We start from the raw sequence: 40,715 nt of genomic DNA, 5'->3' as shown, positions 1-40,715 counted from the left end.
ATCATCTGCTGCGCGATCGCCTTGGCGCTCGTCGGCGCGGCCTGGGCCGGAACCGTGGCGGCCAGCATGGAACCGGCGGCGGCGAGACCGACGACAGTGCCAGCAAAGGTCTTCTTGGAGGTGGCGATGCGGCGGATGACAGAGATGGACACGGATGAGCCTTCCGAAGGGGACAAGGGCAGTCGCGGCATGCCGAAGACATGCGTGAGCCACTCACGCGGTGGAGAGGGGTTCGTCCTGGCGGCGGGTGAGTACCCGTGCCGCCTTGCGACTCATCCAGTTCTACCGACGCCCCGACGGCCTGGCAACGACCCCTCCTACTAGGACTCCTCGCAGGCGGGGACCGACGAACCTCCGGCGGGCCCTCTCGGGCCGTTGAGGGCTACTAGCCCGATTCGTATGTGATGTGGGCCCTATGGGGCGAGTCACCTCAGGGGCGGCCGAATCTCACCGAGCGTTATCGGCGGCTTCCACACCAGCAGGAGGGTCAGGGCATCACGTCGGGGTCGCAGCTGGCCCGGCGCAGCCCGATCGTGCGCAGGGCGCGCATCAGGGCGTCGGAGTCTCCCTCGCGTACGACGTGGACGGCCCCCTCGACCGCGAGGCCGGACATCGCACGGGGCACGCGGGTGGCGGCGGTCCGCAGCACCACTCCGCTCGGCGGGTCCAGGGCACGCACCCCGTGGAACACGCGGAGGGCGTCCGGGTCCGCGTCGAGGCTGTCGAGCCCGGCGGACAGGGACAGGACGGTGATGTCCGGCAGAAGGACACGGGCGTGCGCGAGAGCGACCTCGGGATCATGGGCGTGCGACACAACCTGGAAGTGCGGGTTGCGCTGGATACCTGAGCGCAGCAGCTCCAGCTGCTCGCCGTCCGGCACGCCGACGACCATCACCGTCATCACCGCTCCATCCTGTGGTGCGGCACGCCGCGGGGCGACCCGGGCCACCGTCAGCCGGTCCGGCCGCCTTCCCTACGGGCGCTGCCGGGGCGCTACGGACTCGGCACTGTCGCCCGCGACCCGGCGCCGGACCTGGTCCTCCTGGGCGAGACGCCGCAGCAGCTCGAACACCGGGGCGCAGATCGCGAAGACGATGACCGCCCGCTCGGCCAGAGCCACCGGGTCGTCGAGGCCGGCCGCGCGCTCCAGGTCCAGCCGGGCCACCGACTCGGCCAGCCTCGCGTAGGCGGCGAGCTCGCCCGGGGCGTACTGCGCGTCCAGCCGCCGCAGCTCCTTCAGCGCCGCCGTCAGCCCCTTCACGTGCGGTGATGTGCCGGGCGCCTGCCAGTCCAGAACCGCGAGCAGCTCCGCCACCTCGGCCGCGGCGGTCGCGTCGGCCTCGGCCTCCTCCTCCTGGTCTGCGGCGCGCTGGGCCGTCAGCGGAACCGGCAGGGCGTAGCTGACCGCTCCGAGGGCGCCCTCGGAGCTGCGGGCCTGGTCGACGGCTCCGAGCACCTCACCGGTGGCGGCGATGGACAGCCCGGCGAGCGTGGTCAGTGCCTTGATCAGCCGCAGCCGCTGCGCGTGCTCCTCCCCGTATTCGGCCAAGGTCGCGGCGGTCGCCCGCCCTGCGGGCAGCAGTCCCTGCCGCAGGAAGTACTTGATGCTGGCGACCGGCACGCCGGTCCGCCGGCTGAGCTCCGAGATCTTCATTCGGCTTCCCTGCTGGTCATATGGCCGGTATCCGTCGTCGGCGATTGGACACCACAACAAGATACTGCCACTATCCAGTAGCTGGATACCTTAAGTATCCAGCTACTGGCCAGCTACTGAAACGCAGCCGCACCGGAGAATCGATGCCTCAGCCCACGCCCCCCTCCGTGCTCCGCCGACCCCAGCTGTGGATCGGAACGGGACTCATCGCCGCAGTGGTGTCGATGTTGTTCGCCCTGCTCTACGTCGGTGGCAACGTCAACCCCAAGGGCAACCTGCGCGACCTGCCCGTGGCCCTGGTCAACACCGACAGCGGGGCCGATGCGGGCGGCCGACGCGTCAACCTGGGCGAGCAGGTCGTCTCGGGGATTCAGAAGGCGGCCAAGGGCGACAAGAGCATCGACTGGCAGGTGGTCAGCCGCGAGGAGGCCGACAAGCGGCTGGGCCGGGGCAAGGTCTTCGGCGCCCTCGTCATACCCGAGGACTTCTCCGCCACGGTGACCGGGCTCACCGCCCCGCAGTCCGCGCAGTCCGCGCGCCAGGGCAAGGCCGCCCCGCCGACCCTGACCGTGCTGACCAACCAGGCCGCCGGCAGCATCGGCTCCTCCATGTCCTCCCAGGCCGCCCAGAAGGCCGCCCACGCCGCCTCCGCCCAGCTCGGCCAGGAGCTCCTCAAGCAGGCCGGCTCCCAGAAGACCCCGCTCCCGACGGCTGCCCAGCTCAAGCTGGCCGACCCGGTGACCGTGAAGATCGCCGACGGCCACCCCGTCGGCGACCGCAGCGCCATGGGCCTGAGCGCCTTCTACTACGCGCTGGTCCTGGTCGTCTGCGGCATGCTCGGCGCCAACGTGGTCAACTCCCAGCTCGACACCGCGCTCGGCTACCTGCACGCCGATTACGGTCCCATCCGCAAGCGGGAACCCGTACAGCACACCAGCCGCGTCCGCACCCTGGCCATCGGCATGACGCTCATGCTCGGCCTGTCGCTGGTCATGGGCACCCTGGTCGAGGTCGCCACGGTCGGCATCCTCGACATGGACGCCTCCCACCTCGGCCTGCTGTGGCTCTACTCGGTCGCCACCATCGCGGTCGTCGGCATCGGCAGCCTGGCCCTGTTCGCCGCCTTCGGCACCCCCGGCATGCTGCTGGCCACCATCGTCTTCGTCGCGATGGCCGTCCCCTCCTCCGGCGCCACCGTGCCCGTCCAGGCGCTGCCCGGGTTCTTCCGCGGCCTCGCCGAGTTCGAGCCGCTGCGCCAGATCACCGAGGGGATGCGCTCCCTGCTCTACTACGGAGCCCAGGCCGACGCGGGCCTGACCCGCGCGTGGGTGTCGATGGGTGTCGCCCTGGTCGCCGCGCTGATCTTCGGCTTCGCCATCACCCGCTTCTACGACCACAGGGGGCTGCACCGCATCCCCGGCCCTGACGCCGAAACCGGGACCGGGGCCGCAGTGCCCGCGGAGTCCCCGGAGTCTCCCCAGACCGCGGCACCCACCGCCACGGCCTGAGACCTTCACAAGGCGGACCAGGCCTGCCTCAGCAGCGCCGGGTAGTCCTCGCCGTACGTGACCACGGCCGCGTACACCGCATCCAGGGCCGCCTGGAGCGGGTCGGGGCCGGCGGCGTCGAGGAGAGCGGGAAGGGCCATGTGCGGCTGGGACATCCGCAGGGGTGGGGGCGGTGGGGCGGCCGGTCCCGGTGACATGTGCAGGACCGCGTACGCGGCGGCGGGGCCCACGAACCATTGCTCGGCCGGCGGCGTCCGCTCGGGCTCCGGTATGGGTGCCAGGGGCGGGCGGTCCGGGGGAACGGCCTCGCCGACCGACCGGTCCGGGACACGTGGGTCTGCTTCGAGGGCCTGCCAGGCGTGTTGCGCGTCATGGAGGGGTGGCGGCAACGGGCGTCCGTCGGCCAGGGCGGCAAGTCCCGCGGCGATCCAGTCGAGTGCGGCCAGCCCGGCCGCTTCGCAGGCGCGGTGCGCCGCCAGTACGGCCACCGCGCGTTGGATCTCCGGGCCGGCGGCGTCGATGGCGTGGGCGAGGGCCGGATCGAATTGAAGCACACCGCTCACGTTGCCGCCGACGCTGCGCAGGGCCGGGCTCGGCAGCTGCCCGCCCCACTGCCACCGTTCGTACGCGAGCTCCCTCTCGCGCTCGGCCTGTTCCCGGGCCTGGCGGGCGAGGCGTTCGGCTTCCGCCCGTTCGGCCGGGGTGGGCGGGGGCGGGAGCCGGCGGGCGTAGTCGTGACAGCAGGCAGCGATGTCCGAGGTCTGCCGCAGCAGGTGGTCCGGGGCGGGCGGGGCGGGCCAGAACTGCAGCAGGTAGCAGTCCAGCTGGGGTTCGCCGTCGAGACGGGTGTCCTCCTCGCGGGCCTCGTCCATGCCCTGGGCGCAGTAGCGCACCCGGTAGTCGGTCTCCTCCAGGTCCAGGTCCCAGGTGGCCTCGCCCGCCCACTGCACGAGCGAGCTGCTCTCCGACAGCGGGCGGAAGGACACCTCCACGATCTCCTCCCACATCGTGTCCAGGGGCGGGGCCTGGTCATGGACCTCGACGGTGAAACCGACGTTGCCCGTGTGGAGGCCGGTCGTCAACCACAGCGTGCCGGGGATGGCCGCCCCACACAGGCCGGTGCTCTGACCCGCGAACGCCTCCGTGAGATCCGGGCCCCGGCCGTCCGGATCGCTCTCGACGTAGATCTGGCCGTAGTGGACGTGGACGTTGCCCCCGACCGGTGTGCGCACGACTGCCACGACTCCCCCTTGTCCGCCGTTGCCCGGCTACCGCCGGGGCAGGTCATAGCGACAGGTTAGGGAACACCACTGTCAGGATGCGTTCGGTGCGTCGGCTGCGGGCCGTGAGGAGACCAAGGCGCCGATCTTGTCGATGCGGTGCTCGGGATTGCCGCGGTCGTCGCGCCAGAAATTGCCGGAGGCGTTGTCCTCGGGCGTGGCACAGGTGGAGATCGTGATCATCGCCTTGGTGGGCTTCTTCCCCGGCTCGCCCGGGACCGCGGCCCGCTGCTCGGCCAGGGAGCGCTTCGACCGGAAAGAGGTCTTCCTGGTCTCGGTGATCCGGTACTCGTGCACCATGCCGCCTGCCGTGACGAAGACGGGGTCGCCGGTGTTCAGGGCCGGAAGGTCGCGCAGGGGCCCACCTGCGGAGAGCCGGTGCGCCGTGACCAGGTAGTTGCCGATCTCTCCGGGGCCGACGCCGCCCTCGTCGCCGTACGGGCTGGCGGCGAAGCCCTTGTTCTGGATCCGTGTGCCGGCCCAGTCGTCGGAGGTGCCCTCGTACGGGACGACGCTCAGGTCGTCCAGGCCGATCCTGGGGATGGCGATGGCTGTGGCTATGGGGGGCGCGGGGGTCAGAGCCGTGGCGACGACCGAGGGTGAGGCGGTCGGGGACACAGCGCTCGGGGTGGTCACTGTCTTCGTGGAGAAGCCCGCGGCGGAGTCGGCCGCGGGCTTGCCGTCGCTGCTCGCCGCGCCGGCCCCGGAAGAGCAGCCGACCAGCGCGGCCAAGACGGCGGCGGCGAGCGCGGCGGGGACGATTCGGTGACTCGGCATGGCATTCCAGGTCGATGGTCGGCGGTCACACCCGGCTCGGCCTGGGGTCGGCACCTATCGGGCAAAAGGATGGTAGTCGGCTCATCGGTTTTATAGAAGGGTTACTCCGCGTGAGGTCGACCATGGCGCCGCGGGTCCCACTTCGGCGCCTCCGTCAGGGCTGCAGCCGCACGTCCGGTTCTGTCGGGCCGCCGGACGTCAGGCAGGGCGTCAGGCGCGGCAGCGCAGCATTTCCAGTGGCGGGTTGGCGTGGAAGTCCGCCCAGAAGTCCGCGCCGAACGCGCGCACGCCGGCCTCCGACACCGTCAGCGGGACCCAGGTCACCTCACTGAATCCGGCCGCCTGCAGGCTCTTCTCGTAGACCTCGCGGCGCGGGCGGTTGGCGACGAAGGAGACCGGCGGGTCGAGCAGCGCCGTGGTCCGGACCTGCGGCCCGGTCTCGACCTCCTCGCCGGTGAGCTCGGAGCGGAACCCGTACTTCTCCGGGGTCGGCCCGTCGAAGCGGAATTCGGGCGACTGGTTGAGCACGAAGAGCTCGCCACCGAGCTTCAGGCTCCGGTGCGCGTTGCGGCACATACGCTCCGTGGTGGCGATGTCCTCCGCGTAGTTGAGCAGCTGGACCGCCAGGGTGATGTCGAAGCGCCGGTCGAGGGGGCGCAGTTCGGCCGCGTCACCGACCTCGTAGTGCACACCCAGCGGGGCGTGTCGCTCCAATTGCTGTGCCACGGCGACCATTTCACCGGAGATGTCGATTCCGAGCACGTCCGCGGCGCCGCGCCGCTTGAACTCCCTGCTGTAGAAGCCGGTGCCGGAGGCCAGGTCGAGAACCGACTTGCTGTGCACGTCCCCGACCATGGCCAGGAAGCTGGGCACCACTGCGTACTGCTCCAGCGGCAGGGCCTTGAACCCCTCGTACGCCTCGCCGATCTCGTCGTACTGCTGCTGCGCGCTCATGACGATGTCCTCCCCGTTGTGGCATGCACTTGGCCACGGCCCCCCATCCCCGGGGCACGCCGCGGCTTCTGACTGGCAGTCTCTACGGACCCCGACAGACCGTCGTACTGGCAGAAGCCACAAAGATCCGGGCATCGTCCCGGCATCGTGTACGGCGGACGGCGGACGGCGGGCGTACGGAATCGGCCGCGGGGGCGCCGGTCCGGCGCTCCGAGCGGGCCCGCAGGCCGAGTAGGCCGAGTCAGGTGTAAATCGCTGGCGTGGCATGCAGGCGCAGTGGATGATCCGCAGGGTCCGGGGGCGCCGCGAGCCCTCTTTGCCATCGGCGTGTTGCGCTTCGCCGCGCCGCGACCGGTACTCGGGTGGAGCGGGGTGCGGGAAGCCGTCTCGTACGGTCCGCCGCCCCCGCAGGGGCGGTCATTTCGGCATGGACGCGCTGTCGCAGGACGCGGCGGGCGACGACTGGCTGACGGTCAATGTCTGGTCGCCCGAACCCGACCCGGGCGCGGGGCTGCCGGTGATGGTGTGGATCCAGGGCGGCGCCTACGTGATCGGGATGTCCGGCCTGCCGGAGTACGACGGCGGCCAGCTCGCGCGGGAAGGTGGCGTCGTCGTGGTGACGTTCAACTATCGCGTGGGTATCGAGGGCTTGGCGACCCTGACCTGGTCATGGTCTTCGGCCAGTCGGCGGGTGGCGGATCGGTCGCCGCGCTGCTGTCGATGGAACGTGCGGCCGGGCTCTTCCGGCGGGCCGTCGCGCAGAGTGTGCAGGGTACGTTCTTCTCGCCGGAGCTTGCCGCGGACATCGCTGCTGCCTGCGCCGCCGAGCTGGGGCTGCGGCCCACGGTGGCCGACCTGGCCGGCGTTGCTCCGCACCAACTGTCCGCTGCCGGTGACGCGGTCGGCGCCACGATGGACCGGTGGGCGGAACGGTGGGGCCGGCCTGCGCACCGAACGATCCCTTTCTCACCTGTCGTCGACGGCGATGTCCTGGCCGTCACACCGTGGCAGGCGTTGGCCGACGGCGCCGGCCGTGGCGTCGAACTGCTCGTCGGCCACACCCGCGAGGAGCAGCGCCTGTTCACCGCGATCAACGGTCTGCTCGGCGAGGTGAGCGAGGAGCAGGCGGCGGCTGCCCTCGAGGTCTTCGCCCCCGGCCCGGACGGCGCGCGCCGCTATCGCGACAGCTTCCCGGCGGCGGGGCCGGACGAGCTGTACGAACTGGTTCATTCCGACTGGCTGTTCCGGATGCCCTCGCTCCACCTCGCCGAGGCGCAGACGGCTGCCGGTGGCCGCGTGCATGTCTACGAGCTGGCCTGGCCCGCTCCGGGTATGGGCGGTGCTTTCGGCGCCTGCCACGGCCTCGACGTACCGCTCGTTTTCGGCAACCTGAACCGCGGCCAGCCTGCCGTGCTGATCGGTGAGGCGCCCTCCGCGGAGGCAGAGGCCCTGTCCGCCCGGATGCGCGCCGCATGGACGTCGTACGCCGCGCACGGCGACCCCGGCTGGCCGGCGTACGACAGCGATCAACGGCTCGTTCAGCTCTTCGACAACCGGCCGGCTGTCACTGCCTACCCGGAAGAGCCCTCCCGGCTGATCTGGCAGGACCACTCCTTCCCCGCGCTGCCGGTGATCAGCCGGTAGCACCAACCGCCGCTGTCGCCCGAGGGATACTGGGGCGCGGCTGGTCCGAGGATCATCCGCCCATCAGTCCCCTCCCGCGAGGAGCACCACCCGCATGTCGATACCCCCGCAGCCGCCTTCGTCCCCACAGCCGTACCCACAGTCGGGGCCTTACGGTCAGCCGGGGCCGTACCCACAGCCGGGGCCGTACGGTCAGCCCGGTCCGCAGGGCTGGTACCCGCAGCCGCAGAAGACCAATGCGCTGGCCGTCGTGGCGTTCGTGATGTCGATCGTCTGCGCGATACCGACAATCCCGCTGGTCCTCGGCCTCATCGCCCTCTCCCAGATCCGCAAGAACGGCGACAGTGGCAAGGGCCTGGCCATCGCGGCCGTCGTCATCCACAGCCTGACCATCGCGTTCTACGTGGTCATCGTGATCCTCGGGCTGTCCGGCGCGTTGGACGACGACTCGCCGCCGCGGCGTGACAGCAGCCTTCAGGTCACCGCGCCGGGCTCCAGCGACGTGGAGGACATCCGAAAGGGAGACTGCTTCAACACCGAGGACGATCTGGCCAAGACCCAGGAGGGGGACAACACCCAGGCTCGCTCCTCGGTGCGGACCGTGCCCTGCCACCAGCCCCACGAGGGCGAGGCGTACGCCGTCTTCAATCTGAAGGACGGCGCCTACCCCGGCAAGGACAAGGTCGTCGCGATCGCCGAGGAGAAGTGCGGCGGAACGGCGTTGACCGACTACGCGGGTGACGCCGCACGGCTGCCGAAGACGCTGCAGGTGTTCTATTACTACCCGCAGTCCTCCAGCTGGAGCCTCGGCGACCGCGAGGTCACCTGCTTCGTGGGCAACGCCAGCGGCACAAGCACCGGTTCCGTCCGCGCGACCGGTTCCTGAAACCCCCGGCGCTCACCCGTCCGTCACTGGTGCGCGGTCGCGGTCACACGTCCCAGGTGACCGGGAGGCTCTTCACCCCGTAGATGTCGGCGGTCTCCGGGCGCAGGCCGACCTCTTCGGCCGGTACGGCCAGGCGCAGCGTGGGGAAGCGGTTGAGCAGCGCGGAGAAGGCGACCCGCATCTCGACGCGGGCGAGCTGCTGGCCCAGGCACAGGTGGGTTCCGTGGCCGAAGGCCAGGTGTCCGCCGTCCTGCCGGCGGAGGTCGAGCGCGTGGGGCTCGGCGAAGCGCTCGGGGTCGCGGTTGGCGGTGTTGTACGACAGCACGACCGTCGTGCCGGCCTTGATGGTCTGGCCGCCCAGCTCTACGTCCACCAGCGCCGTCCTCATGAAGGTCTTGGCGACGCTCAGGTACCGCAGCAGTTCCTCCACGGCCTGGTCGGCGAGGGCGGGATCGGCGCGCAGCGCGGCCAGTTGGGCCGGGTTCTGCAGCAGGGCGAAGGTGCCGAGGGAAAGCATGTTCGCGGTGGTGTCGAATCCGGCCGCCAGCAGGCTCAGGCTGATCCCCTTCAGCTCCCGGACTGACGCTCCGTCGGCAGCGTGGTGACGGTGTGGAGGGACTCGCGCATGGCCATTCCTCATCTCGCGACATTGCGCCGAGATCGCCAGGCGGCTCAACCGGCCGACCTCGAAGATCAGCCGGGAGGTCGGGCGCAACGGCGGCCCCAGCGGCTACCGGCCCCAGCTGGCGCGCCAGGCGACGGTCCAGCGGGCGCGGCGTGGCACACCGGCACCCCCGCGCGCGGCCGGGCCGTCGGGCTGCTGACGGGTCAGCCGGGGGCGGCTACAGCGGCCGTACGTACCCGATCCAGGTGTGCCGGGTGCGGAAGCCGCAGCGCTCGTACAGGCCCAGGGCGCCGGTGGCGTTGGCGCTGTCCACGTTCAGGCCGGCTCTGCGATAGCCCTGCTCCTGGCCGACCCGCAGGCAGGTGGTGAGCAGCGCGGTGGCCACGCCGGTGCCGCGCCAGGCCGGCCGGGTGCCGAGCCTGTCGATCCAGCATTCCCGGATGCCGGTCATCGCGGTCTCGGCGTCGTACTCGTGGCTGATGAGATAGCCGGCGACCTCGTCCCCGTCCAGTGCCAGGAACGACACCTCAGGCCGGAACGACCGGGCGCCGGTGCACCCGTGGCGCCACCGGTCCGGGGTGGTCGGGGTGTGACCCCAGTTGTCGAGGAACGCTTCGTTGTGCGCCAGCCGGGTCGCATCGTCGTACGCCTCGGTGAAGGGTACGACGCGCAGCCCGTCCGCCGGGGTCGTCTCCGGGGGCGAGTCGCCGTCCAGCGGCCGGCGCATGTCGAAGAACCAGCGCCGCGCCTCGAACCCGGCTCCCTGGTACAGGCCGCGTTGGGCGGTGTTCGGTGCGTGGAGTTGGATGTGTGCCTCGCCCGACAGGTCCGGAAACTGCTCACGGTGCCGCTGTGTCGCCCGGGTCACCAGCCAGTTCACCAGGTCGGTGCCCACGCCTCGGCCGCGCGCGTCGGGTCGCACCGCCCCCTCGACGTGCACCAGGTGCACGCCGGCCGCGTCGGGCAGCCCCATCACCTTGGCGTAACCGATCAGCTCGCCACCGGACCACACCCCCACCGAGTCGTGGGTCAGTTCTGTGTGTGGGCCGCCCAGTTCCTCGGCGAGGTCCTCGGCGTCGTAGTGCTCGTCGGTGCCGTCGGTCGCCTCCACCGCAGCGAACAACTCGGCCAGGGCCGGGGCGTCGCCCAGCGCAAGTGGCCGCCAGACCGGCGTCGCATGCATGGACGGCACGATACAGCCGCGACCACCGGAGACTGCGTACAAGCATCAATGTCAGTGGTGGGTGAGACGGTAGGAGCATCCAGTCGGAAACAGGGGGAGCCATCATGTCCGGAAGCCAGAACTACATCAACCACGTTGCTCTTGTGTTGGATGCCAGTTCGTCCATGTCGCACCTGAGCAGCAAGGTCGTCGAAGTCGCCGACCAGCAGATTGCCTACCTGGCCCGCCGATCGGAGGAACTGGACCAGGAGACCCGTGTCACGGTGTACGTCTTCGCCGACAAGGTGGAGTGCGTCATCTATGACAAGGACGTGCTGCGGATGCCGTCGCTGAAGCAGCTGTACCGGGTCGGTGGAATGACGGCTCTGCTGGCAGCCTCGCTGAAGTCGCAGCGGGAGCTGGCGCAGACGGCTCAGCTGTATGGCGACCACAGCTTCCTGACGTTCGTCCTGACCGACGGGCAGGAGAACGCAAGTCACCGCTGTCCGGATGCTCCCACCAAGAACCAGCGCAAACTGGTGCAGGCCGTGGCCGAGATGATCGAGACACAGGAGGACAACTGGACGCTGGCCGTCCTGGTGCCGGACCAGATGGGCAAGCGCGAGGCCATGCAGTGCGGTTTCCCGAAGGAGAACATCGCCATCTGGGACGCCACGAGCACCCAGGGCCTGGAGGAGGCCGGGCAGGTCATCCAGCAGGCCACCGAGAAGTTCATGGTAGGCCGCACCAAGGGCATCCGGGGATCGCGGGCAGTGTTCTCCACGGGCGCGGAGGCGGTCAACAAGGACACCATCAAGGCGGCCGGACTCACCCCGGCGAATCCGTCGGAGTACCAGCTGATACCGGTGGCTCGTGACGCGGCGATCCGGGAGTGGGTCGTCGAATCCGGGCACACCTACCGCACCGGTGGTGCGTTCTACCAGCTGAGCAAGCCGGAGAAGATCCAGGCGCGGAAGCAGATTGCGGTGCTGGAGAAGAAGACGGACCAGGTGTACACGGGGCCGGAAGCCCGGGCCCTGCTCGGCCTGCCGGCCAGTGAAGTCCGCGTCAAGCCGGACCACAACGACGACTTCACGATCTTCGTTCAGAGCACCAGTGTGAACCGGAAGCTCGTACCGAACACGCGGCTACTGCTCATGATCTGACAGCCAGCGCAGTGCGCCCGTGCCGAGGCCGACCGTGGCGCGAGGGCGCATGGGCCCGTCGCCTCGGCGGGAGAGCAGTACCACCTCGTACACCTGCGCCGACATGCTGCTCAGGCGGGCCGCGCACTCTGCGGTCAGGTTTCGCGGGTCGCGCGTACGCCCCAGTGACAGGTGCGGAGTGAAGCGCGGGAAGCGTCCGCCGCAGCGCGGGAAGGGCTCTGCCAGGTCGCGCTGGAGGGCCGTCCAGGGGCTCAGGCCGGCCGCGGCGGGGTCGAGCCACACGGTGGAGTACGCGTGATGGCGGAAGGAGTGCACTCCGCTGAGGCGTACGTCGAACGGCTCGGTCTCGGCGGCTGCGGTGGCGAGCAGCGGAGCGGCGGCCGGGAAGTCGGACTCCGGTACGAAGCCGAAGATCAGGTTGACGTGGGGCGGCCAGCGGCGGATCTGCGGGTCGTGTTCGGCCCGGATGCTCTGGATGGGGGGCCACAAGTGGGGCGGAGGCATCCACACGACGGCCGTGCGTGGTGTGGGAGCGACGTCGAGGAACAACCCTGCGGCGCCGCTCCCTCCCTCTGCGGTCGGATCCATGCTCACCAGGCCATGATGGCCTGCCGGTCAGTCGGTGAGGTACGCGCGGAGGACGGTGACCTCGGATGTGTTGCCCGCGGTGTCGACCGCCGTGCCGCGCAGCGAGACGTGGCCGCCCGCCGGCGGGTTCTGGACGGTGACCGCGCCGTCCTGGACCGGCAGGGTCTTCCAGGTGTAGCCGTCGTCGTAGGAGACGGACACCGTCAGGGACTTCAGGCCCTGGCCGGCCGCCGGGCCCTGCACAGTGACCGGCACGCGGAGCGGGTGTCCCCCGTTGACGGTGCCTTCCGCGCGGATGTCCGGGGTGAACCGGACGACCGAGGCGGGGAGCCGGGTCGGGGTGCCGGACTGGGTGGTGCCGGAGCGGAACCACCAGGTCGCGGTAGGTGACCTTGCGGGTCTCGGGGGTGTCGTCCTCGTGCGGCCACTACCCGCCGGTGAAGGTCAGCGAGAGGGGTTCGGCGACCACCGACTGGGTGAGCGCGTTGTCGACCGCGATCCGGCCGCTGCCCTGCTGGAAGGGGCTGTACCAGCCGGGCTCGGCGGAGCCGATGAGGGCCCCCTTGAGCTGGGCCCCGGTCCACGTCGGGTGCTGCTGCTTGAGCAGGGCGGCGGCGCCGGCGGCGTGCGGGGTCGCCCTGGAGGTGCCAATCAATGATGAATCTGCAACAAGTCGTACCGCTCCCCGCCGGCCTACAGGCCTGGGCGAATCACCAGGCCTGCAGGGGCAGACTGCGGGCATGGCTACCTTGAACGGGTCCCCCGTCGGCCTCGCCGACATGCAGGCCCTGGCGCTCACCAACTACGGGCACTTCACCACCATGGTCGTGGAGGACGGCGCGGTACGGGGGCTCGCGCTCCACCTCGACCGGCTGGTCGGTGACTGCCGGACGGTGTTCGGCGCGGAGCTGGATCCCGCGTGGGTGCGGGAGTGTGTACGGCGGGAGGTGGGCGAGCGCGCCGGACGGTGCACCGCCCGCGTCACGGTGTTCGACCCCGGGCTGGAGCTGGCGGCCCCGGACCGGGAGGCCCGGCCCGGCGTACTGGTGACCACGCGGCCCGCGGGCGTGGCCGCAGGCCCGCTGCGGGTGCAGCGGCTCACCTACCACCGTGACGCGCCGGCGGTGAAGCATGTGGCGCTCTTCGGGCAGCTGCAGCTGCGGCGTGCGGCCCGGCTCGCCGGGTTCGACGATGTGCTGTTCACCGGTGCCGACGGGCTGGTTTCCGAAGGCTGCACCTGGAACATGGGTTTTGTGGACGCGGCCGGGACCGTGGTGTGGCCGGAGGCCGACGTCCTGCAGGGGGTCACCATGCGGCTGCTCCGGTTGGCCCACGGTCGGCATGTCACCGCTCCCATGACGGACGGCCTGCTGCGGTCGATGCGGGCCGCGTTCGCCACGAACACGGCCATCGGTGTGCGGTCGGTGGCATCGGTGGACGATGTCGTCTTCCGCACCGACGACCCGGTGGTCACCGCTCTGCGGGAGGCGTACGCGACCGTTCCGCCGGAACGGCTGTAGGAGCGTCGTCCGGCCGCCGGCCCTACGAGTTTCACTAGCCCGGCATCCGTAGCCTCAAACCCTGCTGACCTGGTGAGAGGTGGTGTCATGGCGTCGGTCGAGCGAACGGGCGCGCACGGGCTGCTGGACTGGGTGTGTGATCTGCACGCGCTGAACTCCGTCCTGGCGTCGGGACCCGGGCCCGAGCCGGAGCCCGAGCCGGCGGCGGACAGCCAGCAGTGGGCCACCCAGCTGGTCGCCGTCTGGTCCCGGTTGGCCACTCCGGTGGCCTCCCGTCCCGAGACGGGTTCGGTGTGATCGAGCGCGTTCTCCCCCGGTCCGCGGTGGGCGTCGATGCCTTCGGTGATCTGCCGCAGGCGTCCCTGCACCCCCTGGAGGCTCTGGTCGTGCGGCATGCGGTCGGCGCCCGTCGAAGGGAGTTCGCCACCGGGCGGTGGTGTGCGAAGCAGGCGCTTGCCCAACTGCGCGTCCCGGAGGCGCCGTTGCTGCCCGGCCCGCACCACGCCCCCCGCTGGCCGGAGGGTGTGCTCGGGAGCATCACGCACTGTGCCGGGTACCGGGCTGCCGCCGTGGCGCGCAGCTCGGACCTGCTCATGCTCAGTGTGGACGCGGAGCCCCATGCTCCGTTGCCTGAGGGGGTGTTGGAGAGCATCGCACTGCCCGTGGAGCTGGCGATGGTGCGCGAGTTGGGCATCGTCTCGCCGGGCGTCCACTGGGACCGCCTGTTGTTCAGTCTGAAGGAGACCGTCTACAAGGCCTGGTATCCGGCGACTCGCCGTCGGCTCGAATTCGAGGACGCGCGGATCACGGTCGACGTGTCGGCAGGGGCGTTCTCCGCGCGGGTCCTGGTGCCCTCGCCGTTGCGGCGGTACGGCCGGCCGCTCGACCGGCTGAGCGGCCGGTGGCTGGTCAGCGGTGGCCTCGTGGTGGCCGCCCTCGCGGTTCCCGCCGAGGGCACGACGGCCGGGGCGGCCGGTGGGGCTAGGGCGGCCGGTGGCGCCGGTGCGGCCGGGCCCGTCTCCCCGGCCGCGCCCGGGCACGCCCCGGTCCCGGCTACTTGATGAAGTCCTCGACGACCTTCGGCGGCCACACACCGACCTTGAGCACGCCCATCGAGTAGGCGCGCGAGACCAGCGCCGCCCGGTTGGGTACCCGCAGCTTCCGGAACAGGCAGGTCACGTGGTACTCGACGCCCTGTCGGCTCAGGTAGAGCCGGGCGGCGAGCGGAACGGTCGACACTCCGGCGGCTATGCCTTCGAGTATCCGGGCGTCGATCTCGCTCAGGATTTTCTTCCGGCTGGGCACGACCTCGCCGTCCACCGGCTCGTCGCCGGAGGCCATCATCACCCAGATCGCCGACACGTCGGGGGTGCTGCTGCGCACGGCGCAGGCCGAGAGGGAGGCCGTGAACGCCCGGCCGTCGGGCCCGACGGCGAGCACCTCACTGGTGAAGCGGTCCCGCTTGCCTTCGGTGAGTCCGGCGAACTTCCGCAGCAGCGGCTGCTGGACGCTGGGGTGCACCAGGTCGGCGAACGGTCTGCCGCAGGGCTGCGTCGTGTCCCCGCCGAACCGGCCGAAGAACTCCTGGTTCGCCTGCTGCACGGTCAGGCTCCGGTCGAGACAGGCCATGGTGAGACCCGGCTGACTGAACAGCGGGTGTTCCTCGGCCGGGCTCGCCGGATCGGCGGCGAGGTCCTGGACCATGCTCTGCGCCAGGTCCACCAGCGCGGGTGCGGAAGTCGCCATGGAATATCTCTGTCCTTTCATGGCGTGAGGTAGTGCGAACGGCTGCTGTGAGCCCCCGTGAGCCCAGCCGGTGCTTTTACGCGAGGTGCGTTATCCGGACCGGACTCCGCGGTGAACAGTAGGTAGTCGACTTCACGCCGGTCAACGCCGGAGGGCCGCTTGAGGCCAACACCGTGGTGATCGGATCCAAGGGTTCGGTCCGGCTCTTCCGCTTCGGTGGTTCGGTACGGTGCGGTCGGACTCCGTCGCAGGTCAAGCTGGTAAATGGGACTTGATGAGGCGTTGACGGGCGAGTTCGGGCGGGCCACCGAAGGGACCGCCCCGGACACCGAACCATCACCCCTCCACCGAAGTGATGCGGGTGCGGTCAGGAGCCCGCGGATATCTTCCGCGCCCCGCCCAGCAGGGCCGCGAGTTGCGGCCGTCCGGATATCCCGAGTTTCCGATAAGAATTCGTCAAATGTTTTTCGACCACCCGGGATCCGACACCGAGTTCCGTCGCGATCTCCTGGTTGGTGAGGCCGCTGCCGGCCAGCGCCGCGACCCGGGACTCGGTGGGGGTCAGGGCCGGTTCGGGCGGGGTGCCGGCCGGCCCGGGTGAGCCCGGCAGGTCCCGCTCGGCCTTCCAGGGCACACCGCAGGCGAGGGCGAGCGCCGTCGACTCGCGCAGCAGCTCCCGCGCCTCGGCGCCGTCGCGTACCGCGCGGGCCAGTGCGCGCAGCGCCCGGGCCAGTTCGAGCTCGTTGGCCGAGCCGCGCAGGACATCCACCGCGTCGCGCAGCAGGGCCGTGCCCTCGCTGTCGCCGCGGAGCCGGCCGCGCAGCCGCTGCGCGCGCCCGATCGCGACCGGCGCACCCCAGATCCGGGCCTGCGCGTACTCCTCCTCGGCGAGCGCCCGGGCGGACTCGAGGTCGCCGCTGCGGTGCAGCAGGCGGATCGCCCAGGGCCGCCACGGGACCAGCACGGGATTGCGCCAGCCGGAAGCCTCCAGTTGGCGGCCACAGGCGAGCACGGTGTCCAGGGCCTGGTCCAGTTCGCCGCGCTGGGCCTCCACCTGTGCCTCCGTCAGCCGCAGCATGGTGGTGGAGGCCAGGTTCCCGGCCGTCCGCTGCCCGCTGGCCTCGGCCCTCACCCGCTCGCCGAGCACCGGGTCCCTGGCCTCCAGGGCAACGGCGGCCAGCACGGCAACGGCCATCGCAGCGCCGTCCGGACAGCCGTCCGCGGCCTGCTCGAAGGCCCGCTCGGCGTGCTCGCGGGCGTGTGCCAGCCGGCCGCGGGCCAGCAGGACCATGGCCAGTTCGACCTGGGCCAAGGGCTCCGGCCCGTCTCCGGCCCGGCGCCGGTGCTGTTCGCGGGCCTCCAGCCAGCCGGCGAGGGCGTCCACGTCGTCCGAGCCGGTGAACACCGGTGCCAGCAGCGGCAGGACGGACGGGGACCCGGGCCCGGTGGCCGGCACCCTCCGAAGGATCCGCTCGGCCTGCCGTACCACTTCGTACGCGGGCAGCCGGCCGCTGAGCGTGGCCGCGTGCAGGAGTACGGCGAGCAGCTCGCGTTCGGCTCCGGAGCAGACGGCCGGAGCTTCGGGCCGCTCGCGCAGCCAGCGTACGGAGCGGGCGAGTTCGGCGGGGTCCTGGCGGGCGCTGTGGCTCAGTCGGGCCTCCAGCCGCAGGGCCAGGTCGCGGGCGGATCCGGCCAGCCGTTCCGGGGATCCGAGGTCGGCGGCGGCCTGTCGGAGGATGTCCAGGGCAGCCGGGCTGACGGTGGAGACGAAGCCCGGTGAGATGCGCAGCGCGGCTGCGGCCCGGTCGTGCGGCGTGTCCAGCAGGGCGATCGCCTGGGCGGTGTGGCGTTCGCAGGCGGCGCTGTCGTAGGCGCTCTCCGCTCCCGCCAGGTCGATCAGCAGGCGTGCGCGGTCCTCGCCTTGTTCGGTGCTGTCGAGCAGGGCACGGCGGAGGAATCGGGCTGCCTCCTGGGGGGCGCCCCGGCGCAGGGCTGCGTCCGCCGCGGTGCGCAGGACGGCCGCGGACCAGCCGTTGCCCGGGGTGGCGGCGGCCATGAGCTGGGCCGCGACCTCTTCGGAGGAGTGCCCGGCTTCGTACAGCAGGCCGGCGGCCCGTTCGTGCCAACTGCCTCGCTCGGCCATGGTCATGGCCGTTTCGACCGCGTCCTGGACCACCGGGTGGACGAATCCCGGGACGTCTTCGGCCGTGAGCAGTCCGAGCCGGTTAAGGACGCGGAGGGCTCCGGATGCTCCGATCGTGTCGAGGCGGGCCAGCCGGGCGGCGAGTCCGGGAGTGCCCTGCTCGCCGAGGATGGCCATTGCGGCGGCCAGGTCGCGGACCGGCTGGGGCTGCGTGCTGAGGCAGCCGGCGAGTCGTTCGCGCAGCGGCGCGGGCCGCAGCGTGCCGGCGGTCGCGGCGTGTGCGGCGGTGGGCCGCAGCCCGGCGTCGTCCAGGGCCGACAGGACGGAGCTCAGGAACATCGGGTTGCCGCCGGACGCCTGGTGGCAGGCCCGGACGAACTCCTCCTCTCCGCTCTCGTCGAACTGTTTGCGGATCAGGCGTGCGGTCGCGGCCGGTGACAGCGGGGCCGGGCGCATGACCTGGGTGGCGGCATCGGTCACCTCGCACACCAGCGGGTGGCGGGCGCGCGGGTCGCCGTCGCGCAGGGTGCACACCAGGACGGCTCGGAGTCCCTGCGGGCGGCCCGCGAGGTAGGCCAGGCAGCGCAGCGACCAGGTGTCGGCCCACTGGAGGTCGTCGACGAGCATCAGCAGGGGCCGTTCGCGGCCGAGCCGGGCCAGCATCTCGCGCAGCTCCGGCAGGATCGCGTCGAGGGGTGCCGCCGGGTCGTCCGCAGCGGCCGGCAGGAGGTCTTCGGCCTCTGCGGCCGGGGTGTCCTCGCCGATCGGGACGTCGGCCGCTCCCCCACCCGGTGCGGCGAGGGGCAGGCTGTCGAAGAACTGGCGTACGACACCGTAGGCGAAGTCCTGTTCCATGACGGCCGCGTTGGCCCGCATGACGCACACGTCCTGGTCGGCGAAGCGGGCCGGCAGCTCTCGCAGCCAGGCGGATCTGCCGATGCCGAGGGGCCCGGCGAGCAGCAGGAGTGAGGACCTCCCGTCGGCCGCCGCATGCAGGGCGTCCTGCACCAACGCCGTCTCGGATGTCCGTTCGAGCAGCATCGGCTCAGTGTCCTTCCATGTCGCGCACGAGGGCGCGGAGTTCTTCCCGGCTGCTGATCCGCAGTTTGCGGTAGACCCGGCTCAGCCGGAGTTCCACGGCGCGTCGTGACAGGGACAGCAGTTCGGAGATCTGGGTGTTGCTGTGCCCGTGGGCGGCGAGTGTCGCCGTACGGGCTTCCGGCGGGGACAGCTCGGCCCATGCGGGGGGCCGGGCGGCGTCGGGGTCCCGCCCGGGTGCGAGTTCCGCCGCGAGCCGCCGGGCGCGCTGGGCCATCGGGCCGCCCGGGTGGGTGAGGGTGAGCACCTTGAGTTCGGCGACGGCCGCGGCGGCGGCCTGCCGGCTGCCGCCCGCGGCGAGTTCCGCGGCGGCGAGGTCGGCGAGCGCGCGCTGGTAGCCGGGGCCGGCCGGGCCTCGGCCGAGCAGGTCTGCCGCGTACCGGGCGCGGGCCGGATCGTCGTGGGCGGGGGCCGGTCCGGCGTTCAGTTCGGCCCATCCGACCGGGCCGACCGCACCCCATCGACGGGCCAGCCGCAGCTCCTCGGAGCCCAGCCGGTGCGCCTCCGCCTCCTGCCCGGTCGAGCGAAGCACCCTGGCCGCTGCCGAACGCCAGGGCAGCAGCGCGGGGTTGAGGTGGTTTCGGTGCAGGAGCAGACGGCCGCACTCCCGCAGCAGGTCCACGGCCTCGACGGCGTCGTGGCCGGCGGCGGCCACCATGGCCCGGGCGAAGAGGAGGTGCGGCCAGTACGGGCTGTGGTGGGCGGCGTCGGGTGCCGGTTCCGCGGCGAGTGTCCCGGCCCGTACGGTGTCCCCGCGTTCGAGGTCGACGACGATCCGCACGGCCCGCAGCTGGGCCGTTGCGGCGGGGTGCCGGCTGGGCCGGGGCAGGGCCCGTTCGGCGGCGCCGATGTCGTGTTCGGCGGCGGCGAGCAGGCCGCGGCGCAGGTTGAGTTCCGCGCGTGCGGCGAGGATGTGGGGGGCCGCGACCTGCCTGCCGTCGGCCCGGATGCCGGTGAGCAGGGCGGTCAGTCCGGCGTCGGCCTCGTCGTGGTCCCCGGTCAGGCACAGCGCCTTGCAGGCGGCGAGGTGGGGCAGGACAAGGGTGCCGTGCGGCGGCCGGGCAAGGGCGGTGCGGGCGAGCTCCCGCGCCGTGGTCAGGCCGTCGCCGGCCAGGGCCAGCTGCCAGGCGCGGGGCCCGGCCTGGGCGGCGGAGGCCGGGTGGGCGGGCAGCGGGGGCATCTCGGGAACGATGCGCTCGGCGTGTTCCCGGTCGGCCGGGTCGGCCGCCCAGAACAGGGCGACGAGGGCCTCCTGTTCCTCCGCGGCGACGGCCGGGCGGGCTTCGGCCGCGGCCCGGCGCATCCCGTCGGTGTCTCCCGCGGCGAGTCCCAGGTCCAGGGCGCGCACCCGCAGGGCCGACCGGGCGGTGTCGCGGGTCCGGGTGAGCTCGCCGAGCCGGCGGATCCCCGCCTCGGGAGCGGTGACGAGTTCGGCGGCGGCCAGCTCGAGGGTCAGTCCGGCCCGGCGCTCCTCGTCGAGCGATTCGCCCAGGGCGCGGGCCAGGAAGGCCGCGGCCCGGGTGTGGGCGCCCTCGCGCTGGGCCGCCGCTGCGCCGCGGCGCAGCACCGGAACGGTCCAGGGGCTGCCGAGGGGGCGGGAGTGCAGCAGGAGTCCGGCGACCTCCTGGTCGGCGGCGCCCGCGTGGTGGGCGAGGCGGGCGGCGGAGGCGTGCAGGGCGGCCCGCTCGGCCGGTTCCATCTCGGCCAGGATCCGCAGGCCGACCTCGGCGGCGATACGGGTGCCGACGCCGGTGGTACGGAGGAATCCGGTGGCGTCGAGGACGGCGTGCAGCCGGGCTTCCCGGAGGTGGCCGAGTCCCGCGAGGGTGCATACGGCTCGGAAGTCGAGGACCTTGCCGCCGACGGCGAGGGCGCGCAGCGCGGCCACGGTTTCGTCCGGCAGCCCGCGCAGGACCCGGCCGATGTGGTCGTCCAGCACCGCACGGCCGATGGCTTCGAGTTCGGGAATCCGCGGGGCGACCGGGAGGTGCCCGTGCCGGGCGAACTGCCGCAGGGTGGCGTGGAGTACGGCCGGGGTCGCTGCCGATGTCCGCAGGCCGGCGGCGATGAACTCGGGCTCGCCCTCGACGCCGCAGACCGTGCGCACGGTGAGGGCTGCGTCGGCGGGGGACGGTGGTTCCAGCAGCAGTTCGTGGGCGCTCGCCGGGTCCGGGGACGAGGCGGCCAGGCACCGCCAGTCGGGGCCGAGGGCGCAGGCGTCACTGCCACTGGCCAGGACGACCAGCGGGACGGTGGCGGAGCGCCGGACCAGGACGTGGAGCCAGTGCAGCGACTCGGGGTCGGTCCACTGGGCGTCTTCGAGGACCAGCAGCAGGGGGTGTTGCCGGGCGGCGCGCAGCAGCGGGGCGAGCCGGTCGTGGGCGGGGGCGCCGAGGGCGGTCAGCAGTTGGGCGGCCACGCCGTGGCGCAGCCCGGACTCGGACGGGACCGCGCGGGCGCTGAGCACCCGCAGGCCGCGGGACCGGCCGAGGCGGGCGGTCCAGCGGGCCAGGGCGTTCTGACCGTAGCCGGGGCGTCCGGTGAGGGTGACGACGGCGGACCGTCCGGCGGCGAGGCCGTCGAGCAGGACACTCAGGGTGTCCTGCTCACAGGTGTGGTGCGGCAACGGGCCGCCGGTGCCGCGCGGTTCGGGGACCGGCGGAGCGACCGGATGGCTGGGGTCCGGCAATGCCGAGGGCGACATGGGTGTGATCGGGTTCCGGGGTCGGCGGTGGTGGGTGGACGGCGTGCTCGGTACGGGCGGATGGGCCGGCGCCGGAGTCAGCCGCTCCACGCCGGGGTGCGGGCCGCGACCGCAGCGGGGCCGCGGAGGGTGGCGGCCAGGGCCGCACGGCGGCTGACGCCCAGCTTGCGGTAGACGCTGGTGAGGTGGGTCTCGACCGTGCGCAGGGTGACGCACAGAGCCTGGGCGATCTCCCGGTTGCTGGCACCGCCCAGGACCAGGCCCACGACCTTGCGCTCGGCTCCGGTGAGCAGGTCCTCCCGCGATCCGGTGAGCTCCGGCATGCGCCCGCCCGCGGCAATGAGCAGCTTGCGGGCGCTCTGCGCGAGGGACAGCGCGCCGCAGCCGTGGGCGAGGTCGGCGGCGGAGCGCAGGTGCCGGCGGGCCTTGGCGTGGTCGCCGTGGGCCAGCAGGCGGCGTCCGAGTTCGAAGTCGGCCCGGGCCTGTTCGGTACGGGCGGGCGAGGCGGCCAGCGTGTGGGCGGCCTCCGCGAGCAGCTCGATGCCGGCCCGGCCCGGGGCGATGACACCGCGGGCCAGGGCGGCGATGCCCAGAGCGTGCGCGGTGCCCCAGCGCTCGGCCAGTTCGGCGCCGTACTCGGCGTGGGCTCCGGCTTCCTGAGGGCGGCGCAGGGCTGCGAGGGTGTGGCACGCCTCGGCCCACCAGGGAGCGAACACCGGGTTGGTGAGGCCGGCTTCCCGCTGGGCCCGGCCGGCGGCGAGCAGCAGGCGCAGCGCCCCTTCGCGGTCGCCGAGCGCGCGGCGGGCGCGGGCCCGGACCATCAGGTAGAGCTGCTGGTCGATGACGGGTCCGGCCGGGGACGGAGGGGTGGTGATGCCGGCGACCAGGTCCTCGGCCCGGGCGGCCTCCCCGCGGTCGCTGAGGGCCGCGGCGAGGACCAGTCGGGGCAGGGCCAGGTGGGCTGCCGTGCGGCCGGCCGTGGCGAGGGCCGCGCGGGCGTCGTCCATCGACTTGGGGATCGCGCCGGTTCCGTACAGGACGAGGGCGCGGGCGGAGTGGGCAAGGGCGTGGCTCCAGCCCGTGCCCGGATCCTCGGCCTGGGTTTCGGCCTGGGCCTGGGCTTCGGCCACCGCGTCGTTCAGGGTGGCGAGGGCTTCGGTGGTTTCGTCGGCCAGGGCGAGCACGGTGCAGGAGGCGAGCACCGGCCAGGAGGTACGGGGTCCCGGGGCGTCCAGCACGCGGCGGGCGTGGGTGCTCGCCGTGTCGCGCGAGCTGTCGTAGAGCGCGGTGACCAGGGCCGTCACGGCGCCCGTGTGGGCGGGCACCGGCTCGGGCTGGCGGTCGGTGCGTCCGAGCGGTGCCCTGGCGCCGGTGCGGTCGGCGGAGCCCATGAGGAGCAGAGCCGATTCCAGGGCCGATTCCAGGGCCGGGCACGGCTCCTGGAGGCCGGTGCCGGTGCGCAGTTCGGCCAGGACCTTGGTGGGGCCGTGGCTGTCGAGTACGCCCCGGCCGGCGGCCAGGCAGGTGGTGGTGTACTGCACGGCAGCCGCGGCGCGGGTCCGCAGGTCGGGGGCGCGGTCGAGGGCGTCCTTCAGCAGGCCGATGGCGGCGTCCGGGTCGGTGTGCGCCTCGAGGCCGGCCAGCCGGAGCCGCAGGGTGTGGTCCTCGGGCGCGGCGTCGAGCACGTGGCGCAGATACCGTGCGGCGGCGGCGGGCGCGCCGCGCTCCTCGGCCGCGACGGCGGCGTCCCGCAGCATCGTGGCCATCCAGGGCCGGGGGGCACCGGGGATGGCCAGCAGGTGTCCGGCGACTTCTTCGGCCGGGCGGCCGGCGTCGCTGAGCAGCAGGGCGGCCCGGGCGCGCAGCCCGGCGAGGTTGCCGGGGCCCAGCGGTTCCAGCACGGCCGTGCGTATCTCGTCGCTTGCGAGGTCGGTGCGGCCGGGCGCCAGGACCTCGGCCTGCCGGAGTACGGAGAGGGCGTCCTCGACCTGGACGGTGGAGACGCCGGCCAGCGCGGCGATCTGGTCGGGCAGGTCCTCGCCGAGCACGGCCATCGCGGTGGCAACGGCCTCCACCCAGCCGGGCTTTCTGTCGAAGAGGGCACGGATGGACAGCGCGATCAGGCGGCCACCGAGTTCGGCGGCCTGCCGGGCGCCTTCGTGGTCGGGCCGGACTCCAGCGCGCCGCAGTTCGGTCAGCAGCCGGGAGGCGTTGCCCGGGTTGCCGCCGCAGGCGTCGGCGACCTGGGCCGCGAACGACGGGGCGACCGGGTGCGCGAAGGCATGGCGGGCCATCTCGCCGACCGCGGCCGGGCTCAGCGGGCGCACGGGCAGCGTGGTGCACGAGGGATGGGCCGCGAATCCCGACCACGGTGTGCCGTCGACGGGCTCGGTCTCGGTGCTGCGGGCCAGGACCAGCAGCAGGGGCAGCCCGTCCGCCCGGCGGAGCAGGAAATCGAGCCAGCGCAGGGTGTGCTCGTCGCACAGGTGGGCGTCGTCCAGCACGAGGGCGAGGGGGTGCTGGGCGGCCAGGTGGGCGATGAGGCTGAACAGCCCCTGGAGCACCGGGTAGTCGGCATCGAAGGCGAAGGGCCGGCGGTCCGCCCCGGGCGTCAGGGCGGGCAGGGCGCGACGTGCGGCGCCGCGCATCAACGGGTGGCGCGCGGCGCTCTCGCCGGTCAGACCGAGCGGGTGCAGCAGGGCCCGGACGCCTCCGTACGGAGCGGTCGCGGTGTCCGTTCCGCACACTCCGTGCAGTGCCGTCATGCCCCGGGCGCCGCCGGTCCCGCCGCTGTCGGGGCCGCTGTCGGGGTCACCGGAACCGTCGAGGAACGCCTGGACGAGGGTGCTCTTGCCGATGCCGAGCGGTCCGGTCAGGACCACGATCCCCGAGCGGCCGGCGCAGGCCGCCGCAGCCCGCCCGAAGAGGGTACGTATTTCGCCATCGCGGCCGAATACAGCTCCGCTCGTACATGACGGGCCAGGCTGGCCAGACAAAGAATCCCCCTCATTGAACGGAAAGGGCCGGACCCCCACCGGGCACCTTTTCCGCAGCAATCCACACGGTCGTTGAACTGTGGCAGCGTACTGGAACCCGACAGCGCGATCCGTATGAAGTCCGTCAAGGAAGGGAATGATGACGCCGCCTTGACGGCGGGCGCCCCGAGCCCGCCGACTCTAAGGTTTTCCCAGCACGGGCCATGAGACCAAGGAGGGGTGCAGCCAACCCCACCGGGCCATGCCCCCAGGAGTGCGATGAGTACCACACAGCGGCCCGTCCTCTTTGTCAGCCTTCCGGAAAGCGGCCTGGTCAACCCGCTTCTCGTCCTCGCGGCCGAGCTCTCGCGGCGGCGCGTGCCCGATCTCTGGTTCGCGACGGACGAGCCCCGGCGTGCCGATGTGGAACGCCTGGCGGAGGGCTCCGCGGTCGAGTTCGCCTCGCTGGGCGAGGTGTTCTCCGAACTCTCGGCGGTCAGCTGGCCGGACGAGGTGTACCGCGAGGTGACCCAGTCCTCCCGCTTCAAGGCACACCGCGCCGTGATCCGGCAGTCCTACCGCCCCGAGCTCCAGGCGGAGAAATTCCGGCGCCTGGATTCCCTTGTCGAGAAAATCAACCCGGCCTTCATGGTGATCGACTGCGTCGCCTCCTTCGGAGTCGACGTGGCACTCGCCCGGAATATTCCGTACGCGCTCAGCGTGCCTTTCCTGCCGTCCAACGTACTCACCTCCCTGAACCCGTTCGGGCCGTCCGGAACACCCCGGGACTTCCCCGTCCCGCATTCCGGTCTGCCGTATCCGATGAATTTCTCCCAGCGGATTCGGAACGAGCTCTTCAAATACCGCACCCTGGGGATGTTCTTCCACCCGGCGATGGGCAAGGTCCTGTCCGAGGACGCGCGTATCCGCAAGGAACTCGGTCTGCCCAAGCCCAATCCGATGACCAGGATCGACCGGGCCGAGATGGTCCTGTGCAATTCGGTCGCCGAACTGGACTACCCCTTCACCGTGCCGGACCGGATGAAGCTGGTCGGGGCCATGGTGCCGCCCCTGCCGGAGGCTCCGCGCGGTGAGGACGACGGCGGTCTCGCCGACTGGCTGGATGCCCAGTCCTCGGTGGTCTACATGGGCTTCGGGACCATCACCCGGCTCACCCGGGAGCAGGTCGCGTCCCTCGTCGAAGTGGCCCGCCGTATGCAGGACCGGCACCAGTTCCTGTGGCGCCTTCCCGCCGAACAGCAGCACCTGCTGCCGGCCGCCGAGACCCTGCCCGGCAATCTCCGGATCGAGAGCTGGCTGCCCTCACAGCTCGATGTGCTCGCCCACCCCCATGTCCGGCTGTTCTTCACCCACGGCGGCGGCAACGGATTCAACGAGGGCATGTACTTCGGAAAGCCGATGGTGGTCCGCCCGCTCTGGGTGGACTGCTACGACCAGGCGGTGCGCGGCCAGGACCTCGGCCTGAGCCTGACCCTGGACCGGCCTCGGGAGGTCGACCCCGACGACGTCGTCGACAAACTCACCAGGGTCCTGGACGACCCGCAATTCCGCGAGCGCGCCGAACGGATCGCGGCGCTCCACCGCGCGGCCGGCGGCCGACAGACCGCGGCCGACCTGCTCCTCGGGCTGCCCGCCCTGTCCTGAACAGCCATCCCTGACCTGCCCGAACCTGCCCGCGGGCCATCGTGCCCCGCACCGGCCTCCCCACCCCGAGCGAGGATGACATGTCCCTCAAATACCCCGTTTCCCGGCCCAGCCTGAAGGGCCAGGAACTCGCCTATGTCACCGAAACGATCACCGACGGCTGGATATCGTCCCAGGGGCCATATGTCCGGCGCTTCGAGGAGGCATTCGCCGAGTACTCCGGAATCGCGCACGGCGTCGCCTGTTCCTCCGGGACCACGGCCCTCACCCTGGCCCTCCGCGCGCTCGGCATCGGCCCCGGCGACGAAGTGATCGTGCCGGAATTCACCATGGTGGCCTCGGCCTGGGCCGTGAGCTACACGGGTGCGACACCGGTGTTCGTCGACTGCGCCGACGACCTCAACATCGATCCGGCCAAGATCGAGGAAAAGATCACCTCCCGGACGAAGGCCATCATGCCCGTCCATGTCTACGGCCGCCGCTGCGCCATGGACGCGATCATGAATATCGCGTACGACTACAACCTGCGCGTGGTGGAGGACTCCTCCGAGGCACACGGCATCCCCGTGGTGGGCGACGTCGCCTGCTACTCGCTCTTCGCCAACAAGATCATCACGGCGGGCGAGGGCGGCATCTGCCTCACCGACGACCCCCGGCTGGCCGAGCAGATGGCCCACCTGCGCGCGATGGCCTTCACCAAGGACCACAGCTTCCTGCACAAGAAGCTGGCCTACAACTTCCGGATGACCGCCATGCAGGGTGCCATGGCGCTCGCCCAGGTGGAGCAGCTCGACGACTTCCTCGCCCTCCGCCGCGAGATCGAGCGCCGCTACGACCAGGGCCTCAAGGACATCCCCGGCATCACCCTGATGCCGCAGCGCGACGTGCTCTGGATGTACGACGTACGGGCCGAGCGCCGGGACGAGCTGCGCGCCTTCCTCAGCGCCGAGGGCATCGAGACCCGGGTCTTCTTCAAGCCGATGAGCCGTCAGCCCGGCTACCACGACCCGGTCTGGCCGTACCTCAACGCCAGCCGGTTCAGCGACGACGGGCTCTACCTGCCCACGTACACCGACCTGACCGCCGCAGACCAGGAATACGTGACCGGAAAGATCCGCGCCTTCTACGGCGTGGCCTGAGCCCGCACCGATCGACGGAGGACGAAAACCATGGCCGGCACCGCCGAACCGACAGTTGTCCCCTTCCCGCTACGGGTCCCCGGCGAGCCCTTCCCGCCGCCCCGCTACGAGGAGTACCGCCGCCGCGACGGGCTGGTGCTGACCCATCTCCCGAACGGCAACCGGGTCTGGCTGGTGACCCGGCACGCGGAGGTGCGTGCCGTCCTCACCAGCAAGAAGATCAGCGCGAATCCCGACCGCGAGGGCTTCCCGCACATCAGCGACACGATGGGGGTGCCCCGCCAGGAACAGATCCCCGGCTGGTTCGTCGGCCTCGACTCCCCCGAGCACGACCGGTTCCGCAAGGCCCTGATCCCGGAGTTCACCGTGCGCCGCGTACGCGAGATGCGCCCGGCGATCGAACGCACCGTGGACGGGCTGATCGACGACATGCTGGCCGCCGGCGACTCTGCCGATCTGGTGGCCGACTTCGCGCTGCCGGTGCCCTCCCTGGTGATCTCCTCGCTCCTCGGCGTACCGACCATGGACCGCGACTTCTTCGAGTCCCGCACCCGCACCCTGATCGCCATCCGCGCCTCCACCGAGCGGCAGCGCGACACCGCCGCCAAGGAACTGCTGCGCTACATCAACCGGCTCGTCGGCATCAAGGCGACCTGGCCGGGCGACGATCTGATCAGCAGGCTGCTGGCCACCGGCGCCATCAGCATCCAGGAGATGACCGGGGTGCTGATGCTGCTGCTCATCGCAGGGCACGAGACCACGGCGAACAACATCGCGCTCGGTGTGGTGACCCTGCTCCTCAACCCGCAGTGGATCGGGGACCAGCGGGCGGTCGAGGAGACGCTGCGCTTCCATTCGGTCGCCGACCTGGTGTCCTTGCGCGTCGCCATCGAAGACGTGGAGATCGGTGGCCAGCTGATCCGGGCCGGCGAGGGCATCATCCCGCTGGCCGCCGCCGCCAACCACGACGAGGAGGCGTTCGCCTGCCCGCACGCCTTCGATCCCAGCCGCACCGAGCGCCACCACGTGGCCTTCGGCTACGGCGTGCACCAGTGCCTGGGGCAGAACCTCGTCCGGGCCGAGATGGAGATCGTCTACCGGCGGCTCTTCGAGCGCATCCCGACCCTCCGGCTCGCGGTGCCGGTGGAAGAACTCCCCTTCAAGTACGACGGCGTCCTGTGCGGGCTGCACGAACTGCCCGTCCGCTGGTAGCCCCTCCCGAAAGAGACCCATGCGTATCACCGTGGACACCGACCGCTGCGTCGGCGCCGGACAGTGCGTGCTGTCCGCGCCCGGCGTGTTCGACCAGGACGAGGACGGGCTGGTCCTCGTCCTCGACTCCCGCCCGGCGCCCGGGGAACACGACGCCGTGTGGCAGGCGGGCGACCTGTGCCCCGCCCACACCATCACCGTCTACGAGGACTGAGCCCGCGACGCGGCCCGGTACCCACCCGCCCGACCCCTCGACACCCTCGACCCCTCGACCCCTCGCCCCCTCCTCCCGTTCCCAGAAAGGACCGCGCCTTGAACCGCACGGACCACTCATCGGCCCTGTGGCTGCGCCGCTTCCACCCTGCCCCGGACAGCCCCGTCCGGCTGGTCTGCTTCCCGCATGCCGGCGGATCCGCCAGCTTCTTCCACCCGGTGTCGGTGCGGTTCTCCTCCGCGGTCGACGTCATCGCCCTGCAGTACCCCGGCCGCCAGGACCGCCGCAAGGAGCCCTGCATCCAGGACATCGACACCCTGGCCGACAGAATCGTCGACGAGCTGCTGACCCTCGACGAGAAGCCCACCGTGTTCTTCGGGCACAGCATGGGTGCCGTGCTCGCCTTCGAGACGGCCTGGCGGCTGGAGCAGAAGGGCGCCCACGAGCCGAAGTCCGTGATCGCCTCCGGCCGCCGCGGCCCGTCCACCGTGCGCGCCGAGACCGTGCACCGCCGCGACGACGACGGCATCATCGCCGAACTCCGGCTGCTGAACGGCACCAACCCGGACCTCCTCGGCAACGAGGAGATCCTGCGCATGGCGCTGCCGGCCATCCGCGGGGACTACGAGGCCATCGAGAAGTACGGCTGCCCGCCGGACCGCACGGTCCGCTGCCCGATCACCGCGCTCACCGGTGACGCCGACCCGCGCACCTCCCTGGCCGAGGCCCGGGCCTGGCAGGAGCACACCGAACGCGCCTTCCGGATGGAGGTGTACCCCGGCGGCCACTTCTTCCTCACCGACCACATCAAGGCCGTGGGCGACGAGATGGCACGCGAACTCGGGATCCTGTGATGCGCACCCTCCTCGTCGACAACTACGACTCCTTCACCTACAACCTCTTCCACTACCTCGCCGAGGTCAACGGCCAGGAGCCGGAGGTGATCCGCAACGACGACCCCGCCTGGCGGGAGGAGCTCCTCGACGCCTTCGACAACGTCGTGCTGTCGCCCGGCCCCGGCACCCCGCACCGCCCGGCCGACTTCGGCCTGTGCGCGCGGATCGCCGAGGAGGGCCGGCTTCCCGTGCTCGGCGTGTGCCTCGGCCACCAGGGCATGGCCCTCGCCCACGGCGCCGAGGTCGGCCCGGCACCGGAACCCCGCCACGGGCGGACCTCCCTGGTCCGGCACGACGGCACCGGGCTGTTCGAGGGCATCCCCGACCCCCTGGAGGTGGTCCGGTACCACTCGCTGGCCGTCAGCTCGCTCCCGCCGGCGCTGGAGGCAATCGCCCACAGCGCCGACGACCACGTGGTGATGGCGCTGCGCCACCGCACCCTGCCGCTGTGGGGCGTGCAGTTCCACCCCGAGTCGATCGGCACGGGCAGCGGGCACCACCTGCTGGCCAACTTCCGCGATCTGACGTACGCGTACGGCCGGAGCAGACAGCAGCCGGTACGCGCCAAGGTCCCGGCCACCGCACCTCAGGAAGTGCCGGTCCGGCGGCTGCGGGTACTGGCCGAACGGCTCGGCACCCGCTGGGAGGCCGAACCGGTCTTCGACCGGCTCTTCCGCACCGGCGAGTACCCCTTCTGGCTGGACAGCAGCCGCACCGACGCCCGGCTCGGCCAGATCTCGGTCATGGGCAACGCCTCCGGGCCGCTGGCCCGCACCGCCACCGCCGATGTGTCCGGCGGCACCGTGACCGTCACCGCGGACGGACGGACCCGGACCGTGCACAGCCCGTTCTTCCACTGGCTGGAACACGATCTGGCCGCGCTGCGCACCGAAGTCCCCGAGCTGCCCTTCGAGTTCGCGCTGGGCTGGGTGGGCTGCCTGGGCTACGAGCTGAAGGCCGAGTGCGGTGGCGAAGCGGCCCACCGCTCCCCCGACCCGGACGCCGTGATGGTCTTCGCGGACCGGGCCGTCGTCCTCGACCACCGCACCGACACCACCTACCTCCTCGCGCTCGCCGAGGACGGTGACGAGGCCGCGGCCCGCGCCTGGCTGCGCACCACCACGGCCGAGCTGGCGCGGCTCGCGGAGCAGCCGCCCACGCCCTGCCCCGCCCCTGCCGGGCTCACCGAGCCGGACCTGCGGCCCCGCCACGACCGCGACGCCTACCTCAAGCTCATCGACGTCTGCCACGAGGAGATACGCGCCGGTGAGACGTACGAGGTGTGCCTGACCAACATGATCGAGGCGGAGACCGCCCTCGACCCCTGGCAGGCCTACCGCCACCTGCGCCGGGCCAGCCCGGCCCCGTTCGCCGCGTTCCTCGGCTTCGGCTCCCTCTCGGTGCTGAGCACTTCGCCGGAGCGGTTCCTGCGCATCGACCGGCAGGGCACGATGGAGTCCAAGCCCATCAAGGGCACCCGGCCGCGGCACGCGGACCCGGTCGAGGACGCCGGGCTCGCCGCCGATCTCGCGGGGAACGAGAAGGACCGCGCCGAGAACCTGATGATCGTCGACCTGGTCCGGCACGACCTCGGCCGGTGCGCCGAGGTGGGCACGGTCGTCGCCGACCCGGTCTTCCAGGTCGAGTCCTACGCCACCGTGCACCAGCTCGTCAGCACCGTACGGGCGCAACTGCGCCCCGGCACCAGCGCGGTGGCGGGCGTCCGCGCGACCTTCCCCGGCGGGTCCATGACCGGAGCCCCGAAGATCCGCACCATGGAGATCATCGACCGGCTCGAGGGCGGGCCGCGCGGCATCTACTCGGGAGCGATCGGCTACTTCTCGCTGACCGGCGCGGCCGATCTCAGCATCGTCATCCGCACGGTGGTGCTCAGCGGCAACACCCTGCGCTACGGGGTCGGCGGCGCGGTGATCGCCCTGTCCGACCCGGCGGGCGAGTACGAGGAGACGCAGGTCAAGTCGGCACCGCTGCGGGCGCTGCTCCACGTCTAGGGCTTTTCCCGGTGGTGCGGGCCCAGCATGGAGCGGCAACACACCCAGCGGCCGGCTTTCTCGGGAGTAATGGTGTCCGTCCATGTCGATGACTACGCGGTCGAACCGGCCGCCGGGCCGCGCGGAGCACTGCGCGGCCTGACCCTGCCGGCCGTCTTCCGGGACGCCGCGCAGACGGAACCGGAAGCCGTGGCCCTGAGCGACGGGGACCGGCACCGCACCTGGCGGCAGTGGGCGGCGGATGTCGATGCGCTCGCCCGCGGCCTCCAGGAGCTGGGCGTCGGCGTCGGCGACGTGGTCGCGATCCAGCTGCCCAACTGCTGGGAGTACCAGACCCTGCACCTCGCCGTCGCGGCGATCGGCGCTGTCATGATGCCCGTCCACCAGGGCCATGGCAGCGCCGACGTGCTGGCGCTGGTGGAACGGGTGGCGCCGGTGGCGATGGTGCTGCCCGCGGACTCCGCACACGCGGCGGACGCGGCGGCCCTCGCCGCGCTGCGGGCGGCCGTGCCCTCGCTGCGGTCGGTCCTGGTGGCCGGCGCTGGCTCCGGCCCCTCCGGCCACTCCGGCCCGGAAGGCCTGGTGGGCCTCGTGGGCATCGACGCGCTGCTGGAACGGTGGGCGGGCGCTGCCCCCCACCCGGCCGACGTACGGCCGGAGATGCCCTTCGTGCTGCTGCCTTCCTCCGGTACGACCTCCGCCCGGCCCAAGATCTGCCTGCACAGTCACGACGGGCTGATGTCGAACACGGCCGCCGTGACGGAGGAGGCGGCCGGCTCCTTCGACGGCGCGGTGCTCACCGCCTGTCCGCTCACCCACCTCTTCGGCCTCCAGTCCCTGCACTCGGCCCTGTTCGCCCGCTGCCGACAGGTGCTGCTGCGCGGCTGGGACCCGGACCGGTTCCTGGAGCTCGCCCGCGAGGCGCGCCCCGCCGTGGTGTTCGCCGTACCCGCCCAACTCCACGACGTGGCCGCCCGGCTCGCGGACACCGGGGCACAGGCAGGATTCCGGCCGCGCGAGGTGCGGACGGCCGGAGCGGCCATACCCCCGGCGCTGGTGACACAGGTGCGCGAGGTCCTCGGCAGTCCGCTCGTCGTGGTGTGGGGCATGTCCGAACTGGGCACCGGCACCTGCACCTCCGCCGCCGACCCCGCCGACGTGGCCACCCGCAGCGTGGGCCGGCCGACCTTCGGCGCGAGCGTACGCATGCTCCGCGAGGACGGCACCGAGTGCGCGCCCGGGGAACCGGGCGAGCTGTACTACCGCAGCCCCGGCATGTTCCGCGGCTACCACGGCGATCCCGAGCTCACCGCAGCCGCGGTCACCGAGGACGGCTGGCTGCGCACCGGGGACCGGGCGAGCGTGGACGGCGACGGCCGGGTCCGCTTCCTGGGCCGCTCGGCCGAGCTGATCAACGTGGGCGGCCGGAAGTTCAACGCGACCGAGATCCAGGGGCTGCTGGCGGACCTGCCGGGTCTCGGGCCGGCGGCGGTGGTCGCCCGCCCCGACCGGCGCCTCGGCGAGTACCCGTGCCTGGTGGTCACCGGGCGCGCCGAGCGCGCCGTGACGCTGGACCGGGTGACCGCGTTCCTGCTGGAGCGCGGGGTGGCCGACTACAAGATGCCGCTGGAGCTGGTGGTGGTCGAGGAGCTGCCCCGCACCCCGGCCGGCAAGCTGCACCGGCGGTCCCTGGAGGCCCTGCTGGCCGAGCGGGGACCGGCCGCCGGGACCGGTGGCGGCTCCGTGCCCGCGTCGTACGCGGCTGCGCTGGAGCTGGTCCGCGCCTGTGTCACGAAAGCCCTGGCGCCGGCCGCCGAAGCCGCCCCCATCGGGGCGGGAACCACCTTCCGCGGCCACGGCCTGGACTCCGTCCGCAGCGTCCGGCTGCGCAATCTGCTGGCCGAGGCGACCGGTCTCCCGCTGCCCGCCTCCCTCGCCTTCGACTTTCCGACGCCCGACGCTGTTGCCCGCCATCTGCGGGGCGAGACGGTCGAGGACGCCCTGGTGTCCTCCCCCGTGCCGTTCTCCCCCGTGTTGCACGACGATCCCGTGGCCGTGGTGGGCATGGCCTGCCGGCTGCCCGGCGGCGTACGCGGCCCCGAGGACCTGTGGGCCCTGGTGACGGAGGGCCGGGACGCGATCGGGGGCTTCCCCCGGGACCGCGGCTGGGACCTGGAGCGGCTCTTCGACGAGGACCCCGAGCGCCCCGGTACCTCCTACGCCCGTGAGGGCGGATTCCTGGCCGGCGCCGGTGCGTTCGACGCGGGGTTCTTCGGGTTCTCCGACCGGGAGGCGCTGGCCGCGGACCCGCAGCAGCGGCTGCTGCTGGAGACCGCCTGGGAGGCCCTGGAACAGGCCGGGATCGACCCGGCCGCGCTGCACGGCTCGCAGACCGGGGTCTTCGCGGGCGCCATGTACCACGACTACGCGCTGTCGGCTTCGGGCGGCGACGGGCCGGAGCTGGAAGGGTTGCTGGCCCTCGGCACCGCCGGAAGCGCCCTGGCCGGCCGGATCTCGTACACCTTCGGGCTCCAGGGGCCCGCGCTGACCGTGGACACGGCTTGCTCGTCCTCGCTGGTGGCGCTCCATCTGGCGTGCCGCTCGCTGCGGTCCGGCGAGTCCTCCCTGGCCCTGGCGGGCGGTGTCGCCGTGATGGCCACCTCGGCCTCGTTCACGGAGTTCTCCCGGCTGCGCGGGCTGGCCTCCGACGGCCGCTGCAAGTCCTTCGCGGACGCCGCCGACGGCGCGGCCTGGTCGGAGGGGGTCGGCCTGCTGGTGCTGGAACGCCTCTCCGACGCCCGGCGCCACGGCCATCCGGTCCTCGCCCTGGTCCGCGGCTCGGCCGTGAACCAGGACGGCGCTTCCAACGGGATCACCGCCCCGCACGGGCCCGCGCAGCGGCGGGTGATCCGGCAGGCGCTGGCCGACGCTGGACTGACCGCGGCCGATGTGGACGCGGTGGAGGCGCACGGCACCGGAACCACGCTCGGCGACCCGATCGAGGCACAGGCGCTGCTCGGCACGTACGGCGCCGCGCGCGAGGCGGCTCGGCCGCTGTGGCTCGGCTCGGTGAAGTCGAACATCGGGCACGCGCAGGCCGCCGCGGGCGTGGCGGGCGTGATCAAGACCGTACTGGCGCTGCGGGAGGGCGTACTGCCCAAGACCTTGCACGTGGACGCGCCGTCCTCCCGTGTGGACTGGTCGGAGGGCACCGTGCAGCTGCTCACCGAGGCTCGGCCCTGGCCCCGGGAGTCCGGGCGGGCCCGCCGGGCGGGGGTGTCCTCGTTCGGGATCAGCGGGACCAACGCGCATGTGATCCTGGAGGAGGCCCCGGAAGAGGCCCCGGAGGAGACTCCGGAGGAGACCGCCGGTGCGGTGGCCTGGGTGCTGTCCGCGCGGAGTGCGCCCGCCCTGCGCGACCAGGCCCGCAGGCTGGCGGCGCACGTGGACGCCCAGCCCGGACTGTCGGCCCGAAACGTCGCCTACTCGCTGGCCGTCAGCCGTACCGTGCACCCGCAGCACCAAGCCTACGTCGTGGGCACGGACCCGCGTGAACTCCTCGATTCGGTCCGGGCCTTGGCCGAGCGCGAGTTCCCGGCCGAGGCCGAGGGCCCGCGCGAGGGCGATCTGGTGTGCGTCTTCGCCGGGCAGGGCAGCCAGCGGCCCGGCATGGGACGCGAACTGGCCCGCCGGTACCCGGTGTTCGCGGCGGCGCTGCGCGAGGTGTGCGACGTACTGGATCCGCTGCTGGAACGGCCGCTGACCGAGGTGATGTGGGCGGCCGACGGCCCGGACGCCGCACTGCTGGACCGTACGGAGTACACCCAGCCGGCGCTCTTCGCCCACGGGGTGGCCCTGTACCGGCTGTTCGAGTCGTGGGGTGTGGCGCCCGGCCGGCTGGTGGGGCATTCGGTGGGCGAGATCACCGCCGCGCATATCGCGGGGGTGATCTCCCTCGCGGACGCGGCCCGGCTGGTAGCCGCCCGGGGACGGCTGATGCAGCAGCTGCCGGAGGGCGGCGCCATGCTGGCCGCACGGCTCCCGGAGGCCGACCTGGGCCCCTGGCTGGAGCACCTTGGCGGTGGTCCGGTCGCGGTGGCGGCCGTCAACGGGCCGCGCTCCGTGGTGCTTTCCGGTGCCGCCGGGCCGCTGGAGGAGCTCGCCGGGCGGCTGGCAGCCGCCGGTGTCCGGACCAAGCGGCTCGCGGTCAGCCATGCCTTCCACTCGCCGCTGATGGATCCGATGCTGGACGAGTTCCGTGACATCGTGGCCGGGCTGTCGTTCGCCGCCCCCGCCGTGCCGGTCGCGTCCTGCCTGACCGGGGCCCCGCTCACGGCCGCCGAGGCCTGCGATCCGGACTTCTGGGTGCGGCACGTCCGGGAGCCGGTCCGGTTCCTCGACGCGGTCGCCGGCCTGTCGGCCGACGGCGCCGGGGCGTTCCTGGAGCTGGGCCCCGAGCCCGCGCTGGCGCCGATGCTGGAGGAGTGCCTGGCCCTGCGCCCGGCACCGGGGGCCGTCGTCCCCGCCGGCGGGGCCGCCGAGGAGCGCTCGGTGCTCGCGGCTCTCGCGCGGCTGCATCTGCTCGGGGTGCCGGTGGCCTGGCAGTCGGTGCTGCCCGGTGCGGTGGCCGTCCCGCTGCCCACGTACGCCTTCCAGCACCGCACGTACTGGGCTGCGGGCGGGGCTCCGGTGGCGATGCCCGACCCGGCACCCCCGGTGCTCGCGGGCCGGCTCGCCGGGCTGGGCGGGGCCGAGCAGGAGGCGCTGCTGGTCCGGCTGGTGCTGGACGAGACCGGGGCCGTACTCGGTGGCCGTACCCTGACCGCCGCCGACGCCGAGGTGTCCTTCTCCGACATGGGCATCACCTCGGTCAGCGCGGTCGAGCTGCGCAACCGGTTGCGGGCGGCCACCGGGGCCCGGCTGCCGGCCACCCTGGTGTTCGACCACCCGACCCCGGCGGCCGTGGTCCGCCTGGTACGGCAGGACCTGGCGGGGCAGCTCGGGCAGCTCGCCGGGCCGGCTGGCCGTACCGTGTCCGACCTCGTGGCCGAGCTGGACGCGCTGCTGTCCGCGGGCTCGGAGCTCGACCCGGACACCGCCGCCCGCCTGGGGGCCCTCGTACGCGACCGGGGGCCGGTGCCGGCCGCCGTCCGCTCGGCGGCCACCCCCTTCGACCTCGACACCGCCTCCGACGAGGACCTGTTCCGTCGCCTGGACGGCGTCGACCGCTGACGGACCGCCTCGGTCCCACGCCACAGCCGACCGGCACCCGTGCCGGTCGGCTGTTCCCTTTCCCCCACCCGACACGAACCTGGAGAACTCCCATGAACGGGCTCCCCATCGAGCCTCCCGAGACCATGATCGAGGCGCGGGACCTCTGCAAGACCTTCGGCACGGTGCACGCACTGGACTCGGTGGACCTCTCCGTCCCCCGGGGGTCCGTCCTCGGCCTGCTGGGCCACAACGGCGCCGGCAAGACCACCCTGGTGGGCATCCTCACCGCCGCGCTCCCGCCCACCTCCGGCACGGCCTCGGTCGCCGGCTACGACGTGACACGCCGGCCGCGCGAGGTACGCCGGCGCATCGGGCTGACCGGGCAGTTCGCCTCGGTCGACGGCCAGTTGAGCGGCCGGGACAACCTGGTGCTGATCGCCCGGCTGCTGGGCGCCGGCCGCCGGGAGGCCCGGGTGCGCGCCGATGAACTGCTGGAGCTGTTCGCGCTCGGGGAGGTGGCCGGGCGCCGCGCCCGCACGTACTCCGGCGGGCTGCGGCGGCGGCTCGACCTCGCCGCGAGCCTGGTCGGCCGTCCGGAGGTGGTTTTCCTGGACGAGCCGACCACGGGCCTGGACCCGGAGGCCCGGCTGGGCCTGTGGGAGATCGTCGAGGGCCTGGTGGCCGAGGGCGCCACGGTGCTCCTCACCACCCAGTACCTGGAGGAGGCCGACCGGCTCGCGGATTCCATCACTGTGCTGTCCGGCGGCCGGGTCATCGCGAGCGGTACGGCGGCGGAGCTGAAGGCGGCCGTCGGCCGCCGCACCGTCACCGTCACGCTGGACGCGGCGGCCGACCGGGAGAGCGCGGTCGGGGCACTGCGCCGGGCCGCCATGGACCCGGCAGTGGCTCCCCAGAGCGGCTGCCTCGTCATCCCCATCGACGCGTCGAAGGACGTGGCGACGGTGATCCGCGCCCTGGACCAGGCGGGGGCCGAGGCCACCGAGCTGTCCTTCGGCGAACCCACCCTCGACGACGTCTACCTCGCCCTGGCCGGGCGGGCACCCGTGCCCACCGCGTCCCCTGAGCCCGCTCTGCCTGCCCTGTCCGCTCTGTCCGGAGGACCTGCCGCATGACCGCCACCGCGACCACCGCCACCACCGCGCCGATACGCCACACCTGGCCGGACAGTTCGGTGTTCCTCCAGGTCCGCGTGCTCACCGCGCGTTCGCTGCGCTCGATGGTGACCGACCCGGGCGTGGTGCTGTTCGGGCTGCTCCAGCCGGTGATCATCCTGGTCGTGCTGACACAGGTGTTCAGCAAGATGGGCGCACCGCCGCACTTCCCCGGCGGAATCACCTACCTCGACTTCGTGCTGTCGGCGGTGCTGGTCGACAACGCCGTGCAATCGGCCGTCCAGTCGGGCGTCGGGCTCGTCGACGACCTGAAGAACGGGGTGGTGGCCCGGCTGCGGGCGCTGCCCATCATGCCGTCCTCGCTGCTGATCGCCCGCAGCCTCGCCAACCTGGTGCGCAGCGCGGTGCAGGCCGTGGTCATCCTGGTGCTGGCCTTCGGCGTGCTCGGCTACGCACCGGACGGCGGGGCGGTCGATGTGGCGGCCTCGGTCGGGCTGACCCTGTTCATGAGCTGGTCGCTGGGCTGGGCGTTCATCGCTGCCGGGGCGTGGCTGCGACGGGCCGAGCCGATGCAGAACCTCGCCGTGATCGCGATCCTGCCGCTGATGTTCGCGTCCAGCGCCTACATTCCGGTCAAGGACCTGCCGGACTGGCTGGCCGCGGTCGCCGGGGTCAACCCACTGACGTACGCGATCGACGCGACCCGCGCGCTCGCACTGGGCATCCCGGGCTCGGACGCGATCGTCCCGGCGCTGGTCATCGGCGCTGTGATCGCTGCCGTGGGCGCCGCCCTGGCGGTGCTCGGCTTCCGCCGGCCGATGCAGTAGGCCCCCGCGCAAGAACGGCACAAAGCCCCTGGGCCCGGACCTCCGAGGAGGTCCGGGCCCAGGGGCTCTTTCATGTCTGCCGGCTAGAGGCCGAGCTGCTTGTCCAGCAGGTCGAACACCTCCTCGTCGGAGGCCGTCTCGAAGTCGAACCCGCCCTCGGTGTCGGTGTTCTCACCGGAGCCGGCCGCGCGCAGCGTGCCCCACTTCTCCTTCAGGACGTCGAGCCGTCCCGCGACCTGCGCGAACACCTCGTCGCTGACCTCCGCCCCGGTGAAGGCCGCCTCCAGCCGGGCCAGTTCGGCCAGCAGTGCGGCCGAGGCGTCGGGCTGCGCCTGCGGCGCCAGGTCGAGGAGCGTGTACAGGTGGTCCACCAGTTCCTCGGTCGTCGGGTAGTCGAAGACCAGGGTGGCGGGCAGCCGGGTCCCGGTCAGGGCGCTGAGCCGGTTCCGCAGCTCGATCGCGGTCAGCGAGTCGAGTCCGAGGTCCTGGAACGAGCGACTGGGGTCCACGTCCGTGGCCTGCGCGTGCCCGAGGACCGCCGCGGCCTGGCCGCGTACCTCCGCGAGCAGGGCGTCGTACCGCTCCGCCTGCGGCAGGGACGCGAGCCGGTCGGTCAGCGCGCCGTCCGTTCCGTCCGTCGCGGCGGTGCGGCGTACGGGCGTCCGGATCAGGCCGCGCAGCAGTGCGGGCACCTCCCCGCGGGCGCGGAGCGCCGCGAGGTCGAGCCGGACCGGCAGTACGGCCGGCTCGGCGCCGCCCGCCGTGGCGTCGAACAGCTCCAGCCCCTGCTCCGGGGTGAGCGGCGGGAGTCCGGCCCGGGCCAGGCGTTCGGCCTCGGCCGCGGTCAGTTCTCCGGTCATGCCGCCACCGGTGCGCGTCCAGGGGCCCCAGGCCAGGGAGGTGCCGGGCAGGCCCTGGGCGCGGCGGTGCCGGGCCAGGGCGTCCAGGTAGGCGTTGGCGGCGGCGTAGTTGGCCTGGCCTGCGTTGCCGAGGGTGCCGGCCGCGGAGGAGAACAGGACGAACGCCTCCAGGGCCAGGCCCCGGGTCGCCTCGTGCAGGTTCCAGGCCGCGTCCGCCTTGGGACGCAGCACCTCCGCGAGCCGGTCCGGCGTCAGGGATCCGAGGACCCCGTCGGCCAGCACGCCCGCGGTGTGGACCACCGCGCGCAGCGGGTGGCGGGCGATGAGTGCCGCCACCGCCGCCGGATCCGCGACGTCGCAGGCCTCGACCACGGCGCGGGCGCCGGACTCGGCGAGCTCGGCGACGAGTTCGGCCGCGCCGTCGGCGTCGGTGCCCCGACGGCTGACCAGTACCAGCTCGCGTACGCCGTGCTCGGCGACCAGGTGCCGGGCCAGCAGCCGGCCCAGGCCACCGGTACCGCCGGTGATCAGGACCGCGCCCTCGCCCGCCCATACCGGGGCGGCCGGGGCCGGGTCGGAGTTCCGCGCGAGGCGGGCCGCCAGTACGGCATCGCCGCGCAGGAGCAGCTGCGGCTCCCCGGTGGCGAGGGCCTGCGGCAGCAGAGCCGCCGCGCCGGCGTCGTCGAGGTCCACGAGGCCGAAGCGGCCCGGGTTCTCCGAGATCGCCGAGCGTACGAGGCCCCAGACGGCCGAGGCCGCGAGGTCCGCGCCCGAGGCCGCGCCCCGGGTGACGAACACCAGGCGTGCGTCGGCGAACCGGTCCTCGGCCAGCCATGCCTGCGCGAGTTCCAGGGCCTGAGCCGTGTGCTGGTGCACCGCCTCCGGCGTGCCGCTGCCCGCTCCGCCGGCCGTTTCACCGTCCGTCAGCGGTACGAGGACCACGTCCGGGAGCGGCTGCGCCTCGTCGGCGGCCAGCTCGGCGAGCCCGGCGTACACCGGGTGGTCGCCGAGGGCGGCCGTGGCCGTGCCGCTCGCCGTGGCGAGCACCACGGTCCGCAGGCTCCCGCCGGCATCGCTGCCGGTGTCGACGGGCGTCCAGTCCAGGCGGAACAG

At 72.7% G+C, this 40,715-nt stretch carries 29 protein-coding genes and 4 pseudogenes (1 of these 33 cut by a window edge); 18 read left to right on the top strand and 15 right to left on the bottom strand.

What is annotated here, in order from left to right; genetic code table 11:
* Positions 1–487: 487 nt before the first annotated feature.
* Together ABT123_RS21730 and ABT123_RS21725 are read right to left on the bottom strand one after the other, a co-directional pair.
* The gene (locus ABT123_RS21730) at positions 488–901 is read right to left on the bottom strand and encodes a response regulator (protein ID WP_351317072.1); all 414 of its coding nucleotides are present in this window, start codon (positions 899–901) and stop codon (positions 488–490) included.
* Positions 902–973: 72 nt separating this feature from the next.
* Entirely contained in the window at positions 974–1,654 is a 681-nt protein-coding gene (locus ABT123_RS21725; protein WP_351317069.1) for a MerR family transcriptional regulator, read from the bottom strand.
* Positions 1,655–1,797: 143 nt separating this feature from the next.
* Between ABT123_RS21725 and ABT123_RS21720 the strand changes: the two genes are divergently transcribed.
* On the top strand, positions 1,798–3,162 hold the full coding sequence (locus tag ABT123_RS21720; RefSeq protein ID WP_351317066.1) for a YhgE/Pip domain-containing protein: 1,365 nt from the start codon (positions 1,798–1,800) through the stop codon (positions 3,160–3,162).
* A 5-nt stretch (positions 3,163–3,167) separates the two neighbouring features.
* Here ABT123_RS21720 and ABT123_RS21715 read toward each other — a convergent pair whose 3' ends face one another.
* The 3 genes from ABT123_RS21715 to ABT123_RS21705 all read right to left on the bottom strand — a co-directional run bounded on the left by ABT123_RS21715 (position 3,168) and on the right by ABT123_RS21705 (position 6,173).
* The gene (locus ABT123_RS21715; RefSeq protein ID WP_351317063.1) at positions 3,168–4,403 is read right to left on the bottom strand and encodes a hypothetical protein; all 1,236 of its coding nucleotides are present in this window, start codon (positions 4,401–4,403) and stop codon (positions 3,168–3,170) included.
* A gap of 72 nt (positions 4,404–4,475) precedes the next feature.
* On the bottom strand, positions 4,476–5,219 hold the full coding sequence (locus ABT123_RS21710) for a class E sortase (RefSeq protein ID WP_351317060.1): 744 nt from the start codon (positions 5,217–5,219) through the stop codon (positions 4,476–4,478).
* A gap of 210 nt (positions 5,220–5,429) precedes the next feature.
* A complete protein-coding gene (locus ABT123_RS21705) occupies positions 5,430–6,173 on the bottom strand; it encodes a class I SAM-dependent methyltransferase (RefSeq protein WP_351317057.1) in 744 nt (247 codons plus the stop codon).
* Between the two features lie 265 nt (positions 6,174–6,438).
* Between ABT123_RS21705 and ABT123_RS21700 the strand changes: the two are divergent.
* The 3 genes and pseudogenes from ABT123_RS21700 to ABT123_RS21690 form a co-directional block, all read left to right on the top strand.
* Positions 6,439–6,762: pseudogene (locus tag ABT123_RS21700) on the top strand (carboxylesterase family protein); the annotation flags it as partial.
* Entirely contained in the window at positions 6,699–7,817 is a 1,119-nt protein-coding gene (locus tag ABT123_RS21695; protein ID WP_351317080.1) for a carboxylesterase family protein, read from the top strand. The pseudogene ABT123_RS21700 and the gene ABT123_RS21695, both read left to right, overlap by 64 nt.
* 250 nt (positions 7,818–8,067) lie before the next feature.
* Positions 8,068–8,703 carry a DUF4190 domain-containing protein gene (locus tag ABT123_RS21690; protein WP_351317054.1) on the top strand — a complete coding sequence of 212 codons (636 nt, stop codon included), beginning with the start codon at positions 8,068–8,070 and terminating at the stop codon, positions 8,701–8,703.
* A gap of 43 nt (positions 8,704–8,746) precedes the next feature.
* Here ABT123_RS21690 and ABT123_RS21685 read toward each other — a convergent pair.
* Positions 8,747–9,277: pseudogene (locus ABT123_RS21685) on the bottom strand (cytochrome P450); the annotation flags it as partial.
* Between the two features lie 79 nt (positions 9,278–9,356).
* Between ABT123_RS21685 and ABT123_RS21680 the strand changes: the two are divergent.
* Positions 9,357–9,509: pseudogene (locus ABT123_RS21680) on the top strand (MarR family transcriptional regulator); the annotation flags it as partial.
* Positions 9,510–9,545: 36 nt separating this feature from the next.
* Here ABT123_RS21680 and ABT123_RS21675 read toward each other — a convergent pair.
* A complete protein-coding gene (locus ABT123_RS21675) occupies positions 9,546–10,511 on the bottom strand; it encodes a GNAT family N-acetyltransferase (protein WP_351317051.1) in 966 nt (321 codons plus the stop codon).
* A 104-nt stretch (positions 10,512–10,615) separates the two neighbouring features.
* On the opposite strand from ABT123_RS21675, the gene ABT123_RS21670 reads away from it, so the two are divergent.
* Positions 10,616–11,656 carry a vWA domain-containing protein gene (locus tag ABT123_RS21670; RefSeq protein WP_351317048.1) on the top strand — a complete coding sequence of 347 codons (1,041 nt, stop codon included), beginning with the start codon at positions 10,616–10,618 and terminating at the stop codon, positions 11,654–11,656.
* On the opposite strand, the gene ABT123_RS21665 is transcribed toward ABT123_RS21670, so the two are convergent.
* The 3 genes and pseudogenes from ABT123_RS21665 to ABT123_RS21655 form a co-directional block, all read right to left on the bottom strand.
* Positions 11,639–12,244, bottom strand: coding sequence for a 2'-5' RNA ligase family protein (locus tag ABT123_RS21665; protein ID WP_351317077.1), 606 nt, complete (start codon positions 12,242–12,244; stop codon positions 11,639–11,641). The genes ABT123_RS21670 and ABT123_RS21665 overlap by 18 nt on opposite strands.
* 27 nt (positions 12,245–12,271) lie before the next feature.
* The gene (locus ABT123_RS21660) at positions 12,272–12,499 is read right to left on the bottom strand and encodes a hypothetical protein (protein ID WP_351317045.1); all 228 of its coding nucleotides are present in this window, start codon (positions 12,497–12,499) and stop codon (positions 12,272–12,274) included.
* 175 nt (positions 12,500–12,674) lie between these two features.
* A pseudogene (locus ABT123_RS21655) lies at positions 12,675–12,905 on the bottom strand (S8 family serine peptidase); the annotation flags it as partial.
* Between the two features lie 79 nt (positions 12,906–12,984).
* On the opposite strand from ABT123_RS21655, the gene ABT123_RS21650 reads away from it, so the two are divergent.
* From ABT123_RS21650 to ABT123_RS21640, 3 genes are all read left to right on the top strand, one after another.
* Positions 12,985–13,764 (top strand): aminotransferase class IV, encoded by a 780-nt coding sequence (locus ABT123_RS21650; RefSeq protein WP_351317042.1) that lies wholly within the window; start codon positions 12,985–12,987, stop codon positions 13,762–13,764.
* An 87-nt stretch (positions 13,765–13,851) separates the two neighbouring features.
* Positions 13,852–14,061, top strand: coding sequence for a hypothetical protein (locus ABT123_RS21645; RefSeq protein ID WP_351317039.1), 210 nt, complete (start codon positions 13,852–13,854; stop codon positions 14,059–14,061).
* On the top strand, positions 14,058–14,825 hold the full coding sequence (locus ABT123_RS21640) for a 4'-phosphopantetheinyl transferase family protein (protein ID WP_351317036.1): 768 nt from the start codon (positions 14,058–14,060) through the stop codon (positions 14,823–14,825). The genes ABT123_RS21645 and ABT123_RS21640 overlap by 4 nt, the downstream gene beginning before the upstream one ends.
* Here the strand turns inward: ABT123_RS21640 and ABT123_RS21635 are convergent.
* The 4 genes from ABT123_RS21635 to ABT123_RS21620 form a co-directional block, all read right to left on the bottom strand.
* A complete protein-coding gene (locus ABT123_RS21635) occupies positions 14,818–15,510 on the bottom strand; it encodes a LuxR C-terminal-related transcriptional regulator (protein WP_502971009.1) in 693 nt (230 codons plus the stop codon). The genes ABT123_RS21640 and ABT123_RS21635 overlap by 8 nt on opposite strands.
* A 367-nt stretch (positions 15,511–15,877) precedes the next feature.
* A complete protein-coding gene (locus tag ABT123_RS21630) occupies positions 15,878–18,694 on the bottom strand; it encodes a helix-turn-helix transcriptional regulator (protein ID WP_351317033.1) in 2,817 nt (938 codons plus the stop codon).
* A 4-nt stretch (positions 18,695–18,698) separates the two neighbouring features.
* Positions 18,699–21,455, bottom strand: coding sequence for a LuxR C-terminal-related transcriptional regulator (locus ABT123_RS21625; protein WP_351317031.1), 2,757 nt, complete (start codon positions 21,453–21,455; stop codon positions 18,699–18,701).
* 77 nt (positions 21,456–21,532) lie between these two features.
* Complete coding sequence (locus ABT123_RS21620) at positions 21,533–24,451, bottom strand: ATP-binding protein (RefSeq protein ID WP_351317028.1); 2,919 nt, start codon at positions 24,449–24,451, stop codon at positions 21,533–21,535.
* A 258-nt stretch (positions 24,452–24,709) separates the two neighbouring features.
* Between ABT123_RS21620 and ABT123_RS21615 the strand changes: the two genes are divergently transcribed.
* The 9 genes from ABT123_RS21615 to ABT123_RS21575 all read left to right on the top strand — a co-directional run bounded on the left by ABT123_RS21615 (position 24,710) and on the right by ABT123_RS21575 (position 38,742).
* Positions 24,710–26,095: a glycosyltransferase gene (locus tag ABT123_RS21615; RefSeq protein ID WP_351317025.1), complete on the top strand. Its 1,386-nt coding sequence runs from the start codon at positions 24,710–24,712 to the stop codon at positions 26,093–26,095.
* Between the two features lie 80 nt (positions 26,096–26,175).
* The gene (locus ABT123_RS21610) at positions 26,176–27,234 is read left to right on the top strand and encodes a DegT/DnrJ/EryC1/StrS family aminotransferase (RefSeq protein WP_351317022.1); all 1,059 of its coding nucleotides are present in this window, start codon (positions 26,176–26,178) and stop codon (positions 27,232–27,234) included.
* A 30-nt stretch (positions 27,235–27,264) separates the two neighbouring features.
* On the top strand, positions 27,265–28,446 hold the full coding sequence (locus ABT123_RS21605) for a cytochrome P450 (protein WP_351317019.1): 1,182 nt from the start codon (positions 27,265–27,267) through the stop codon (positions 28,444–28,446).
* A gap of 19 nt (positions 28,447–28,465) precedes the next feature.
* Positions 28,466–28,660 carry a ferredoxin gene (locus ABT123_RS21600; protein ID WP_351317016.1) on the top strand — a complete coding sequence of 65 codons (195 nt, stop codon included), beginning with the start codon at positions 28,466–28,468 and terminating at the stop codon, positions 28,658–28,660.
* 98 nt (positions 28,661–28,758) lie between these two features.
* Positions 28,759–29,514, top strand: coding sequence for a thioesterase II family protein (locus tag ABT123_RS21595; protein WP_351317013.1), 756 nt, complete (start codon positions 28,759–28,761; stop codon positions 29,512–29,514).
* Positions 29,514–31,568, top strand: coding sequence for an aminodeoxychorismate synthase component I (gene pabB / locus ABT123_RS21590; protein ID WP_351317010.1), 2,055 nt, complete (start codon positions 29,514–29,516; stop codon positions 31,566–31,568). The genes ABT123_RS21595 and pabB overlap by 1 nt, the downstream gene beginning before the upstream one ends.
* Positions 31,569–31,637: 69 nt before the next feature.
* A complete protein-coding gene (locus ABT123_RS21585; protein ID WP_351317007.1) occupies positions 31,638–36,800 on the top strand; it encodes a type I polyketide synthase in 5,163 nt (1,720 codons plus the stop codon).
* Positions 36,801–36,892: 92 nt separating this feature from the next.
* Positions 36,893–37,915, top strand: a complete 1,023-nt coding sequence (locus ABT123_RS21580; RefSeq protein WP_351317004.1) for an ATP-binding cassette domain-containing protein — start codon at positions 36,893–36,895, stop codon at positions 37,913–37,915.
* Positions 37,912–38,742: an ABC transporter permease gene (locus ABT123_RS21575; protein WP_351317001.1), complete on the top strand. Its 831-nt coding sequence runs from the start codon at positions 37,912–37,914 to the stop codon at positions 38,740–38,742. The genes ABT123_RS21580 and ABT123_RS21575 overlap by 4 nt, the downstream gene beginning before the upstream one ends.
* Before the next feature lie 83 nt (positions 38,743–38,825).
* Here ABT123_RS21575 and ABT123_RS21570 read toward each other — a convergent pair whose 3' ends face one another.
* Positions 38,826–40,715 carry the final stretch of an SDR family NAD(P)-dependent oxidoreductase gene (locus ABT123_RS21570; RefSeq protein ID WP_351316998.1) on the bottom strand. The gene runs 28,803 nt beyond the window's last position, so the window shows 1,890 of its 30,693 coding nt (coding positions 28,804–30,693); the start codon falls outside the window, past its right edge — the gene reads right to left on this strand; its stop codon occupies positions 38,826–38,828.

It is taken from the genome of Streptomyces sp. NPDC002054, assembly GCF_040296685.1.
Lineage (GTDB): Bacteria > Actinomycetota > Actinomycetes > Streptomycetales > Streptomycetaceae > Streptomyces.
This window is presented reverse-complemented; position numbering and strand designations above follow the sequence as displayed.

Bases quoted from the DNA above. Each gene is read 5' to 3' on its own strand.
- ABT123_RS21730 (WP_351317072.1), bottom strand. From the start codon at position 901: ATGACGGTGATGGTCGTCGGCGTGCCGGACGGCGAGCAGCTGGAGCTG.
- ABT123_RS21725 (WP_351317069.1), bottom strand. From the start codon at position 1,654: ATGAAGATCTCGGAGCTCAGCCGGCGGACCGGCGTGCCGGTCGCCAGC.
- ABT123_RS21720 (WP_351317066.1), top strand. From the start codon at position 1,798: ATGCCTCAGCCCACGCCCCCCTCCGTGCTCCGCCGACCCCAGCTGTGG.
- ABT123_RS21710 (WP_351317060.1), bottom strand. From the start codon at position 5,219: ATGCCGAGTCACCGAATCGTCCCCGCCGCGCTCGCCGCCGCCGTCTTG.
- ABT123_RS21705 (WP_351317057.1), bottom strand. From the start codon at position 6,173: ATGAGCGCGCAGCAGCAGTACGACGAGATCGGCGAGGCGTACGAGGGG.
- ABT123_RS21675 (WP_351317051.1), bottom strand. From the start codon at position 10,511: ATGCATGCGACGCCGGTCTGGCGGCCACTTGCGCTGGGCGACGCCCCG.
- ABT123_RS21670 (WP_351317048.1), top strand. From the start codon at position 10,616: ATGTCCGGAAGCCAGAACTACATCAACCACGTTGCTCTTGTGTTGGAT.
- ABT123_RS21665 (WP_351317077.1), bottom strand. From the start codon at position 12,244: ATGGATCCGACCGCAGAGGGAGGGAGCGGCGCCGCAGGGTTGTTCCTC.
- ABT123_RS21650 (WP_351317042.1), top strand. From the start codon at position 12,985: ATGGCTACCTTGAACGGGTCCCCCGTCGGCCTCGCCGACATGCAGGCC.
- ABT123_RS21645 (WP_351317039.1), top strand. From the start codon at position 13,852: ATGGCGTCGGTCGAGCGAACGGGCGCGCACGGGCTGCTGGACTGGGTG.
- ABT123_RS21635 (WP_502971009.1), bottom strand. From the start codon at position 15,510: ATGGCGACTTCCGCACCCGCGCTGGTGGACCTGGCGCAGAGCATGGTC.
- ABT123_RS21630 (WP_351317033.1), bottom strand. From the start codon at position 18,694: ATGCTGCTCGAACGGACATCCGAGACGGCGTTGGTGCAGGACGCCCTG.
- ABT123_RS21625 (WP_351317031.1), bottom strand. From the start codon at position 21,455: ATGTCGCCCTCGGCATTGCCGGACCCCAGCCATCCGGTCGCTCCGCCG.
- ABT123_RS21615 (WP_351317025.1), top strand. From the start codon at position 24,710: ATGAGTACCACACAGCGGCCCGTCCTCTTTGTCAGCCTTCCGGAAAGC.
- ABT123_RS21610 (WP_351317022.1), top strand. From the start codon at position 26,176: ATGTCCCTCAAATACCCCGTTTCCCGGCCCAGCCTGAAGGGCCAGGAA.
- ABT123_RS21605 (WP_351317019.1), top strand. From the start codon at position 27,265: ATGGCCGGCACCGCCGAACCGACAGTTGTCCCCTTCCCGCTACGGGTC.
- ABT123_RS21600 (WP_351317016.1), top strand. From the start codon at position 28,466: ATGCGTATCACCGTGGACACCGACCGCTGCGTCGGCGCCGGACAGTGC.
- pabB (WP_351317010.1), top strand. From the start codon at position 29,514: ATGCGCACCCTCCTCGTCGACAACTACGACTCCTTCACCTACAACCTC.
- ABT123_RS21585 (WP_351317007.1), top strand. From the start codon at position 31,638: ATGGTGTCCGTCCATGTCGATGACTACGCGGTCGAACCGGCCGCCGGG.
- ABT123_RS21580 (WP_351317004.1), top strand. From the start codon at position 36,893: ATGAACGGGCTCCCCATCGAGCCTCCCGAGACCATGATCGAGGCGCGG.
- ABT123_RS21575 (WP_351317001.1), top strand. From the start codon at position 37,912: ATGACCGCCACCGCGACCACCGCCACCACCGCGCCGATACGCCACACC.